The sequence below is a fragment of the Janthinobacterium sp. 78 genome, assembly GCF_003096775.1.
Lineage (GTDB): Bacteria > Pseudomonadota > Gammaproteobacteria > Burkholderiales > Burkholderiaceae_D > Janthinobacterium > Janthinobacterium tructae.
Genome location: NZ_QENT01000001.1, coordinates 5,899,781 through 5,955,908, shown reverse-complemented (window position 1 = coordinate 5,955,908; position 56,128 = coordinate 5,899,781). Strand labels below are relative to the sequence as shown.

Below are 56,128 nucleotides of genomic sequence, written 5' to 3'. Positions count from 1 at the left end.
GGCACACAAGTCATCTCCACGCGCAATGCCTACGTCATGGACAGCATGCTGCGCGACGTCGTCAAGAGCGGCACGGGACGCGGCGCGCTGGCGCTGGGGCGCGGCGACGCGGCCGGCAAGACGGGCACGTCGAATAACGCGTATGACGCCTGGTTCGCCGGCTACTCCTCGGGCCTGGTGTCCGTCGTCTGGCTCGGCTACGACCAGCCGAAAAGCCTGGGCAACGCCACCGGGGGGACGTTGGCGCTGCCCGTCTGGCGCGACTACATGCAGGTGGCCGTGCAGGGCCGGCGCGAGCAGGTGCTGGCCGAGCCGCCCGGCCTGGCCCTGCTCGATGGCGATTACGTGTATGCCGAATACCTGGCCGGCGACTGTCTGAAGGATAACTTTGCCTTTATCCACAGCAGTGTCAGCTGCGGCAGCGGTGATGCGGACACGCGCATGGCGCACGGTGACACTGGCGATGGCGGTAATGGCGGCTCCGGCACGGGTACGAATGAAGCGCGCGCCCTGAGCGAAGCGCGCGAACGCGAACAAATTCTCAAATCATTTTCGGAAGAGTAAGAGCATGCTGTTATATACGATTTACCTGGTGGCGATCGTCGCCGAAGCGATGTCCGGTGCCATCATGGGCATGCGGCGCGGCATGGATTTGTTCGGCATCTGCATGATCGGCACCGTCACGGCGCTCGGTGGCGGCACCGTGCGCGACGTGCTGCTGGGGCACTATCCGCTGGGCTGGATCGCGCATCCTGAATACCTGCTGTTTACCATCGGCGCGGCCGTCGTCACGGCCTTTGTCGCGCGCTACCTGCACCATCTGCGCGCCATCTTTTTGCTGGTCGATGGACTGGGCCTGGTGGCGTTTTGCGTGATCGGCTGCGACATCGCCATGTCGGCCAAGATGCATCCGGCCATCGTCGTGCTGGCGGGGATGATCACGGGCGTCTTCGGCGGCCTGCTGCGCGATATCCTGTGCAACCAGATTCCCCTCGTGCTGCAGCGCGAAGTGTATGCCACCGTGGCCCTGTTCACGGGCGCCCTGTATGTCGGCCTGCTGCACTTCAAGGTCGACAGCGCGGTGGCGCAGCTGGCGTCCATCGGTGCGGGCTTTTTGTTCCGCTTCCTGGCGCTGCATTTCGAGTGGCGCCTGCCGAATTTCAACGGCGACCGCATACGGGGTTTTGAATAAGGTAAAACGCTGCGTGACTATTTTCACGCGCGTTTAACCCCTTTTTCTGCGCCGCTGCGTTTCATGTTGGACACCCCAGCCAACCGGAGAAGAAGCGATGTCCTGCGCCCTCAAGATCACATTGATACTGTCCCTGCTGCTGTCGGCAGGCAGCCATGCCGCCGACACGGCGCCAGGGAAAACCCTGGCGCCGTTCGCCAGCGAGCAAGCCTTGAGCAGCTACCTGCAGCAACTGCAGGCGCGCCAGGCGACACTGCAGAAGGAGCAGCAGAAACTGCAGCGCGCCACGGCGCAGTCCATGTCGGCGCTGCCGGCCCCTCCCGCGCCGATGCTGGCCAGGGCTGCGCCAGCAGCATCGGCAGAAGCGGCGGAATCGGTCACCAATGTGCAGACGGCGGGCGTGGACGAAGGCGGCATCGTCAAGCTGCATGGCAAACACCTGGTGATGCTGCGGCGCGGCAAGCTGTTCACCGTGCAGGTGGGGGGCAATGCCTTGCAGCCGGTGTCCTCGCTCGATGCGTACGCGCCGGGCAGCGATCCGTCGGGCAGCTGGTATGACGAGATGCTGATCGACGGCGATACGCTGGTGGTGATCGGCTACAGCTACAGCCGTGGCGGCACGGAGATCGGCCTGTTCGATATCGATGCGAACGGCAAGCTGGCCTATCGCGCCACGTATCATTTGCGCTCCAACGATTATTACTCATCGCGTAATTACGCCAGCCGCCTGATCGGCAGCAAACTGGTGTTCTATTCGCCTCTGTCGCTGAACTTGCGCCGGGGCGACCCGTTCGGCGGCTTTCCCGCGCTGCGCCGCTGGCGCCCCGACGCCGTGCCATCCGACTTCAAGCGCATCGCTCCGGCCACGCGCATCTACCGCACCGATGAAGAGCCGGAACCGGGCTTTGGTCTGACCCTGCACACGGTCACCGTGTGCGACCTGGCGCAGCGCGACATGCGCTGCGAAGCGACCGCCGTGATGGGGCCGCAGGGGCGCGTGTTTTATGTGTCGGGCGAATCCGTTTTCGTGTGGACCACACGGCGCGGCAGCGACTCGGGCGTGTTCCGCATTCCCCTCGATGGTTCGGCGCCCAGCGCCCTGAAGGTGGCGGGCGCGCCCGTCGACCAATTCTCGTTCCTGGAAAGCGCTGACGGCCACCTGAACGTCCTGCTGCGCGCCGAGGGCCAGGGCGACGCCATGTGGGATGGTGCGCGCGGGCGCGGCGACATGGCCCTGCTGCGCGTGCCATTGGCGTCGTTTTCCGATGGCCGCGACAGCGCGCCCGCCAGCAGCTACCAGGCGCTGCCAGGTGGCGGCGGCTACGGGCTGCAGAACCGCTATGTGGGGCCGTATCTGTTGTACGGCCATCCCGGCAATGGCGGCCGGCGGCAGGCGGACCAGGCCTGGCCACGCCAGCCCCTGTATGCCGTGCGCTGGGCCGATGCGGGCAGCGTGCAAGCCTTGTCCCTGCCGCACGGCGTGGAGCGCATCGAGGCGCTGGGCAATGACGCCGTGGTGATCGGCGCGCAGGGCAAGGATCTGCACTTCAGCAGCATCCGCCTGGGGGCGCAGGCGGCGATTGCCACGCGCTATATCCGCGCCGATGCGGCGCAGGGCGAGTCGCGCAGCCACGGCTTTTTCTACAAGCCGCACACGGCCAGCGAGGGTGTGATCGGCCTGCCCATCCTGGGTGCGGACGAGCGGCCAGGATCAAGCCGGCCGGCCGCCTCCGTCCTGTACCTGCGCAACAGTGGTTTGACATTGACGGAACTCGGTGCGCTGGCCGCGCGTCCCGGTTCTGCACCGGACGATGGCTGCCGCGCATCCTGCGTGGACTGGTATGGCAATGCGCGCCCCCTGTTCCTGCAGGGGCGCGTCTTCGCCCTGCTCGGCTATGAAGTGGTGGAAGGGGCGCTCAGGGAGGGACAGATCCGTGAAGTACGCCGCATCAGCTATGCGCCCATTTCGTCCACTGTACGCTGAAGGCGTAGGGAAATTGTCGCTGCCGCGCAGTTCGGCTACACTGCTTCGCATGCCCGACACATTAATCACTGCCACGGATGAAGAGCTGATGCTGCGCTACAGCGCTGGCGACCTGCCGTCGTTTCGCGAATTGTACCGGCGTCATAGCCAGGGCCTGTACCGCTTCGTGGCCTGGCGTGCGCCGCGCCGCGCGTGGGTCGACGAGATCGTGCAGGATGCGTGGGCCAGCCTGCATGCGGCGCGCACGGGCTACCAGCCGCAGGCGGCGTTTCGCACCTATCTGTACCAGATCGCGCGCAACCGCCTGATCGACCTCCTGCGCCAGCGGGAAGGCCAGGAACACGACGACGTGAGCGAACTGGCCGACGAGGGTGCATCGCCGCCGCAATCGCTGGAGCAGAAACAGCAGCATGCGCTGCTGCATGCGGCCATCGCGGCGCTGCCCACCGAGCAAAAAGAGGCGCTGGTGCTGCAGCAGTTCAGCGGCATGAGTATCCAGGATATCGCCGTGGTGACGGGGGCGGAAGCGGAAACCGTCAAGAGCCGGCTGCGCTACGCCATGCAGAAATTGCGCGCGGGCTTGGACAGCGCGGGAGGACAGGCATGAATACGCACGATCAAGATAACGACGATTTGCATGACGAGGAATTGAAGGCGCTGCTGGCCAGCCTGCCGCAGCCCGCGCCTTCCAGCGCGCTCGATGCCGCCATTCTGGCCGACGCGGAAAAAGCCTTGCACCAGCCGGCAGCGGCCAACGACAGCGCCGATGGCGTGCTGCGCACCTTGCCCGACAAGAAGGCGCCCGACTACCTGCAGCGCTGGCGCATTCCGCTGGGATTGGCGGCGGCCGTGCTGCTGACGGTCAACCTGATCGGCGTGGACTGGTTCGGCTCGAAGCCGGCGCAATTTCCCGTGGTGGGGGAACCGGTTACGCAGGAGGTGATGCAGGAAGTCGCACCGGTCATTGCACCGGCCGCCGCACCTGCGACTGAGTTTGCGCCACTACCGGCAGCACCCGTGTCCGTACCTGCGCCACCGGCCCCGCTACCTCCCCCGGTAATGCGGGAGGCGATGGAGCAGCAAGCGGCCATGCAGGCCGAATCGAGCCTGCAGCGCCAGGCACCGGTGCAGCGCGCGCTGGCCATGCCCGCTCCCGTCGCGGCAAAGTCGGCGCCGCTGCCGCCGCCGGCAAAGCTTGACGCTTCCGTGTGGCTGGTGAAGATCGACGCCCTGCTCAAGGCAGGTGAGGGCACGCTGGCGCAGGAGGAGTGGGCCGCGTTCCGGCAGGCCTATCCCGACTATCCGGTGGACGAGGAGCTGCGACAGCGGCTGGAGAGTAAGTAAAAAACGCTAGACGATCCCCTTCCTGCGTTCCCACACGGCGCTGCCGACGAAAATGGCGCAGCACACCCACATCACGGCCGGCAGCGCGTTCACGCCGACCGATTGCATCAGCACGCCGGTCAGCAGGGGGCCGCCGCCGCTGGTCACGCCCCAGGTGGCGTTGACGATGGCGCTGGCGCTGGTCAGCGACAGTCCCGTAAAGCGCTCGCCGCAGGCCACCAGCGCCAGCATGTAGATGCCGCCCGCCGCCGCGCCCAGCAACAGCAGCAAGGTCCACCACAGCCACGGCGTGCCGACGGCAAATGGCAGCAGCGGCAGCAGCAGGCACACGGCCACGCCGCAGGCTGCGTGCACTTTGGCGCGGCCGAAGCGGTCGGCCATCCATCCCAGCGCGAATTGCAAGCCCGTGTCGCCCACCAGCACCACGGTGGCCGACAGCAGGGCCAGGTCCGTGCTGATGCCGTGCTCCATCGCATACAGCGGCAGGAGGCTCAAGGCCAGGGTGTCGAACAGGGCAAAGAAGGCGGCGCCCAGCACGATCATCGGCATGCGCGGCAGAATCAAAGTCCACTTCACACCGTGTTCTTCCGACTCCCTTTCCGGGCCGCTGTTCGAGATCAGCATCAGCCCCGGCACGGCCAGCAAAAACAGCAGGCCGCAGGCGGCGAAGCTCCAGCTGATCTTGTCGTTGAACAGGGCCACGAGGGCCGGACCGATCAGCTGGAAGAAGGTAAAACTGGTGGTGTACATGGCCACCACTCTTCCGCGCGAATTGTCGGGCGCCAGGCGGTTCACCCACGCCTCGCCGATGGTAAACAGCACGCCCATGGCGCCGCCGAACAGGAAGCGCAGCACGCTCCACGCCAGCAGGTGGTCGGTGAACTGCATGGCGATCGTCGCCAGCGACGCCACCCACACGGCGCCCAGCATGGTGGCGCGCGCGCCGAAGCGCCCCACCCAGCGCGAGACGAATGGCGAGGCGGCCAGGATGCCGAGCGCGCTGACGGCCGTGATCATGCCGATGATGTCCGTGCCCACGCCGCGCTGGTGCAGGGTCAAGGCCGTCAACGGCATGGTCGCGCCCAGGCCAAGGCCGACCACGCCGATGCTGACCACGAGGGCGAAGAAGTCACGCCATGGCATGTGCTTCATGATTGCCCCCGCAGGGTGAAAAAGGAGTGTCGTAAGGCTGGAAAGCGGTATGGGTGCATGGGAAAGTAAGGGGACTTGGCCGGTGGCGCTGGTGTTTGGCGCCGGACGGGCATATGATGATTTCAGTAAAGGCAAGATTGCAAGGCCGTAGTGTAGGCGATGTGTGCCGCCGCTGGCCACGCCCATCAGTGTGGTCGCCTCCACCGGCTCTGCTGTACAGTGTAGCGAGCGGCAGCGCTGTCATGGCGCTGTCATTGGATCGTCACGCCAGCGAGGTAGCACTCTATGCGCCGTCCCATCGTTCTCGTCCCCGCCTGCCAGCGCCAGCTTGGCAGTCACGTTTGGCACATGGCGCAGGACAAATACCTGCACGCCGTGCTGCACGGCGCCGGCTGCATGCCGCTGCTGTTGCCCGCGCTGGGCCTGGACGCCGACCTGGAAGCGGCGCTGCGGATCGCCGATGGCGTCATGCTGACCGGTTCCGCCTCGAACGTCGACGCTCGCCTGTATGGCGAAGCAATTCTCCACCCCGACCTGCCGCAAGACCCTGCGCGCGACGCCACTACCTTGCCCCTGATCCGCGCCGCGCTGGCGCGCCAGCTGCCCTTGCTCGCCATCTGCCGCGGCTTCCAGGAAGTCAATGTGGCCCTGGGCGGCAGCTTGCACCAGGCCGTGCACGCCGTGCCGGGCATGCAGGATCATCGTGAAAACGTGCTCGATCCCCTGGCGAGGCAGTACGCGCCCGCGCACCGTATCAAGTTGATGCCGGACGGCTTGCTGTCACGGCTGCTGGGCGGCGAGAGCGAGATGATGGTCAATTCCCTGCATGGCCAGGGCATCGCCCGGCTGGCCGATGGCTTGCTGGTGGACGCCCTGGCCGACGACGGCCTGGTGGAAGCCTATACGGTGGCCAGCGCCGCCGGTTTTACGCTGGCCGTGCAATGGCACCCGGAATGGCAGGTGGAAGACAATCCGCAGTCGATGCGCCTGTTCGGCGCCTTTGGCCAGGCTTGCCGCGATTACCAGGAACAGCAGCACAGAAAGAATGACAGGATGGAATGACAGGCGCGCCGCACCAGCATTGCGCGGTGTTTGATCAAGACCAGCGAGAGGGAAACATGGCAATACGCGAAAATTTCACCTATACGGATATGGATTTGTGGCTCAATGAAAAGCGCGTCACGGAAATCGAATGCCTGGTGCCCGACTTGACGGGTGTGGCGCGCGGGAAGATCCTGCCGCGCGGGAAATTCACCCAGGAGCGCGGCATGCGCATCCCGGAGGCGGTGCTGGGCATGACCGTGACGGGCAATTACCCGGTCGACGATGGCGGCTACGACCGCGCCATTTCCAGCACCGACCGCGACATGATCTTGAAGGCCGATCCCACCACCATCACCATGGTGCCGTGGGCTACCGATCCCACCGCGCAAGTCATCCACGATTGCTATTTTTCCGACGGCGCGCTGGTCGATTTTGCTCCAAGATCCGTGCTGCGGCGCGTGCTGAAACTGTATGCGGACAAGGGCTGGAAACCCGTGGTGGCGCCGGAGCTGGAGTTCTACCTGACGGCGAAGAACACGGACCCCGACTTGCCGCTGAAGCCGCCCATCGGCCGCAGCGGCCGGGCCGAGACCAGTCGCCAGGTGTACAGCATCGACGCCGTCAACGAGTTCGACCCGCTGTTCGAGGATATCTACGATTATTGCGAACTGATGAACCTCGACGTCGACACCCTGATCCACGAGATCGGCGCGGGGCAGATGGAAATCAACTTCCTGCACGGTGACCCATTAGGCCTGGCCGACAAGGTCTTCTTCTTCAAGCGCACCCTGCGTGAAGCGGCTTTGAAGCACGATATGTACGCCACCTTCATGGCCAAGCCCATGGCCGGCGAACCGGGTTCCGCCATGCATGTGCACCAGAGTGTCGTCGACGCGAAGACGGGCTTGAATATCTTCAGCAACGACGACGGTTCGGCCGCGCCCATCTTCAAGCATTACATCGCGGGGCTGCAGCGCTACATGCCGTCGGCCATGGCCATCGTCGCGCCCTACGTGAATTCCTACCGCCGCATCGTGCGCCATACGGCCGCACCGATCAATATTCAATGGGGACTGGACAACCGCACCGTGGGTTTCCGCGTGCCCGAGTCGGGCGTGCAGGACCGCCGCGTGGAAAACCGCATTATCGGCGCCGACGCGAATCCCTACCTGGCGCTGGCCGTCACGCTGGCCTGCGGCTATCTGGGCATGACGGAGCAGCTGGAAGCGACGCCGATGATGGTGGGCAGCGCCTACGACATGAAGTTTGAACTGCCGCAAGGCTTGCCCGAAGCCCTGCAGCTGCTGCGCGCGGAAGACAAGCTGCGCACGGTGCTGGGCGAGCGCTTCATCGACGTGTATGCGGCCATCAAGGACCTGGAGCACCAGGAATTCATGACCGTCATCAGCCCGTGGGAGCGCGAACATCTTCTGCTCCACGTTTAAGAAAGGATCGCAATGAGTACAACAAACAATCCGCTGGCGCCGAGCGCCGCTTTTGTCTCCTCCGTGGCGCAAAGGAATGCGGCGCCGCAGGTATATGACACGGCCGCCATCCAGAAAATGGATACGGCCCACTACCTGCATCCGTTCACCGATTTCCAGGACCTGGCAAGCAAGGGCGCCAGGGTGATCGTGCGCGGCGATGGCGTCTACCTGTGGGATAGCCAGGGCAAGAAAATCGTCGACGGCATGTCGGGTCTGTGGTGCGTCAACGTGGGCTATGGCCGCAGCTCGATCTCGCAAGCCGTCTACCGGCAGATGGAAACGCTGCCCTTCTATAACAGCTTCTTTGGCACGACCAACGTGCCGGCCGCGCAACTGGCCGCCAAGCTGGCGCAGATATCGCCGCCGCAGTTCCAGCACGTGTTCTTCACCAGTTCCGGCTCCGAAGGCAACGATACGAATTTGCGCATGGTGCGCCGCTACTGGGACATCCTCGGTTACCAGGAACGCCATACCGTCATCAGCCGCCACAATGCGTATCACGGCAGCACGGTGGCGGGAGCGTCGCTGGGTGGCATGGATGGCATGCATGCGCAGGGCGGCTTGCCGATACCCGGCATCGCGCATATCGGCCAGCCGAATTACCTGGAATCGGGCCACGGCTTGACACCGGAAGCCTTCGGCTTGAAGGCGGCCGGCTGGCTGGAAGACAAAATCCTCGAGATCGGTGCCGACAAGGTGGCCGCCTTCATCGGCGAGCCGGTGCAGGGCGCCGGTGGCGTCATCATCCCTCCAGGTACCTACTGGCCCGAGATCCAGCGCATCTGCGACAAGTACGGCATTTTGCTGATCGCCGATGAAGTCATCTGCGGCTTCGGCCGCCTGGGGCGCTGGTTCGGCTCCGAACTGTTCGGCATCAAGCCCGACCTGATCACGTTTGCCAAGGGCGTCACCTCGGGCTACGTGCCGCTGGGCGGTGTGCTGGTGGGGGATCGGGTGGCCAAGGTGCTGATCGAGCAGGGCGGCGAATTCACGCACGGCTTTACCTATTCCGGCCATCCCGTGGCTTGCGCGGCGGCGCTGGAAAACATCCGCATCATCGAGGAAGAGCAGTTGGTGGCGAAGGTGGCCGAGGATACGGGACCGTACCTGAAACAGTGCTTCGCCAGCCTGGGCGAACATCCGCTGGTCGGCTACGCGGACAGCTGCGGCCTGGTGGCGGGACTGAACCTGGTGCGCAAGAAGGGCGCCACCGTGCACGAGAACGAGCTGTTCGACGAGGACCAGGGCGTGGGCATGCTCTGCCGTGGCCACATGTTCGACAACGGCGTCATCATGCGCGCCGTGGGCGAACGCATGATCGTCGCCCCACCGCTGGTGATGACGCGCGCGCAGATCGATGAAATGGTGGCGCTGATACGGCTGTGCCTGGACAAGACGTATGACGAGGTGAAAGCGAAGGGCTGGGTGTAGGTTCTGGCTGAACCCAAACGCAAGGGCCGGGGTCGTACCCTCAGGGTACGACCCCGGGGTTTGCTCTTGGGTTGGTGTCAGTTTTTCACCCAAATAGACGCTAACTCAAGTTTTTTTGGACCAGAATCGCGGCAGTTCCGCTAAACTTCCATCTTGGCCGCTCCTACAGCGGCCAGTTTTTCATTTTGACACCCTTTTATCCAGAAGCTACCCACACATGACGATAGCAACACCTGCCGCGTCGGCCAGCGACGCCCCAGCGCCTTTCTTGCTGATTGATCAGCTGGTCAAGGAATTCGATGGCGTGCGCGCCGTCAATGATATTTCCGTGACGATCAACCAGGGCGAGATTTTCGCCCTGCTCGGCAGTTCAGGTTGCGGCAAGTCGACCCTGCTGCGCATGCTGGCTGGCTTCGAGACGCCGACCTCGGGCAGGATCGCCTTGGCGGGCAACAGCATCGTCGATGTGCCGCCGCACCAGCGTCCCATCAACATGATGTTCCAGTCGTACGCGCTGTTCCCGCACCTGTCCGTGTGGGACAACATCGCCTTCGGCCTGCGCCGCGACGGCTTGCCGAAAGCGGAAGTGGCGGCGCGGGTCGAGCAGATGCTGGCGCTGGTGCAGCTGGGCCAATACGCGAAGCGCAAGCCGCACCAGCTGTCGGGCGGGCAGCAGCAGCGCGTGGCGCTGGCGCGCAGCCTGGCCAAGCGGCCGCAGTTGCTGCTGCTCGACGAGCCGCTGGGCGCGCTCGATAAAAAACTGCGCGAACGCACGCAGATGGAACTGGTCAACATCATCGAGCAGGTGGGCGTCACCTGCGTGATGGTCACGCATGACCAGGATGAAGCGATGAGCATGGCCACGCGCATCGCCGTCATGAGCGAAGGGCGCATCCTGCAGGTGGGCGCACCGGGGGAAATCTACGAAACACCGAACTGCCGTTTCGTCGCCGACTTCATCGGCAGCGTGAACCTGTTCGACGGCCGTATCACGGAAGATGAACCCGATCACGTGGTGATCGCCACGCCCGATGGCGAGCACTATGTTTCGCATGGCATCACGGGTAACCTGGGCATGGATGTCTCGGTGGCCGTGCGCCCCGAAAAAATCGGCATCCAGATCGAACCACCTGCGTTGGAAGAGCGCGCGTCGCCGGCCGAACACGGCTATAACTGCGCCCAGGGCGTGATCGTCGCCATGGCGTATTTTGGCAATGAAACCAGCTACCACGTGCGCCTCGACAGCGGCACGCTGGTGAAAGTCTCGCGTACCAACGCAGCCCGCCACGACGCCGCGCGCCTCGAACGCGAACAGCGCGTGTGGGTGTGGTGGGATGGCGCCGACATCGTGGTGCTGACCAGCTGAGGCCCGTGATGACTTCCCTCCTGCAATCGCTGCGCAGCCTGGTCACGCTGCGTTGGCTCACCGGGCGCAATGCCGTCATCGCCGTGCCGTCGCTGTTCCTCGCTGCCGCCTTTTTGGTACCGTTCCTGATCGTGCTGCGCATCAGCCTGTCCGACATGGACACGGCGGGCAGCCCGTTCGGCGGCTTGCTGTCGTATGTCGACGGCATCGTCGTGCTGAAGGTGAAAATCGCCAATTACCTGTTCATCGCCGCCGATGAACTGTATCTGCTCACCTACCTCAGTTCCATCAAGTACGCGGCGATTACCACGGCCATCTGTCTGTTCATCGGCTACCCGTTCGCCTACTTCATGGCGCGCGCCAAACCGTCGATCCGTCCCGTGCTGATGCTGCTGGTGATGCTGCCGTTCTGGACCTCCTTCCTGCTGCGCGTGTATGCGTGGAAGGGCATCCTGGCCAACCACGGCTTGCTCAACGACCTCTTGATCGCCCTGGGCGTAGTCAGCGAACCGCTGCACATGATGAATACTTCATTCTCGCTGGTGGTCGGCATGGTGTACGCCTACCTGCCGTTCATGATCCTGCCCCTGTATGCGAATCTGGTCAAAATGGACGTGCGCTACCTGGAAGCGGCGGCCGACCTGGGCGCCACGCCGTTGCAGGCGTTCTGGCGCATCACCGTGCCCCTGTCGAAATCGGGCATCATCGCCGGCGCCATGCTGGTGTTCATCCCGTCCGTGGGCGAATACGTGATTCCCGAACTGCTGGGCGGACCGGAAACACTGATGATCGGCCGTGTGCTGTGGGATGAATATTTCACGAATAATGACTGGGCCATGGCTTCGTCGGTGACGGTGCTGGTGGTCTTGCTGATCCTCGTGCCGATGGCCATTTTTAACAAATACAAGACGGACCAGGACGCGGAGGAGCGCACATGAACGGACGTACCTTTTTACAGCGCTGGTTCGGGCGCGGCTGGCTTTCGCTCGGCTATCTGTTCCTCTACCTGCCCATCATCGTGCTGATCGTCTTCTCGTTCAACAGTTCGCGCCAGGACATGGTGTGGAGCGGCTTTTCGCTGCGCTGGTACAGCGAGTTGATGAGCGATACGGAAATCATTTCCGGCTTCGGCCTGTCATTGAAAATCGCCTTCATGTCGGCCACCTCGTCCGTCATCCTCGGCACGTTTGCCGCCTTCGCGCTGACCAATTACCAGCGCTTCCGCGGCCGCACCCTGTTTTCATCCATGGTCAGCGCGCCTTTGGTGATGCCGGAAGTGATCATCGGCCTGTCCTTGCTGCTGATGCTGGTATCCATGCAAAAGGTCTTCGGTTTTCCCGAGCGGGGCGTGCTGACGATGTGGTTCGGTCACACCCTGCTGGGCATGGCGTATGCGGCCGTGGTGGTGCAGTCGCGCCTGCAGGAGATGAGTAAATCGTTGGCCGAAGCGGCGATGGACCTGGGCTGCCGCGCGCACCAGGTGTTCTTCCTCGTGACCCTGCCGAACATCACGCAGGCGCTGGCCTCGGCCTGGCTGCTGACGTTCACCCTGTCGCTCGACGACGTGGTGCTGTCAGCCTTTTTGTCCGGCCCCGGTTCGACGACCATGCCGCTGGTGATCTTCTCGCGCGCGCGCCTGGGGCTCGATCCGCGCGTGAATGCCATCGCCGCGCTGACGATACTGGTGGTGACGTTCGCCGTGATCGTGTACGCCGTGCTGCTGGCGCGCGCCGACCGGCAGCGCCGCAAGCAACTGTCTGCGGCCTATCTGGCAGACCAGGAGTAAGCTGCTCTTACACTGACACAGGAGATGACCATGACGGAAAACACCAGCTGGCATGCACGGGCCGCAGCGCTCACGATCGACGGCCGCGCCGTCATCAACGGCGAGCGGGTCGGAGCGAGGTCAGGCCAGACTTTCGACAATCTGTCGCCCATCGATGGGCGCCTGCTGGGGCAGGTGGCCCGCTGCAATGGCGCGGACGTGGACGCGGCCGTGCTGGCCGCGCGCGCCGCCTTCGAGGACCGCCGCTGGGCTGGTAAATCGCCCGCGCAGCGCAAGCGGATATTGATCAAGTTCGCCGACCTGGTGCAGCAGAACGGCCCCGAACTGGCCCTGCTGGAAACGCTGGACATGGGCAAACCGATCAAGTACAGCCAGAGCGTGGACGTGGGCGCGACGGCCAATTGCCTGCGCTGGTATGGCGAGGCGATCGACAAGGTCTATGATGAAATCGCCCCGACCCCTGCCAACAGCCTGGCCCTGATCACGCGCGAACCGGTCGGCGTCGTCGCCGCCATCGTGCCGTGGAATTACCCGATGATCATGGCCGCCTGGAAGATCGCGCCGGCCCTGGCGGCCGGCAACAGCGTGATATTGAAACCGTCGGAAAAATCGCCGCTGACGGCGCTGCGCCTGGCCGACATCGCGCTCGAAGCGGGCGTGCCGGCCGGTGTTTTTAATGTGCTGCCAGGTTACGGTAATGAGGCCGGCGCCGCGCTGGCGCTGCACATGGATGTCGATTGCATCGGCTTTACGGGTTCCACGCGCACGGGCAAGCTGATCGTGCAGATGGCGGGTCAGTCGAACCTGAAGCGGGCCTGGACGGAACTGGGCGGTAAGTCCGCCAACATCGTCTGCGCCGATTGCCCGGACCTCGACAAGGCCGTGGCGGCCGCCGTCGGTTCCATCTTCTTCAACCAGGGCGAAAGCTGCAATGCGCCCTCGCGCCTGTTCGTCGAAGAATCGATCAAGGAAGAATTTATCGCCAAGGCGCTGGCCATGCTGCCCCGCTTCCAGCCCGGCGATCCGCTCGATGACGCCACCGTCATGGGGGCGATCGTCGACGCCACGCAGATGAACACGGTGATGGGCTATATCGCGGCCGGCAAGAAGGAAGGCGCGCAGCTGCTCGGTGGCGGCGAGGCCGTGCGCCTTGATACGGGTGGCTATTACGTGCAGCCGACCATCTTCGGCGTGGAGGCCGGCATGACGATCGCGCGCGAAGAGATCTTCGGCCCCGTGTTGTCCGTGCTGGGCTTTACGGATATCGCCGAAGCGGTGAAGCAGGCCAACGCCACGCCATACGGCTTGCAGGCGGCCGTATGGACCTCGGACATCACCAAGGCCATCCAGACGGCGCGTGCCCTGCGCGCGGGCACCGTGCACGTCAACCAGTACGACGGCGACGACATCACCGTGCCGTTCGGCGGCTACAAGCAGTCGGGCAACGGGCGTGACAAGTCGCTGCATGCGCTGGACAAGTACACGGAATTGAAGACGACTTGGATACAGGTGGGGTAGGGGTTTGCGCCTGGGGTATTGTCGGATTACGGCCTGCGGCCTAATCCGACCTACGGCGTTGATGGTTGCGTAGGTCGGCTTAGCGCGCAGCGCGTAAGCCGACATAAAACAAACTACATCAGAAGCAGTGTTCCAGCGCCGGGAAACTGCCATCCTTGACGGCGTTCACATAGCCGGTGACGGCCTCGTCGATGCTGGCCGCGCCTTCCATGAAGTTGCGCACGAAGCGCGCTTTGCGGCCTGGGAACACGCCCAGCATGTCGTGCATGACGAGCACCTGGCCCGAGCAGTCGGGACCTGCGCCGATGCCGATGGTGGGGATGGTCAGCATGTCGGTCACTTCCTTGCCCAGCTGCGACGGCATGGCTTCCATCAGCACGATGGCGGCGCCCGCGTTTTGCAGCGCCAGCGCGTCGTTCTTCAGCTCTGTGGCGCTTTCCGTGCTCTTGCCCTGCACCTTGTAGCCGCCCAGCTGGTGCACCGATTGCGGCGTCAAGCCGATGTGGGCGCAGATGGGGATGCCGCGCTGCGTGAGGAAACGGACGGTCTCGGCCAGCCAGGCGCCGCCTTCGATCTTGATCATGTGCGCGCCAGCCTGCATCAGGATGACGGCGTTGGCATACGCTGTTTCGGGCGTGCCGTACGCGCCGAACGGCAGGTCGGCCATGATCATGGCCGACTTGGCGCCGCGCGCCACGGCAGCCGTGTGATAGGCCAGTTCGGCCACGGTGACGGGCAGGGTGGAGTTGTGGCCGTTGCAGACCATGCCGAGCGAATCGCCGATCAGCAGGATCTCCACGCCGCAGCGGTCCATCAGCGACGCGAAGCTGGCGTCATAGCAGGTCAGCATGGTGATCTTTTCGCGGGCGGCGCGCAGCGTGGCCAGGGTATGGATGGTCACGGCCTTGTTGGCGACAGGCTTGGATGGCGCCGGCGCCGGTGTGGCGGCCTTGTCTTTTGCGGCCAGATCTGTTCCTTGCAAATAAGCGGACATAGGTATTCTCTAGAGTGAAAGGGGGGTGATGCTATTGCGACGCCGCTAGTGTAGTACTTTATATGGCGGCGTGCAGGGGCGGCATTGTAGAGCAATGCCGCGTGGCGCTCAGAGTTGGCTGATGGCCTGCTCAGCGACGCTTGCCAGGTAGTCCTGCGCCGCCCCGAGGCCCGGCACGACGATGGCGGGCGCCAGTTCGAGCAGCGGCACCAGCACGAAGGCGCGCTCGGTGATGCGTGGATGTGGCACCGTCAGGCTGGCGCTGGCGATGCGTTCATCGCCGTACAGCAGCAAGTCCAGGTCCAGCGTGCGTGGGGCGTTGCGGTAAGGCCGCTCGCGCCCGTGCGCCGCTTCGATGGCGTGCAGCGCCAGCAGCAGCTCTTCGGCCGGCAGGGTGGTCGTGATGCGCGCCACAGCGTTGATATAGTCGTCACCGCTGGAAGCTATGGGCGCCGTGCGGTAGCTGGACGAGGCGTCCACGAGGGATGCGCCGGGCAGGTGCGCCAGGCGCGCAATCGCATCCTGCACATTCGCGCGCGCGTCGCCCAGGTTGGCACCGATACCGATGTAAGCAATGACGACCATTACTCGTCGCTGCTGCTGCCGGTGGTCGAGCCGCCTGTACTCGTCTTGCTGCGCGTGCTGCGGCGTGGCGGGCGCTTCTTCTTGACGGCGCCCGGCGCTGCATTCGCGCTGACGAGCAGCGCTTCGCGCGTTTCCTCGTCGCCCTCATAAAAGGCGGTCCACCATTCGCCGATTTCCATGTCGATCTCGCCCGAGGCGCAGCGCAGCAGCAGGAAGTCGTAGCCGGCGCGGAAGCGCAGGTGTTCCAGCAGTTTATGCGGCGCCTTGCCGACCCGGCGCTCGAAGCGCGGCTGCATCGACCAGATGTCGCGCATGTCGGAGCCGATCTTGCGCTGCAGGGCAAGTTTTTCCGTCTGCGAATCGAGCACGTCGTCGGCCGCCAGGTGCAGCGCGGGAATCGTCGATTCGCCGGCGGCGCGGTAGGCCGTCCATTTTTCCAGCACCTGGTGCCACAGCAGCGAGGCAAACAGGAAGCCCGGCGAGACGGTCTTGCCGGCGGCGATGCGTTGATCCGTGGCGTCCAGCGCCAGGGTGACGAATTTCGCGCCCAGCGGCTGCTCCAGCACCACGTCGAGCAGCGGCAGCAAGCCATGATGCAAGCCTTCCTTGCGCAACTGCTGCAGGCAGGCCAGCGCGTGGCCGCTCATCAGCAGTTTCAGCATTTCATCGAACACGCGCGGCGCGGGCACGTTGTTGATCAGCGGCGCCATGATGGGGATCGGCGCGGCCGTATGCGGCTCGATGGTGAATTTCAGCTTGGCGGCGAAGCGCACCACGCGCAGCATGCGCACGGGGTCTTCGCGGTAGCGCTCTTCTGGCTTGCCGATCATGCGCAAGGTCTGGGCGCGGATATCTTCCACGCCGCCGTGGTAATCGAGTACTTCCTGCGTGGCCGGGTTGTAGTACATGGCGTTGATGGTGAAGTCGCGGCGCAGCGCATCTTCGTGCTGCAAGCCGAAGGTGTTGTCGCGCAGGACGCGGCCATGTTCATCCTTGGGCGCGGAGTCGGCGCCGGCGCCGCGGAAGGTCGTCACTTCCAGCAAATCCTGGCCAAACATCACGTGCACGATCTGGAAGCGCTTGCCGATGATGAAGGCGCGGCGGAACAATCGCTTGACCTGTTCCGGCGTGGCGTTGGTGGCGATGTCGAAGTCTTTGGGTTTGACGCCCAGCAGCAGGTCGCGCACTGCGCCGCCGACGACAAAGGCCTCAAAACCGGCTTCCTGCAGGCTGCTGGTGACGCGGATGGCATTCGACGACACCAGTTTCGGGTCGATTCCGTGTTGCGCGGGACCGAACACGATGGGTGTCGTGGTGTCGCGCGCTGCCTCTTTTTTAACGCCGAGGATCTTGCGGATGAATTTTTTAATCATTGAATAAGTGGAGTGATGGCCAGCCGTGGAGGGATGCGTGTGCGCTCAAAGCGGTGTTTGGATTGGTCGCGACAGGGTGGGTCACGACCGACAGCAAGGGAATGTCGTTGTGCGAATCGCTGTAGAAATAGCTGCGCTCGAACTGCCCCAGTTCCTTGCCCATCTTTTCCAGCCAGGCGTGGGTGTGGGTCAGCTTGCCCGCGCCCAGGGTCGGCGTACCCAGCAGCTTGCCCGTGACGTTGCCTGCAGCGTCATATTCGGGCATGGCGGCCAGCAGGTGCTCGACGCCCAGCGCATCGGCGATGGGTTTGGTGATGAAATGGTTGGTGGCCGTGACGATGGCCAGCAAATCGCCTGCGTCCTGGTGCTGCTTGAGCAGGGCCACGACTTCGGGGCGGATCGCCGGCAAGACCACTTCGGCCATGAATTGCCGGTGCAGCGCTTCCAGGCGTTCGCGTGGAAACTGCGCCAGCGTGCCGAGCGAGAATTCCAGGTATTCCACCGGGTCCAGGGTGCCGGCCTGGTACTGCGCGAAAAATTCGTCGTTGCGACGGGTGAATTCGGCGGCGTCCACGGCACCGATGCGTACCAGGAATTCGCCCCACTCGTGATCCGAGTCGATGGGCAGCAGGGTGTGGTCGAGGTCAAACAGGGCCAGATTCATCATTCTTTCGCTTCCGCCTGCAGCAACTCGCGCAACAATGGCAAGGTGATCGGGCGTTGGGTTTCAAGGGAGTAGAGGTCGAGAGAGTCCAGCATCGTCGACAGCGAACGCATGTCGCGCCGGAAATGGGACAGCAGATAGGGTAACACGCCCGGCGACAAGGTCAAGCCGCGGGTGGTGGCCGCCTGGGTCAGGGCGGCGATTTTTTCATCGTCGGTCAAGCCGTGGATCTGATAGATCAGGCCCCAGCCCATGCGCGTGCGCAAGTCTTCGCGCACGGGCAGCACGGCCGGCGGCACGGCGCCGCTGCACACCATGAACGCCTTGTTGGCGCGGATTTCATTGAACAGGGCAAAGGCGTCGATCTGCGCCAGCGGCGACAGCTTTTCGCAGTCGTCGAGCAGGTACAGGTCGACGTCGGGCGAATACACGAATTCGGACTCGATCGAGAACGGCGAAATGTAGCGCGCGCGCTCGGTGCTGGCCAGGGCCTTGAGCAGATGGCTCTTGCCGGCGGCCAGTTCGCCCCACAGGTAGGCAAAATGTTCGCGCGACGTGCGCGCGGCGAACTGGCGCATCAGCTGCGCCACTTCGGCATTCTGTCCCACCTCGAAGGTATCGAGGCTGTGCGCCTGGTCTGTGCCTAAATCGAGCACCAGTTGTTTCATGGCGTACGCCTTGTCCTGTTTTTCATTACTGCTTGAGCGTCGTCGTCGCTGTTATTGGATTTTTATTAATTTAACATTGTAGTCGTATCGAGTGCCTGACAGAAGCGTAGCGAGCGGCAGCGATTTGTGGCCGAGAAGCGCAACCGTACTTTAGTACGGTGAGCATCGCCGGCCGCAAAGTGCGACGCGCAGTAGCTTATGTCAGTCACCTTGTCACGCATTATAGAAGCTGCTGGACAGGTAGTGGCGTCTTAGATGCTTAAAAGCGACCATCAGGACGGCAGAAGCGGGTAAAGCGAGCAAAACGCCGACGAAACCGAACAGTTGTCCGAAGGCCAATAAAGCGAAGATCACGGCCAGCGGGTTCAGACCGATGCGCTCGCCCACCAGGCGCGGCGTGAGGAAAAAGCCTTCGATCACCTGGCCGCAGCCGTAGATGACGGCCACGGCGATCACGCCGCTCCAGTCGGCAAACTGCAGCAGGGCGGCGATCAGGGCCAGCATCAGCCCCAGGCCGAAGCCCAGGTAGGGGATGAACACCAGCAAGCCCGTGATGATGCCCACAGGCAATGCCACTTCAAAACCGGCGATGGCCAGCGCCACCGAGTAATACGTGGCCAGCACCAGCATGACGAGCAACTGGCCGCGCAGGTATTGCGCCAGCAGGGTGTCGACTTCCTGCGCCATGCCCACCGTGCGGCCGACCCAGCGGCGCGGCACGGCGCCGGCGATGCGTGCCAGCATCGGATGCCAGTCCAGCAACAGGTAGAACAACACGACGGGAATCAGCACCACGGTGGCCAGCCAGCCCAGCACGGCCGTGCCGCCGATGCGCGCCGAGGCCAGCACGGTGCTCCAGATTTCATCGCCACTGGTAGCCATCTGCTGGCCCAGCATGCGCTTGATGCCCGTGCCGTCGAGGCGCACGCGGATGCCCAGGTCGCGCAGTTTTGGCGCCAGGAAATCATTCGCCTTGTTCAGGAACTGCGGGATCTGCGCTTGCAGCAAGGGGATTTCCTTTTGCAATACCGGCACGACGATCAGCACCAGCGCGGTAATGGCGAGGAAAAACAACACCACGACGACCAGCACGGCCAGCGGACGGGGCACGTAAAAACGCTTGTAATGCAGGCGTTGCAAGCGGTCCACGCCCGGATTGAGCACGTAGGCGAGGATGGCGGCGGCCAGGAAGGGCGTCAGGATGGGGCCCAGGCTGACGAGCAGCAGCAGGAATGCCAGCCAGACCGCGATCCAAAATGCTGTTTGCTTCTGCTCGGCGGTGATGGCGAATGGCATGTAGTTTGTGCTGTTGCGTTAAAAAAAGGCAGTTAATTACGAAATGGCGGGGCAGTTTGATAAAATAGCGACTTGATCGACCGAATTCACCCGCTGGCGTCCTGCCGCACGATGTTGAAAAACATACTTGCGCGCGCGTACCGGCGGGTATCCGCCTTCTATTTTACCGCCTCCGCTGCCACCACACCATGAACCAGACTTCTAATGTTTCCCTTTCCTACCGTGACGCTGGCGTCGATATCGACGCAGGCGACGCTTTAGTCGAAGCAATCAAGCCGTTTGCCAAGCGCACCCTGCGCGAAGGCGTGATGGGCGGCCTGGGCGGTTTTGGCGCCATGTTTGAAATCAGCAAGAAGTACAAGGAACCGGTGCTGGTCTCGGGCACCGACGGCGTCGGCACCAAATTGCGCCTGGCGTTCGAACTGAACCGCCATGACACGGTCGGCATCGACCTGGTCGCCATGAGCGTCAACGACATCCTGGTGCAAGGCGCCGAACCGCTGTTCTTCCTCGACTACTTTGCCTGCGGCAAACTGGATGTGGCGATTGCCACCGACGTCATCAAGGGCATCGCACAGGGTTGCGAGCAAGCGGGCTGCGCGCTGATCGGCGGCGAAACGGCGGAAATGCCGAGCATGTACCCGGCCGGCGAATACGACCTGGCAGGTTTTGCCGTCGGCGCCGTGGAAAAATCGAAAATCATCGACGGCACCAAGATCGCCCCGGGCGACGTGGTGCTGGGCCTGGCCTCGTCGGGCGTGCACTCGAACGGTTACTCGCTGGTGCGCAAGATCATCGAAGTGGCAAAACCTGACCTGGAAGGCGACTTCCACGGCCGTAAACTGGCCGACGTGCTGATGCAGCCGACGCGCATCTACGTCAAGCCGCTGCTGGCACTGATGGACGCCATGGAAGTCAAAGGCATGGTGCACATCACCGGTGGCGGCCTGGTGGAAAACATCCCGCGCGTGCTGCAGCCTGGCCTGGTGGCCGAGCTGGACTCGAAGGCATGGACCATGCCACCGCTGTTCACGTGGCTGCAACAGCACGGCGGCGTGGCTGACGCCGAAATGCACCGCGTCTTCAACTGCGGCATCGGCATGACCGTCATCGTCTCGCAGGAAAACGCGGACGCCGCCATCGCGCAATTGCAAGCGGCCGGCGAAAGCGTCTCGCGCATCGGTACCATCCGTGCGCGCGTGGGTGATGAGCATCAAACCATCGTGATCTGATCGCACCTGACCAAACCTACTGCGCGCCGCGCTTTGCGGCCTGCGATGCTCACCGTACTAGAGTACGGTTGCGCTTCTTAGCCACAAATCACTGGCGCTCGCTACGGTTTTGTCAGGCGCCGTGGCGTACGTAAGAAAAAAGCAGGCCTCTTTGAGAGCCTGCTTTTTTTACGCCTGTTGCCAGCTTACCGCACGTGCGCCGGTTTCATGCGGCCGTCGGGCTGCGCGCCGCCCTTGCCGATCATGGCCACGCTGACGGCCGAGACGAGGGAGGCGAACAGGATGTAGCCGACGATGTGCCACGGTTCGCCATTGCCCGTTTTCAGCAGGTAGGTGGCGATGATGGGCGTCAGGCCGCTGGCGAAGATGCCGGAGAACTGGTACACGAAGGAGATGCCCGTGTAGCGCACCTTGGCATCGAACAGGTCGCAGAACAGCGCCGCTTCCGGGCCGTACACTGCCGAATACAGCACGCCCAGCGGGATGATCACGGAACACCACAGCAGCAGCGGATTGTCGGCGTGATGCAGCATGATCCAGAAGGCGGGAATCGACGACACGCCCGTGATCAATGCGCCCCAGAAGAACACCTTGCTGCGCCCGATGCGGTCGGACAGGCGGCCGAAGAAGGGGATGCAAAAGCACATCACGACGGCCGACGCCATCACGCCCATCAGCGCTTCCGTGCGGTCGATCTTGATGGTGTTGGTCAGATAAGTGATGGAAAACACGCCGAAGATATTGAAGAAGACGCCGTCGATATAGCGCGCGCCCATGCCTTTCAATACATTGCCCGGATAGCGCTTCAGCAGGTCGAAAAACGGAATCTGCGTCTCCGCGTTCTTCTCTTTCACCGCCTGGAATTCCGGCGTTTCCATCACGTTCAGGCGTATCCACATGCCGATGAAGACCAGGGCCGCCGATAAAATGAAGGCGACGCGCCAGCCCCATGACAAGAATTGCGCATCCGTCAGACTGTACGACAGGATCGCCACTACGCCGGAAGCGAGGCACAGGCCGATGGCCAGGCCGATCTGCGGCAGGCTGGCATAGAAGCCGCGTTCTTTCGGCGGCGCATATTCATACGCCATCAGCACGGCGCCGCCCCATTCGCCACCGAGGCCGATGCCCTGCAGCACGCGCAGGAACAGCAGCAGGCCCGGCGCCCAGTAGCCGATATGGTCGTAGGTCGGCAGCACGCCGATCAGGAAGGTGGAGACACCCATGATCATCAGGGTCATCACCAGCATGCTCTTGCGGCCGATCTTGTCGCCGAAATGGCCGAAGATCACGCCGCCGATGGGGCGCGACAAAAAGCCCACGGCGAAGGTGCCGTAGGCCAGCATGGTCGAGACGAGCGGATCGCCGCCCGGGAAATACAGCTTGCTGAACACGATGCCGGCGACGACGCCGTATAAAAAGAAGTCGTACCACTCGATGGTGGCGCCGATCACGCTGGCCATCACGACTTTCCGTAGCTCTTTGGCTTTTTTCGGATGGTTCGGATTGTTATCCATAATATCTAGTCTCCAATCGATATCGATTATGTGTGTTTTTTTGATGCCTGGCTTGTCGCCGGGTCATTGAGGGGCGGGGCCGTCTGCCCGCCGCTGACATCCTCCTTGCCGGGAATAGAATGGGTGGGTCAGGCCGCCCGCGGCAGCCGCACCGCGTCCGCCAGGATCATGTCGGCGGCTTTTTCGGCGATCATGATGGTGGGCGCATTCGTGTTGCCCGAGACGATTTCCGGCATGATCGACGCGTCGACCACGCGCAGGTTCTGCATGCCGTGCACGCGCAGGCGGTCATCGACGACGGCCATGGCGTCATGCCCCATCTTGCAGGTGCCGCTGGGGTGGTAGATCGACTGGCTGAAGCGGCGCGCAGCGTCCAGCAGCTGCGCATCCGTCTCGAATTGCGGGCCGGGCACGAACTCGGAAATGATGTGCGGCGCCAGCGACGGGGCGGCGGCGATTTTTCGGGCCACGCGCAGGGCGGCGATTGCCGTGCGCTGGTCGCGCGGGTCGGACAGGTAATTCGGATAAATGCCCGGATAGGCGAGGGGATCGGCGGACTTGATCGAGACGTGACCACGGCTGTGCGGGCGCAGCTGGCACACGGACGACGTAAAGGCGGAAAACGGATGCGCGCCTTCGCCCGGCTTGTCGGCGCTCAGCGGCTGCATGTGGAACTGGATGTCGGGCCGCTCCACCTCGGGCGAGGATTTGGTAAACACCGTCACCTGGCTGGCCGCCAACGTCAGTGGCCCCGAGCGGGAAAACACATATTGCATGCCCACCCACAGCTTGCCCCACAGGCTGTTGACTTCATCGTTCAGGGTTTTTAATCGCGTCTTGAAGACCAGGCGGATTTGCAAATGGTCTTGCAGGTTCTGCCCCACGCCGGGCAAGTCGTGCACGAGCGGCACGCCGACTGCACCGAGCAGGGCGCGCGGCCCCACGCCCGAGCATTGCAGGATGTGCGGCGAGCCGATGGCGCCCGCGCATAAAATCACTTCGCCGCTGGCGCGCGCCTGGCGCAGCTGGCCATCTTGCCGGTACTCGATGCCGACGGCGCGCTTGCCCTCGAACAGCACGCGCATGATGTGCGCGCGCACTTCCACGCGCAGGTTGCTGCGCTTGCGGGCGGGCCGCAAAAAGGCTTTCGCCGTACTCCAGCGCAAGCCCTTGCTGGCCGTTTGCTGGAAGTAGCCCACGCCCTCCTGCGTGGCGCCGTTGTAATCGGCATTGAAGGGGATGCCGCTTTCCGTGGCGCCGGCAATAAAATGTTCGGCGATGGGGCGGCGCAGGCGCAGGTCCGACACCTTCAAGGGACCGCCCACGCCATGGTAGTCGCTGGCGCCGCGTTCCTGGTCTTCCGATTTTTTAAAATAGGGCAGCACCTCGGCATAGCTCCAGCCTGCGTTGCCCAGTTCGGCCCAGCGGTCGTAGTCTTCTTTCTGGCCGCGTACATACAGCAAGCCGTTGAGCGAACTGGAGCCGCCCAGGACCTTGCCGCGCGGCCATTGCAACTGGCGCCCGGCGATGCCGGCGTCCGCTTCCGTGCGGTAGCACCAGTCCAGCTTGGGATCGTGCATGGTCTTGAAATAGCCGACCGGCACGTGTATCCATGGATTGTTGTCCTTGCCGCCCGCTTCGAGCAGCAATACCTGGTTGTTGCTGTCGTGCGACAGGCGGTTGGCCAGCACGCAGCCGGCCGAACCGGCGCCGACGACGATGTAATCGTAGTGTGTTTGTAACATTGCCCTGGTCTCCTGCGTTGGCGGCATCGCTTGCCTTTGCGGGCGATTTTTGCGATACACTGGTCTTTTATTTGATGTTTTGGAACGTCTGGTTCCATTTATAAAAGACGAGCAGCGCCGGGACAAGCGGAAACAGCCGCATACGCGAGAGGTGAAACAGAACATGCAGGATGCGTTTCAAAAACGGCCAGCCGAGGCCGAAGAAGACAGTTCGGCGGGCGGCGCGGTGGCTGCCAGCGCGGCGGCCAGCCATGGCGACGAGGCGCGCGGCTTGCGCGTGCTGCGCCTGATCGAGCACCTGGCCAGCGCCAGCCAGCCATTGACCTTGTCGCAGCTGGCGGCGCGCATGCAGGTGCCCAAGGCCAGCATGATGCGCCTGCTCGATACGCTGGAACAGCACGGCTATGTGCTGCGCACGCCCGTGGGACGCGGCTACGTGCCCGGTGCGGCTTCGACCAACCTGGCGCTGGCGACCTTGCGCAACAATGCCCTGATCCGCGTGAGCCGCAGCATCCTGGGCAGCCTGGTGGCGGCCACGGGCGAGACGTGCAACCTGGCCATTCCCGAGGGCAACGCGATCGTGTATGTGGACCGGGTGGAAACGCAGGAACCGCTGCGCCTGCATCTGGTGCTCGGTACGCGCGCGCCCATGCATTGCACGGCGAGCGGAAAATTATTCCTGGCACACATGACCTTGCTGGAGCGGCGCGAGCTGCTGGCCATGCTGACCTTGCAGGCGCGAACGCCGAAAAGCATCACCGACCCCGCGCTGCTGGAACGCGAGATCGTGCGCATCGCCCGCCTGGGCATCGGTATCGACGATGAGGAATTCGTGCACGGCATGGTGGCCGTGGCCGTACCCATCTGCGCGGCCGACGGGCGCATCGTGGCGGCCGTCGCCTGCCACGCGCCCGTGGCGAGAAAGTCCGTGGAGCAGCTGCTGCAGCACGTGCCGCAGTTGAAGGACGCGGCCGTGAAACTACGGCCGCTGTTGCTGGCAGAAAACAGCTAAGGTTTCAAGACCTTTGCCACCTTGGCTGCACGCAGGCGGAACGCATCGGGCATGCCTGAACCCAGCAGCGGGCGCAGATACAGCCGGAAAGCATCGGTCACGTCCGTGCCGCTGGCGCTGATGAACTCGTCTTCCATGGTGCGCGTCTTGCCTGCCACTTCCGTCAGGGGCAGCAGCTCGTAGTCGACGGAATAAAAGCCCGTGCGCTTGATGGCGACGGAACCGTCGCGGTCGCCCCACATGGCGAACTGCACCGCCTTTTCTCCCACTTCGCGCGCTTCGCGTTGATCGACGTCGGAGACGCAGCCGATGAAGGAGCGTTGCAAATAGCCGAAGGTATCGCCGCGCACGCGCTTGATGCCCAGTTTGGTCTTGATTTCGTCGCACAGCAGGTCGGCCAGCGCGCCCGTGCCCGACAATTGCACATTGCCGTGCGCATCGCGCTCGACTTCGTTGCCCACCTGTTGCGCCAGCAGGCTGGCGATCGGTTCGCCCGAGGCATCGTGGATGCCTTCCGAGACGGCGATCACGCAGCGGCCGTATTTCTCATACGTGGCTTTCACGTCGGCGAGAAAATTCTCCAGCACGAAGACTCTTTCCGGCACGTAGATCAGGTGCGGGCCATCGTCGGGGAACTTCTTGCCCAGCGCCGAGGCGGCCGTCAAGAAGCCCGCGTGGCGGCCCATCACCACGCCCACGTAGACGCCGGGCAAGGCTGCATTGTCGAGGTTGGCGCCGGCGAACGCTTGCGCGACGAAGCGCGCGGCCGAGGGAAAGCCGGGCGTGTGGTCGCTGCCGACCAGGTCGTTGTCGATGGTTTTCGGGATGTGGATGCAGCGCAGCGGATAGCCGGCCTTGTGCGCTTCCTCGCTGACGATGCGCACCGTGTCGGACGAATCGTTGCCGCCGATGTAAAAGAAATGCTCGATTTCGTGCGCGCGCAAGACTTCAAAGATTTGCTGGCAGTAGGCAATATCGGGCTTGTCGCGCGTGGAGCCGAGGGCAGAGGACGGCGTGGCGGCCACCAGTTCCAGGTTGTGGCTGGTTTCCTGCGTCAGATCAACGAATTCTTCATTGATAATGCCGCGCACGCCGTGCAGCGCGCCATACACGCGCGTGACATGTTGAAAGCGCCGCGATTCAAGCACCACGCCCACCAGCGACTGGTTGATGACGGCGGTGGGGCCGCCTCCCTGGGCAACAAGAATTTTTCCAGACGGCATGGGATTTCCTCGTAAATGGAGCGGCCCTCCAGCCTACTCCTTTTTTGCCGGGGCGCTGTCTTTTCCGATCGTTCTGTCGAGGAATTTCTCCACGTTGCCCAGTCCTTGCTGCGTTGTTACTCCGGCGCCCGGATATGTTCCACCAGCCCCGTGCTGCGGCGCCCCGGCGCCGGTGTCAGCCAGCTGACCAGGATGGCTGCGGCCAGGCCGGCCGGCACGCCGAAGATGCCGGCGGAAATGGGCGCGATATGCAGCCATTGGCCGCTGGCATTGCCGCCGAGCATGGTGCTGGTATGCAGCATGTAATACAGGCACACGCCAAAGCCCGTGAACATGCCGGCCAGCGCCCCCTGGTAATTGGCGCGTTTCCAGAACACGCCCAGCACCAGCGGCGGGAACAGGGTCGAGGCGGCCAGGGAAAACGCCACGCCCACCAGTGACAGGATATCGGCCGGCTTTTGCGAGGCCGCATAGGCGGCGATGAAGGCCACGGCCAGCAGCAGCAATTTGGAAATCGTCACGCGCTTTTGCGTCGAGGCGCTGGGATCGACCACCTTGTAATAGATATCGTGTGACAGGGCATTGGAAATGGCCAGCAGCAAGCCGTCCGCCGTCGACAGGGCGGCGGCCAGGCCGCCGGCCGCCACCAGGCCGGAAATCACGTAGGGCAGGCCGGCGATCTCGGGCGTGGCCAGCACCAGCACGTCGGCATCGATGGAAATTTCCGCCAGTTGCACGATGCCGTCGCGGTTGACGTCGACGATGCTGATCAGGGGACTGAGCTTGTCCACATTGGCCCAGTACGACACCCAGGTGGGCAGGTTCGTGTATTGCGTGCCTACCAGTGCCGAGTAAATATCGTACTTGACCAGCACGGCCAGCGCAGGAATCGTGAGATAGATCAACAAGATGAAAAACAGTGCCCAGAAGACGGAGACGCGCGTTTCGTGCACGGAGGGCGTGGTGTAGGATCGCATGAGGATATGCGGCAGGGCGGCCGTGCCCAGCATCATGCAAAACACGAGGGCCAGGAAATTGTTGCGCTTGATGTCCGATTGCTCGCGGTCGGCAGCGGGAAACGGCTGCGCGTGCGGAATGATGGGTTCGGCGCGTTTCTGATTCTGCGCCTGCGCCGCCTGCCACAGCACGCGTGCCTCGTCCGGGCTTTTCGGATAGGCGATCAGGTAGCGCTCCGCGTTGCGGATATCGAACAGCGAGGTATTGCGCTGGCGCAAATGATCGAGCTGGCGCTGGGCCGCCAGCCGGCCTTGCTCCCAGGAACCGGGCAAGCCGGCGATGCGCTCCTGGTAGCTCTGTGCGCGCTGGCGGAAGATGGCCCGCACTTCGTTTTCCTTCGGGTCCGTTTCCAGCACGTGTTCGCGCGCGCTCAGTTGCGGCAGCACCTTGCCGTAGGCGATCTGCGGCACGGGATTGTCCGCATGCTTGACCGACAGCCACATGGCGGGAATCAGAAAGGCGACCAGGATGATGATGTACTGCGCTACCTGCGTCCAGGTGATGGCGCGCATGCCGCCCAGAAAGGAGCAGACGAGGATGCTGGCCAGGCCCAGGAAGATGCCGACGGAAAAATCGACGCCCGTGAAGCGTGAAGCGATCAGGCCGACGGCGTAGATCTGCGCCACCACATACGTAAACGAGACGATGATGGTGGCGGCCACGGCCACCACGCGCACGCTGGCGCCCCGTTTGTCGGTGCCGCTGCCGTAGCGGGCGGCGAGGAAGTCGGGAATCGTGTACTGGCTGAACTTGCGCAGGTAGGGCGCGATCAATAGCGCCACCAGGCAATAGCCACCCGTCCAGCCCATGATGAAGGCCAGACCGTCGAAGCCGTTCAGGTACAGGCCGCCGGCCAGGCTGATGAAGCTGGCGGCCGAAATCCAGTCGGCGGCCGTGGCCATGCCGTTGAACATGGCCGGCACTCGGCGCCCCGCCACATAGTATTCGGTGACGTTCGAGGTGCGGCTGATGACGCCGATGGTGGCGTACAGGGTGATGGTGACCAGCATGAACAGGTAGCCGATCCAGGCGCGCGGCATGCCTTCCTGTTCCAGCACGGACAACGCCAGCAGGAAGGCGGCGAAACCGGCGGTAAACAGCAAATAGTAGCGGCACAGCCGCGCAAAGAAGCTGCGCTGGCCGCTCATGTTTGCTCCTCGGCATGAAAATCGCGGTCCAGGCGTCGCATGCGCCAGGCATACAAGGCGATGATGGCCAGATACACCAGCGAGGCGCCCTGGGCCGCCATATAGAAGGGCAGCGGCCAGCCGAACAGGTTCAGGTGCAACAGTTCACGCGCATAAAACACGGTCAGGAAGCCCGTCAGCAGCCAGATCAGCAGCAGGATGGCCGTCAGGCGCCGCGTCTTGTGCCAGTGCACGTCGCGGCGCGCCTGCAGCTCGGGGCTGGGCGTGCGCGCCGGCCGCAGCGGCGCCGCGGGAAGGCTGGGCTTATCCATACGTGATGTCATCCTCTTCTGGCGCGTCCGGCAACAGCAGGGCGATGCTCAGGCGCAGCAGGGTGCCCGGCAGCTTCGGCGACTGCGCGCGCGGATTGTTAAAAATATCGACTTCGGCGCCATGCTGCTGGGCAATCTCGCGCACGATGGCCAAGCCCAGGCCGCTGCCATCGACATTGCTGCCGAGAATGCGGTAAAAGCGTTCGAATACGTGCGCCCGCTCGGCCTGCGGTATGCCGGGGCCCGTATCCTCCACTTCCAGGATGGCCAGTTCCAGGGTGCTGCGCACGCGCACCGTGACGCTGCCGCCAGCCGGCGTGTAGCGCAGGGCATTGTCGATCAGATTACTCAGCAGTTCACGCAGCATCATGGGATTGCCGGAAATCATGATCGAATACGCGGGTTGTTCGAAGCCCAGGTCGATATGCTGGGCAAACGACGCTTGCACCCAGTCCTGCACCACGCCGCGCGCCAGTTCGCTCAGCTCGATCGGCTCGAACGCCGTGCCCGCCTGCGGCTGGTTTTCCGCGCGCGCCAGGGCCAGCAGCTGGTTCACCAGGCGCGTGGCCGCTTCCGAACTTTTCGCCAGCTGCAGCAGCGAGCGGTGAATCTCGTCGTGGTCGGTCTGGCGCAGGGCCAGCTCGGATTGCATGCGCATGCCGGCCAGCGGCGTTTTCATCTGGTGCGCGGCATCGGCGATGAAGCGTTTCTGCATGTCGATCGACAGCGATAGCCGCGCCAGCATCTCGTTGAGCGAACCGACCAATGGCGTGATTTCCTCGGGCACCTGGCCCGATTCGATGGGAGAGAGGTCGTCGGGCGGCCGGGCGCGTATGCGCTCCTGCAATTGTGCCAGCGGCGACAGGCCGCGCGCCAGGGCAAACCAGACCAGGGCCAGGATCACGGGCAGGATGATGAACTGCGGCAAGATCACGCCCTTGATGATTTCATTGGCCAACTGGGCGCGCTTTTCCAGCGTCTCTGCCACTTGCACCAGCGTGCGGCGCGGTTCGTCGTCGCTGCCGGACGGCATGTCGAGATAGGTAAACGCCACGCGCACGGGCGTGCCGTGGATGGTGTCGTTGCGAAACAGCACCATGCCGCTGCGGTATTTGTCGGGCTCTTGCGGCGGCGGCAAGTCGCGGTCGCCGTCGAGGTATTCGCCGCGCCCGCCCACCACCAGGTAATACAGGGTGTCGACATCGTCGGCGCGCAGGAAGTCGCGGCCGCTGCGGTTCTTGTCCGGCACGCGGCGCAGCAGCGCGCCGTCGGCCTGCTTGACCTGCTGCGTCAGCACCGTCACGCTGTCTTCCAGCGCATGGTCGAACGGTTGATTGGCGATGCCCTTGGCCACCAGGTAGGTGATGGCGATGCTCATCGGCCACAGCAGCAGCAAGGGCGCCAGCATCCAGTCGAGGATTTCGCCAAACAGCGAATGCTCGATGGTGTCATCCTGCTCCGTGGTGGGCGGTTCGAACCAGTCGTCGTCGTCCACCTCGTCCGCTGGCGCTTCGCGCGCCTTCACTTGCTGGCGGGGCCGCTGGCCGGGCCTGCCGCTTCGTTCGCTTCGGCGTTCAGGCGCGCCGCTTCCGAGTATTTTTCCAGGCAATAGCCGAGGCCGCGCACGGTGGCGATGCGCACGCCGCCCACCTCGATCTTCTTGCGCAGCCGGTGCACATACACCTCGATGGCGTTGTTCGACACTTCTTCACCCCATTCGCACAGGTGGTCGACCAGTTGCTCTTTCGAGACGAGGCGGCCGGTGCGGCCCAGCAGGATTTCCAGCAAGCCCAGTTCGCGCGCCGACAGGTCGAGCATCTGGTCGTTGATGTAGGCACTGCGCCCCACCTGGTCGTAGCTGAGGGGGCCGTGCTTGATGACGGTGGCGCCGCCGCCGGCGCCGCGGCGTGTCAGGGCGCGCACTCTTGCCTCCAGTTCCGACAGGGCGAACGGCTTGGCCATATAATCATCGGCACCGAGGTCGAGGCCATTCACGCGTTGTTCGATGGAATCGGCAGCCGTCAGGATCAGCACCGGCAGCAGCGAGGCGCGCGCGCGCAGGCGGCGCAGCACCTCCAGGCCGGACATCTTCGGCAGGCCCAAATCGAGGATCAGCAGGTCGAATTCCTGGGTGGACAGGGCCGTATCGGCCTCCTGGCCGGTCTTCACGTAGTCGATGGCATAACCGGACTGGCGCAGCGAGCGGGTCAGACCATCGGCCAGCACGCTGTCATCTTCGGCAAGTAAAATACGCATGGTGCACTTCCTATGCTTGCAACATCAGGACATCTGAAGTGTGTATTGTGTTTCATTTTCCGCAAGGTGGATAGTTTTTGTGAAAAACCAGGGTTGTATTGATCTGTTTCAAAACAAATCCACGTTCCGCTTGCATTGATCACTGTTTTTTTATACAGTACTGTCTGTGTAAAGAATTTAACCCACTGGCGCTATCGCAGGCTGCAGGATTCAACTGGATTCGCAACTGTAGAACGGCTGAAAGAACATATGGACGATAAAAAAGCTGTAGTACCCGCATCGGAAAAAGCCAAGGCGCTCGCCGCCGCACTGGCGCAGATCGAGAAGCAGTTTGGCAAAGGTTCGGTCATGCGCATGGATGCCAGCGCGGTGATCGAAGAAGTGCAAGTCGTGTCGACCGGTTCGCTCGGCCTCGATATCGCGCTGGGCGTAGGCGGCTTGCCGCGCGGCCGCGTGGTGGAAATCTACGGTCCTGAATCGTCGGGTAAAACCACCTTGACCCTGCAAACCATTGCTGAAATGCAAAAACTCGGCGGCACCTGCGCCTTTATCGATGCCGAGCACGCGCTCGACGTCGGTTACGCGCAAAAGCTGGGTGTTAACCTGCACGAATTGCTGATCTCGCAACCGGACACGGGCGAGCAGGCACTGGAAATCTGCGACGCCCTCGTGCGTTCGGGCAGCGTCGACCTGGTCGTCATCGACTCCGTGGCCGCACTGACGCCACGCGCCGAGATCGAAGGCGACATGGGCGACTCGCTGCCAGGCTTGCAAGCGCGTCTGATGTCGCAAGCCCTGCGTAAATTGACCGGTTCCATCAACCGCACCAATACCCTGGTCATCTTCATCAACCAGATCCGCATGAAGATCGGCGTGATGTTCGGCAGCCCTGAAACCACCACCGGCGGCAATGCGCTGAAATTCTACGCCTCCGTGCGCCTCGATATCCGCCGCACCGGCTCGATCAAGTCCGGCGATGAAGTGATTGGCAACGAAACCAAGGTCAAGGTCGTCAAGAACAAGATCGCGCCACCGTTCAAGGAAGCGCACTTCGACATCCTGTACGGCGCCGGCACCTCGCGCGAAGGCGAAATCCTGGACCTGGGCTCGGATGCCAAGATCGTGGAAAAATCCGGTTCGTGGTACAGCTACAACGGCGAACGCATCGGCCAGGGCAAGGACAACGCCCGCGCCTTCCTGCAAGAGCGTCCGGCGCTGGCCCGCGAAATCGAAAACAAGGTCCGCGCGTCGCTGGGCGTGCGCGAACTGCCACCGCTGGCTGCTGAAAAGCCGGAAAAAGCGGATAAAGCCGCCGACAAGGCTGCCAAGGCGGAAGCCAAGGCAGAGTAGGTCGGATTAGCGCGGCAAAGCCGTGCGTAATCCGACAACACCACAGACGTCAACAATGTTGTCGGATTACGGCCCAAGGGGCCTGATCCGACCTACGCATGGCTTGCCGCAAGGTAGGACCCTGATCGCCGTCCCGCGCTGTTGCGCCGGGCGGCGATTGTGTTTGGGTGCTGTGATCGTGGAATGAAAGACAAGGTGGGTGTATGGCTGCAGTACAACTAAGCCTGAAGGGCAGGGCGCTCCGCTTTCTGTCGATGCGCGAGCATAGCCGCATGGAATTGCGGCGCAAGCTGCAGCGCCATGCGCAGGAAGGCGATGATGTGGAAGCCTTGCTCGACAGCCTGGAGCAAGCCAACTGGCTGTCGCAGGAGCGCTTTTCCGAATCGCTGATCCATCGCCGCTCGGCCCGTTTCGGCAATAGCCGCATCATGGCGGAATTGCAAAGCCATGGCATAGGCGGTGAGGCGCTGCAGGAACTCAAGGCGGGCCTGGCCGAAGGCGAGACCGCGCGCGCCTGCGAAGTGTGGCGCCGCAAATTCGGTGAAGTGGCGCAGGATGCCGAACAGCGCAACAAGCAGGTGCGCTTCCTGATGCAACGCGGCTTTTCGCAGCGCGCCGTGCAGGTGGCCTTGAAAGGCCTGGAGCCCGACGATGAGTAATATTTATTAACTTGACAGCAAGGATCAGTTATTCTGCCTAATTGCTGCTGCGCATGTTGCGTCCCAGCTTTTTTACTTGATATACGGGACACCTGATGAGCGCTTGGCATGCCGGCTACACGGCCGAAACCGCATACACTTACGGCTATTACACGGAATTGAACCCCTTGCGCATACAGTTGTTGCTGCTGAGCTGGGGCATACAGCCACCGAAGGTCAGCACCGCATGCGAACTGGGCTTTGGCCAGGGCATGACCGTCAATATCCATGCCGCAGCGTCCGGCACACGCTGGTATGGCACCGATTTCAATCCGGCCCAGACTGCCTTTGCGCAGGAACTGGCCGAGGTCTCCGGCAATGGCGCCGTGCTGTCGGAACAATCGTTCCAGGATTTTTGCGCCCGCAGCGACCTGCCTGACTTCGATTTCATCGCCCTGCACGGTATCTGGAGCTGGATCTCGCCGGAAAACCAGGCGCATATCAGCGACTTCCTGGCGCGCAAGCTCAAGCCGGGCGGCGTGCTGTACATCAGCTACAACACGCAGGCGGGCTGGGCGGCGATGGCGCCGATCCGCGACCTGATGGAGCAGCACAGCCGCGTGCTGAGTGCGCCGGGGCAGGACTCCCTGACGCGCGTGGGCAGCGCGCTATCCTTCGTCAACCGCATGATGGAGACCAAGCCGCGCTACCTGCTGGCCAATCCCACCATTGCGCTAAGGTTGCAGCAGCTCAGCGAGCAGGATCCGAATTATCTGTCCCACGAATACTTCAATCATTACTGGCAACCGGTATCGTTTTCGGCCATCAAGCCGGTGCTGGCAGGGGGCAAGCTCGAGTTTGCCGGTTCGGCTGCCTACTCCGATCATGTTGCCCCGCTCAATTTCTCGCCCGAACACCTGGCTTTCCTGGCGCAGATTCCGGATGCCACTTTCCGCGAAAACACCGCCGATTTTCTGCTGAACCGGCAGTTTCGCCAGGATTACTGGGTCAAGGGCAGTCGCAAGCTGAGCGCCCATGAACAGGCTGCCGCACTGCGCGCCATACGCATCCTGCTGGTGGCGCCGGTCGAGCAGATCACCATGAAGGTGACGGGCGCCTTGGGCGAGGCCGACCTGGACCCGGCCGTGTATGGCCCCCTGCTGGAACTGCTCGGTGACGGCAAGCCGCATACCATAGCCGAACTGCAACAGCGTTTGCCCGCCGGCCTGGCTGACCTGGGCAGCCTGCTGCAGATGCTGCTGGTGCTGGCGCATAAAGCCTGCATCTCGCCGGTACAGGATGACGCCGTGATCGCACTGGCGCGGCCGGCCACGGCCAGGCTGAACCGGCATCTGCTGGAAAAGGCCCTGGGCCGCACCGACCTGGCCGCATTGGCCAGCCCGGTGACGGGCGGTGGTGTCGGTGTGTTGCATCTGCAACAGTTGTTCCTGCTGGCCAGACTGGAAGGGCATCTGGAGGCCGACGCCTGGGCGGCATTTGCCTGGCAGGCTTTGCGCGCACTGCAGCAAACCATGGTACGCAATGGCACAGTGCTGACGACGGACGAAGACAACCTGGCTGAATTGGCCGTGCAGGCGGAAAGCTTCCGCGTCACCGTACTGCCCATCCTGCAGGCGCTGGGCGTGGCCGATTGATGCTGAGGCCGAAACACCTCGCGGCATGACGATGGTAGTGATTTTTATGATATCAATCATTTGTTTCGTGAATGACTTCATGAAAATCACTGTTTTCTATTTATAATTTGAAATGTTTTTAACGATGCAATGAAAAATTATGTTGCGGCGCAACCTGCGCGCAATGTGCTACACTTTTAGGGTTTTTGCGGCGCCGCAGGTGCGGTTGCTGTTCGTAGAAGCTGCGAACGGCGTGCTTTATGCACATGGCTGCTTACTAAATTTTGGCCGCGCAAGCGGCATCGGTCTTATGCCCCTGTCAACTCCCGTATCCCGGCGCGCCCTACGGCACTCCCGCGTTATCGACGTCCAAGCGTATGTGCGCGACGACGGCCTGTGGGATATTGACGCCCGTATCACTGATATCAAAAGCTATGACGCGACCCTGGCCTCTGGCCCCCGTCCCGCCGGCACTCCCCTGCATGACCTCCATTTACGCATTACCGTCGATCGCGAACTGACCATCGTCGAGGCCGAAGCCGCCTCCGATGCCGTGCCCTATCCCGGTTTTTGCGATACCATCGGCCCCGCTTACAGTGCGCTGATCGGTTTGAATTTATTGAAGAATTTCCGCCGCGACTTGAAACAGCGCCTGGCGGGAATCGCTGGCTGTACCCATTTGACGGAACTGGCGCAAGTCTTGCCGACTGCGACGGTTCAGGCATTTGCCGGCGATGTCTGGTCGACCCGTGACGGTGAGAATGCTGATTTGTCGCATGAAAAGCCGTTTCAACTCGACAAGTGTCACGCCTTGCGCACCGATGGCGGGGCAGTTGCACAGTACTACCCGCGCTGGGTAGCCAAAGCGTGACCCCGGCGCTGTATTTCCTGTTTTTTTGCACCACTAACCGTATTTTTACAAATCAGTATCAGAAGGGAAGCCAGCATGAAAATCCATGAGTATCAAGCCAAAGAAATCCTCCGGCAATTCGGAGTGACGGTACCACGCGGCATTCCGTGCATGTCCGTCGACGAGGCAGTCAAGGCCGCGGAAACCCTGGGCGGCCCGGTATGGGTCGTCAAGGCGCAGATCCACGCAGGTGGCCGCGGCAAGGGCGGCGGCGTGAAAGTGGCAAAATCGATCGAACAGGTCAAAGAATACGCTGACCAGATCATGGGCATGCAGCTGATCACGCACCAGACCAGCGCCGAAGGCCAGAAAGTCAACCGCCTGCTGGTGGAAGAAGGCGCCGACATCAAACAAGAACTGTACGTTTCGCTGGTCACCGACCGCGTTACCCAGAAAATCGTCCTGATGGCTTCGTCCGAAGGCGGCATGGACATCGAAGAAGTGGCCGAGAGCCACCCTGAGAAGATCCACCACGTCACCATCGAGCCTAGCGTCGGCCTGACCGATGCCCAGGCAGACGACATCGCCGCCAAAATCGGCGTGCCTGCCGGTTCGATCGCTGACGCCCGCGTCAACCTGCAAGGCCTGTACAAAGCCTACTGGGAAACCGATTGCTCGCTGGCCGAGATCAACCCGCTGATCGTCACCGGCAGCGGCAAAGTCATCGCCCTGGACGCCAAGTTCAACTTTGACCCGAACGCCCTGTTCCGTCACCCGGAAATCATCGCCCTGCGCGATCTGGACGAAGAAGATCCAGCTGAAATCGAAGCGTCGAAATTCGACCTGGCCTACATTTCGCTCGACGGCAACATCGGCTGCCTGGTGAACGGCGCCGGCCTGGCCATGGCCACCATGGACACGATTAAACTGTTCGGCGGCGAGCCAGCCAACTTCCTCGACGTCGGCGGCGGCGCCACGGCAGAAAAAGTGACCGAAGCGTTCAAGATCATGCTGAAAAACCCAGGCCTGAAAGCCATCCTGGTGAACATTTTCGGCGGCATCATGCGTTGCGACGTGATCGCCGAAGGCGTCATCGCCGCGGTGAAAGCCGTTTCGCTGAACGTACCGCTGGTGGTGCGCATGAAGGGCACCAACGAAGATCTGGGCAAAAAGATGCTGGCCGATTCCGGTCTGCCTATCATCGCAGCCGACACCATGGAAGATGCAGCCAAGAGCGTCGTTGCCGCTGCTGCCGGTCAAGCTTAATTAAGGAATCAACATGTCCATTCTGATCAATAAAGATACCAAAGTCGTTACCCAAGGGATCACCGGCAAGACCGGCCAGTTCCACACCCGCGGTTGCCGCGACTACGCGAACGGCAAAGCTGCCTTCGTGGCAGGCGTGAACCCGAAGAAAGCCGGCGAAGACTTCGAAGGCATTCCTATTTTCGCTAGCGTCACCGAAGCGAAACAAGAAACCGGCGCCAACGTTTCCGTGATCTACGTGCCGCCAGCAGGCGCGGCAGCGGCGATCTGGGAAGCTGTCGAAGCTGAAATGGATCTGGCCATTTGCATCACCGAAGGCATTCCTGTACGTGACATGATGGCCTTGAAGGACCGCATGGCCAAGTCGGGCAGCAAAACCTTGCTGCTGGGCCCTAACTGCCCAGGCTTGATCACGCCAGACGAAATCAAGATCGGCATCATGCCAGGTCACATCCATAAAAAGGGCCGCATCGGCGTGGTATCGCGTTCGGGTACCCTGACCTATGAAGCAGTCGGTCAATTGACCGCACTGGGCCTGGGCCAATCGTCGGCAGTCGGCATCGGCGGCGACCCGATCAACGGTCTGAAGCACATCGACATCATGAAGATGTTCAATGACGATCCAGATACCGACGCGGTCATCATGATCGGCGAAATCGGCGGTCCGGACGAAGCCAATGCGGCGTATTGGATCAAAGACAACATGAAAAAACCGGTCGTCGGCTTCATCGCTGGCGTGACCGCTCCTCCAGGCAAGCGCATGGGCCACGCCGGCGCGCTGATCTCGGGCGGTGCCGATACGGCACAAGCCAAGCTGGAAATCATGGAAGCTTGCGGCATCACCGTAACCAAAAACCCGTCGGAAATGGCGCGTCTGCTGAAAGCCATGCTGTAATTCCAGCCTGGTTCACGCAGCACAAAAAAGGAGCTTCGGCTCCTTTTTTTTGTCCGCAAGACAGGCCGCTGCGCGGCCTGGGCCGACGCAACTGGTCCGAACCTGCCCAAAAGTGTCGCTTTTCTTTCCACGGATGCCGCCGCTGCCCGGGCGCGCCGCTGGCATGGCGCTTGCACCGTACCCGCCGTGAGCAATGCACCATGGGAGGAGACGATGCGCGCGCAGAGCGGATTTACCCTGATAGAACTGATGATCGTGGTGGCCATCGCTGGCATCCTGGCGGCCGTGGCCATTCCCCAGTACGGCGACTATACGATGCGGGCCAAGGTCGGCAACGTGCTGGCGGCGGCCGCACCGCTGAAGACCGCCGTGGCCCTGTGCGTGCAGGAAAATGGCGGAGCGGCTACCGCCTGCAGCACGCCCACCGAGGCCGTGCCCAGCGCCATCCCCGTGTTCAGTGCCACGCGCGAAGTGGCCAGCGCCAAGGTCGACAAGGGCGATATCGAGCTGACCCTGGCGGGCGACCTGGGCAGCGGCTTGGGCGGCCAGACGGTGAACATGGCGTTGCAGCTTGGCACGAGCAGCCTGAGCTGGTTTAACAGCACCAGCGTGACGAATCCTGTGGCGAAGGAAGCGATTACCAAAAACAACATTCCCAAGGTGGTGGCGACGCAGTGAGCGGCGCCTGGCGCGCCCATGTCAGACGATTTTTTGCCGGTCCGCGATCAGCGCCTCATAGGTGAGGTTTTGCAGCAAGGTGTAGTGGGTCGGTTCCAGGTCGATGAATTGCACGCCATACGTATAGATTTCGGCGACCTCGGCCGCCTTGCCATTTGACGGCTTGCCCACGCTGACGTTCTGGATGCGCGCGCGCGTATTGACGCGCATCTGATGCTTGTTCGGCTGCACCAGCAGGGTAAAGCTGAGCGCGACGCCCTCGTCGTCCGGCGTGAGCATGCTGGGCGCCTCGATCAGCGCCCCCGAGACGCTGAGGTTGACGATGAACACGGGCACGGCAGCCACGTCGCGGTAGCTCAGCTGTGCCGGAATGTCCACCTTCACGCGCATGGCCGTGCGCAGGCTGGTGCCCTGGATGGCGTCGGGAAAGCTCAGGTGCACGTAATTGAGGGGGCGGCCAAAGATGCGCAGCACGCTGCAGGCAAACGAACACACGGTGACGCCGGAAAACACGCGGATGGTCAGCTTGTCGCCCTCGTTGAGCACGATGGACGCACCGTTTTCCATGGGGATCTTGACGATCAGGTACTCGTCTTTCACGTAGCCGATCAGGGTCGAGAAATGCTGGATCGGTTTGATGGTGCGATGCGTGATGAACTGGATGCGTCCCCCCACCTGCAGATTCATCGCCTCGAATTCGAAGTCCTGGAGCTTGCTTTCCGCGGCGGGCTTGTTGCTAGTCATGCGATGCTCATCTCGATATTGTCGAATCGCAGTATGCATGATTTCTTGATGAAAAAGCACTTATATCAATGAAATTCATATTCGCATAGAAAAATGCCCTGTGCGCGTGCCGGCGCGCGGCTCTGGCTTTACAATTGTATCAATATTGACGAATGTAAATCTTATGCCACGCAGCTACTTCTGGACCATGTTGTTCCTGATCCTGCATCAAATCGACGCTGCCTACTGGAAAGAGTGGGAAATGTTTCATGTGCCGGGCGGCGTGCAGGGTTTCCTGGTGTTTAACCTGGCAGCGATTACCCTGGTGCTGGTCGGTTACCGGCACGTGCTGCTGGCGACCCCGCGGGCGGTCCTGTACGCTTGTATGTGCGCCGCGCTGGGCGTGGGAACGTGTCTGATCCACGCCGGCTTTGCGCTGGCGGGGATGGAACAATTCCACTTGCCCCTGTCCGTGGCCATCATCGCGCTGTGCCTGGCCAGTGCCGTCTGGCTGCTGTGCGACGTGCGCCGCGTCCTGGGCCTGCGGGCGCGCCAGGCAGCATAGTTACACCTCGGCGTGCCAATCGCCCGACTTGCCGCCATGCTTTTCCAGCACGCGCACGTTCGTCATGACCATGCCGCGGTCGACGGCCTTGCACATGTCGTAAATGGTCAGCAAGCCGATCTGTACGGAAGTGAGCGCTTCCATTTCCACGCCCGTCTTGCCGGTCGTGTCGACCTGGGCGCGGCAGTGCACGCTGTTGGCTGCTTCCTCCACTTCGAAGTCGACGGTGACGCGGGTGAGGGCCAGCGGGTGGCACAGGGGAATCAGGTCGCTGGTGCGCTTGGCGCCCATGATGGCGGCGATGCGGGCGATGCCCAGCACGTCGCCCTTTTTCGCATTGCCGGAAATGATCAATGCCAGCGTGGCGGGCTGCATGCGGATGGTGCCGGCGGCCACGGCGCTGCGGCGCGTGTCTTCCTTGCTGCCCACGTCGACCATATGGGCCTGGCCCGTGGCGTCGAAATGGGTCAGTTCTCCGGCGGGGGCTTGCTTGTCTGCTGTTGTCATGGCGTCAAAATAGGTGAGGAGTGGGGCGCGGCACGCGTGGGAATGGGCGCCGCTAACAAGGTATGATAGCACCCGTGAATTCAAAAACTCCCCTTCCGATCGTCCGTGAAAACACCGCTGCGGCATGGCGGTGCCGCTCCCGCTCCCGCTCCCGGTGCGCATCCATGCTGGCTGCATTGTGGCTGGCAGCACCGTTTGCGCTGGCGCAAACCTATACGTCTGCGGCGGCGGCCAGCACGGTGGCCAAGCCGGCCGGCAGCTGGATGCCGCTGGCCGTGCCGCCAGCGCCGAACTTGCCGAATCTGGGCGATACCTCGCGCGAAGACCTGTCGCCGGCGATGGAGCGCAAGATCGGCGAGGAGATCATGCGTGGCATCCGCGGCGACCGCGACTACCTCGACGATGCCCCGCTGCTGGAATACCTGAATACTTTCGGCAACGCCCTCGTGGCGGCGCGCCCCAGCGTGCGCGGCGAAACGAATTACGACTATTTCTTCTTTGCCGTGCGCGATCCCCAGTTGAACGCGTTTGCCTTGCCCGGCGGCTTCATCGGCGTGCATTCGGCGCTGGTGCTGGCGGCGCAAACGGAGGCGGAACTGGCGTCCGTGCTGTCGCACGAGATCGGCCACGTGGCGCAGCGCCACATCGCGCGCATGCTGGGCCAGCAGCGCCAGGATGCCCTGATGCCGCTGGCGGCCATGCTGCTGGCGGCGCTCGCGTCGCGCGCGGGCGGCGACGTGGCCATGGGCGTGTTTGCTGCCGGCCAGGGCCTGGCCATCCAGCGCCAGCTCAACTTCGGCCGCGACGCCGAACGCGAGGCCGACCGCATCGGTTTCCAGATCATGGGCGAAGCCGGTTTCGACACCACCGGCATGGTGGCCTTCTTTGGCCGCATGCAGGCGGCCAGCCGCTCATACAGCGACCTGATGCCCGCCTATCTGCAGACCCACCCGCTGACGACGGAGCGCATCGCCGACATCCAGGCGCGCATCCGCGAGCAGCCCTACAAGCAGCGTCCGGACAGCCTGAGTTTCCACCTGGCCCGTGCGCGTGCCCGCGTGCTGCAGGATGAAAACGTGCAAGGCCTGTTGAATGCCAAGGCCGTCTTCAAGACGCAGCTGGAACAGCAAAGCCGCTTCCAGGTGGTGGCAGCCCATTACGGCTTGTCCTTTGTCGCCGTCAAGCAGGGCAAGCCGTTTGATGCGCAGAAGGAACTCGACGCCGCCAATGCGGCACTGCACCAGCCGGCCGGGCCGAATGTGTTTACCTCGGGCGGCACGCAGGCGCCGAACTCGCTGCTGGCGGCGATGGGGCTGGAAGTGCTGCTGATGCCGGCGCAGAAGAAGGAAGTGGCGCAGCAAGCGTTGACGGCAGCCGATGCGGCGCGCCAGCAGTTTCCCCTCTCGCGCGGCATTGCGCATCAGTATGCGGAAGCGCTGATGGCTGCCGGCAAGCTGGAACAGGCTACCTTGTATCTGCGTGACCAGGTGCAGCTCTACAAGGAAGAGCCGGAACTGTACGATTTATTGGCGAAAGCCTATGCGGACCAAGGCAAGATGACCTTGCAGCACATGGCGCTGGCCGAATCCTACGTGCTGCAGGGCGCCACCATGGCCGCGCTGGACCAACTGACCATCGCCCGCAAGTCGACGGACGCGACCTTTTATGACCAGGCCGTGATCGATGCGCGCGAGCGCGAACTGCAGGAAAAGCGCCGCGAACAGCTGAAAGACCAGAAAGGTTAAGCCTTATTCGGCTTGCGGCGCGCGCTGGAAGCCGAAGGTGGGCGGTACGCTGGCATAGGCCAGCGGCTGCACGGCAATCTCTTTGCCGTCATGCAATAACATCAAGTTGCCCTGCCCCTTTTCCAGCCAAGCCAGCAGGGCCTCGTCGCCGGCCGCCTGTCCGTCGACGCGCAGCGATGGCAGCACGTGCGCCATGTCGCGGTCGTCGACCTGCGCCACGATATGATCGTTGCGCAAGATCAGCGCGCCGTTGTCGCACAGATACGCCGCCTCGATGGCCGCCAGCGGCGCGCCCGTCTGCAAGACAAAACCGTGCTGCGGATCGCTGCGGGCGATGTACGGCGTCGCTTCCAGGTTCACGTACACGCGCTGCGGGCCATTCTGGAAAAACCAGCAGCCCCGGTCGTCATGGTCGTAATTGCGGTTGATAAATCCCAGCAGCGCTGCATGAGCGATCTTGTCGCCGGGCAGTTGTTGCTGTTGCGCCTGCTGGTCGCGCATGCGCCAGTGGCCGCGCGCGTCCAGGCCCAGCCAGCCGTAGCAGTGGGGCACGTTCGGCCATTTGGCCAGCGCCTGTTTGACGAGTTCATCCATGTGGTGCGTTTTCCATGTGAGTGCGTGCCCCGCCAGCCTGACAGCTTTGCGGGGAAGAGGGCGCCGTGTTGCCGCCTTCAAAAAAATGGATCAGGCGCTGCGGCAGCCAGCGTGTGCTTCCCGGCAACTTGCCAGCGGCAAAGCCGACATGGCCGCCGTGGCGCGGATATTCGAGCGTGACCTGCGGCGCGGCGCTGCGCGGCAGGAAGCGCCCGGGCAGGAAAGGGTCGTTCTGGGCATTGAGCACCAGGGTCGGCACGGTGATGTCCTGCAAGACGTGCTTGGCGCTGGCGCGGTGCCAGTAATCGTCGGCGTCGCGGTAGCCGTGCAGCGGCGCCGTGACGACATTGTCGAAGGCGTGCAAGTCGCGCGCGGCCAGCATGGCATCGCGCGCAAACAGGCCGGGAAATTGTTCCAGCTTGGCCAGGCACTTGGGTTTGAGTGTGTTCAAAAACATGCGCGTGTAGAGCCGGTTGGCGCCGCGTGACAATGCCTTGCCCCCTTGCGCCAGGTCCAGCGGCGCGGACACGGCCGCGGCCGCATCGATGAAATCGGCCTGGTGCTGCGACTGGCCCAGCCAGCACAGCAAGGCGTTGCCGCCCAGCGACACGCCGGCCGCGTAAAACTTGCCCGTGGCACGAGGACGCAGCTGGCGCAGTACCCAGTCGACTTCCTGCGCATCGCCTGAATGGTAGAAGCGCGGCGCCAGGTTGGCTTCGCCCGAGCAGCCGCGAAAATGCGGCACGGCGCCCGACCAGCCGCGCGCCGCCACTTCGCTCATCAGGGCGCGCGCGTAATGGCTGTTCGACGAGCCTTCCAGGCCGTGGAACAGCACCACAAAGGGCTGGCCCGGCTGGCCGTCGACCAGGTCGACGTCGACGAAGTCGCCATCGGGCGCTTGCCAGCGTTCGCGGCGGAAGGCCACGGCCGGCTTGGCGAGGCACACGGCGGGATAAATCGTCTGCGCATGGCCGCCAGGCAGCCACAGCGGGGCGGTATAGGAAAGAAGCAAGGACATCAGTGCAAGATCTGCGTTCCCGTGGCGTCGGCCGGCGCGCCGCCGGGGGCGACGGAGGCGTGGTGCAGCACGATGCGCCAGCCGCGCGGCGTCTTGACGTACACATTTGTCGCCAGCAGATGCGCCGGGCCGCCTTCTTCGGCGGTGATGCCTTCGATCACCGTGTGCACCGAGCTCATCAAATTGTGCGTTTCATGCAGCTGCGCCGGTACGATGTGCAGGCCGCCGGCCGTCAAAATGGTTTCCCACGAGGCGCGGATGGCGGCATGGCCGATCAGGCGTGCGCCGCCCGGGTGGATGCAGACGATTTCTTCATCGTCGGCCCATAGCGCCATCAGCGCTTCGAGGTCGGCGCGGTGCAAGGCATCGTAGAAAGCCGCTTCGACTTCGGCGGCGCTGCCATTGAGTTCTTTCAGACGTTTCATGACGACTCCTGGCTGGTACAAATAAAAACGGCGCGCTGGGGGCGCGCCGCTGGGCAGTTTAGTGATGGCCGGCGCTGGCGCCTTCCTTCAGGGTATACGCCGTGCCGCAGTAGGGGCACTTGGCGATACCGTCTTTGTTGAATTCCAGAAACACGCGCGGATGCGACGACCACAGCGGCATGGCCGGGTTAGGGCAGTGGGCTGGCAAGTCTTTACCGTCGAGTTCGACCGCTGGCTGGGTGGTTTTTGTCATCTTGTCATGCTCCGTGAGGCTGTATGGAAGGAAGTCGGCTGCTGCCAAAAGCACGATTTTAACGGATTCAGGCAGACAGCAAAAATCATGGCTAAAATGGCGGCTCGATCATCTGCGGCTGCGGCGCGGTTTTTTTGCGGAAAGATGGCAGCTGCAGCGCCACACTGACTGGATTTGCCTTGCCGGTATCACCGTTGCCGCCCTTGTCGCCATGCACCATTGTTGTGCAGTTACCACACTCCGCCTGCCGGAGGGGCGCATGAACACCCGCGTGAACGCCGTCCCGGCCGCCAGCGACGACGCCTTGCTGAAAGACGCCTGGCGCGCCGGCCTGAACCTGGGCGCGCCGACCCTGCTGGGCATCGCCGCCTGGGGCATGGTGGTGGGCGTGGCCATGGTGAAAAGCGGTCTGACGGTAGCGCAGGCGGGGGCGATGACCCTGTTCGTGTTTGCCGGCTCGGCCCAGCTCGCCTCCCTGCCGCTACTGGCCGCGCAGGCGCCCGTGTGGGTGATCTTCGCCACGGCGCTCGTCGTCAATTTGCGTTTTGTCATCTTTTCCGTGCTGCTGGCCCCGCATTTTTCCCATCTGCCGTGGCGCCAGCGCTTTGCGCTCGGCTATGTGGCGGGCGACATCACGGTGGGCCTGTTCCTGCAGCGCTACCCCCATGAAACGCCGGACCCGGCAAAGCTGCCCTTCCTCAAGGGACTGATTTACCCCAACTGGCTGGCCTGGCAAATCGGTTCCTTCATCGGCATCGTGCTGGGCGCCGTCGTGCCGGCCGAATGGGGGCTGGGTTTTGCCGGCACCCTGGCGATCCTGTGCGTGACGGTGCCGCTGATCCTCAGCCGCGCCGCCCTGTGCGGCGTGCTGGTGGCGGGCACGGTGGCCGTGCTGGCGTTTGGCTTGCCATACAAGCTGGGCTTGCTGGTGGCCGTCGTGGTGGGCATGGTCAGCGCCATGGCCGTGGAAGAATTGACCGAGAAATGGAACAAACGCCATGTTTGACGGCATCGATTGGGGCAGGGCCGATGTGTGGATCGCCATCGCCGTGCTGGTGGTGGCCACGGCCGCTACGCGCAGCACCTTCTGGCTGGTCGGCCACCACATCACCATTCCGCGCCGCGTGGGCGAGATGCTGCGCTATGCGCCGGCCTGCGCGCTGGCGGCCATCATCGCGCCCGACATGCTGATGGAGGGGCAGCAAGTGTACTTAGAATTGTCGAATTTGAAACTCTTGTCGGGTATTGCCGCCACGCTCTTTTTCGTGATTCGCCGCAATATGCTGCAAACCATCGTGTTTGGCATGCTGGTTTTCACGGGCTTGCGACTGTTGCATGTTTTTCAGTAAAGCAGGACAAATCGGGGATTTGGTCTGGTCATTGCGGTAAAATAGCGCACTTCCTTCCACTCGTCATCTGGATCGCCATGTCAGCTGTTCTCAACTTCATCCGTCTGCAAGATTTGATCGCCCGAAATGCACTGCAAGGCAAGCGCGTGTTTATCCGCGCCGACCTGAATGTCCCGCAAGATGACAGTGGCAAGATCACTGAAGATACGCGCATCCGCGCTTCGGTGCCGGCCATCCGCGCCGCGCTCGACGCTGGCGCCGCCGTCATGGTGACTTCGCACCTGGGCCGTCCGACGGAAGGCGAGTTCAAGCCTGCCGACAGCCTGGCGCCCGTGGCCGCCCGCTTGTCCGAGTTGCTGGGCCAGGAAGTGGCACTGAAACAAAACTGGATCGATGGCGCCGGCCTGGAAAACCTGGCCGCCGGCCAAGTCGTCCTGCTGGAAAACGTGCGCGTCAACAAGGGCGAAAAGAAAAACAGCGATGAACTGGCGCAAAAAATGGCCAAGCTGTGCGATATCTATGTGAACGATGCGTTCGGCACGGCCCACCGCGCCGAAGCGTCCACGCACGGCATCGCCAAGTTCGCCCCTGTCGCCTGCGCCGGCCCGCTGCTGGCCGCCGAACTCGATGCGCTGGGCAAAGCCTTGCACGCGCCAGCCCGTCCATTGCTGGCCATCGTTGCCGGTTCGAAAGTATCGAGCAAGCTGACCATTTTGAAAGCCCTGTCTGACAAGGTCGATAATCTGATCGTTGGCGGCGGCATTGCCAACACCTTCATGAAAGCTGTTGGCTTGAACGTCGGCAAGTCGCTGGTGGAAGCGGAACTCGTCGAAGAAGCCAAGGCCATCATCGAGATCATGGCCAAGCGCGGCGCGCAAGTGCCGATTCCCGTCGATGTCGTGTGTGCCAAGGAGTTTTCGCCTGCGGCCGCCGCTACCGTCAAGGACGTGGCCGACGTGGCGGACGACGACATGATCCTCGATATCGGCCCGAAAACAGCGGCCCTGCTGGCGCAGCAGATCGCCGCTGCCGGTACCATCGTGTGGAACGGCCCGGTCGGCGTGTTTGAATTCGACCAGTTCGGTCACGGCACCAAGACCCTGGCGCTGGCCATTGCCGAATCGAAAGCGTTCTCGATTGCCGGTGGTGGCGACACCCTGGCGGCGATTGCCAAATACGACATTACCGATAAAATCAGCTATATCTCGACGGGCGGCGGCGCTTTCCTGGAATTCCTGGAAGGCAAGACTTTGCCAGCAGTTGAGATACTGATGCAACGCGCAGGCTGATCCAGCCTGACTGTAGTGCCACCAAGCGCAGCCTGATCGCTGCGCTTTTACCTTGCCGGCTGCTGTCTCAAACCGGCCTTGCTCACCTTCGCTCGCGCACAAGGACTCCTATGCCACGTGGTACAAAAATCGTAGCAACAATCGGCCCCGCCTCCACGGACTTCGATATCCTGGTCAAAATGATACGTGCGGGCGTCGATGTGGTGCGCTTGAATTTTTCCCACGGCAAGGCGCAAGACCATATCGACCGCGCCGCGCTGGTACGCCTGGCGGCAGCTGAATGCGGCCGCGAAGTGGCCATCATGGCCGACATGCAAGGTCCGAAAATTCGTGTCGGCAAGTTTGAAAACACGCGCATTCAGCTCGAAGCGGGCGAGCGCTTCATCCTCGACGCCAAGTGGGGCGAAAACGGCGAACTGGGCAACCAGGAGCGGGTCGGCCTCGACTACAAGGCCTTGCCGCGCGACTTGCACAAGGGCGACGTGCTGCTGCTGAACGATGGCCTCATCGTGCTGATCGTCGAGCGCATCCACGGCAGCGAAATCCACACCACCGTCAAGATCGGCGGCGAGTTGTCGAACAACAAGGGCATCAACCGCCAGGGTGGCGGCCTGTCCGCGCCCGCGCTGACGGCCAAGGATATGGAAGACATCAAGACGGCCATGAGTTTCCAGGCCGACTATCTGGCCATTTCCTTCCCGAAATGCGCGACCGACATGGAAATGGCGCGCCAGCTGGCCAATATCGCGGGCGAAGCGTACCACCACAAGCCGATGATGATCGCCAAGATCGAACGCGCCGAAGCCATTCCTGCCCTGCAGGAAATTCTCGATGCGTCCGACGGCATCATGGTGGCGCGCGGCGACCTGGCCGTCGAGGTGGGCAATGCGGCCGTGCCGGCCTTGCAGAAACGCATGATCAAGATGGCGCGCGCGTCGAACAAACTGGCCATAACTGCCACGCAGATGATGGAATCGATGATCGTCAACGCCGTGCCCACGCGCGCCGAAGTGTCCGACGTGGCCAATGCCGTGCTCGACGGCACGGATGCCGTCATGACGTCAGCCGAAACGGCCTCGGGCAAGTACCCGATCGAGACGGTGGAAATGATGGCCGCCATCTGCGTCGAAGCGGAACAGTCCGAATACAACAAGCTCGATGCCGACTTCCTCAACGTCACGTTTACCCGCATCGACCAGTCGATCGCGTATGGCGCGCTGTTCACGGCCCACCATTTGCGCGTGAAAGCCATCGTGGCGCTGACGGAATCCGGTTCCACCGCCTTGTGGATGAGCCGCCACAGCATCGACACGCCGATCTACGCGCTCACGCCCAGCGTGACCACTTTGCGCAAAGCCGCGCTGTACCGCAATGTTCGGGCGTATCATCTGATGCAGAACGCCCCCAGCGCGCAAGTGCTGAAGCAGGCGGAAGAGCTGCTGGTGGCGCAGGGCATCGTCAAGAAGGGGGACATGATCGTCGTCACCTGGGGCGAGCCGATGGGGCAGGTGGGCGGTACCAACGCCCTGAAGATTGTCACAGTCGGCGAATTCGATTAAACGTAAAAATTCAGGCGCCAGCGCGGCAGTTAGCCGCGAAGCGCTGCAACGGTTTCTATTGTTATCTGGAGTATTACCATGTCTCTCGTATCCATGCGTCAACTGCTGGACCATGCCGCCGAAAACGGTTATGGCATTCCTGCTTTCAACGTCAATAACCTGGAGCAAGTGCAAGCCATCATGGCTGCCGCCGATGCGCTCAACAGCCCGGTGATCATGCAAGCGTCCGCTGGCGCGCGCAAGTACGCCGGTGAAGCCTTCCTGCGCCACCTGATCGACGCCGCCGTCGAAGCGTATCCGCACATTCCCGTCGTCATGCACCAGGATCACGGCCAGTCGCCGGCCGTCTGCATGGCCGCCATCCGCTCGGGTTTTACTTCCGTGATGATGGACGGTTCGCTGGAAGCGGACGGCAAGTCGGTCGCTTCCTACGAATACAATGTGGAAGTGTCGCGTGAAGTGGTGAAATTCTCGCACGCCATCGGCGTGACGGTGGAAGCGGAACTGGGCGTGCTCGGTTCGCTGGAAACCATGAAGGGCGACAAGGAAGACGGCCACGGCGCCGACGGTACCATGACGCGCGAGCAACTGCTGACGGACGTGGCGCAAGCGGCCGACTTCGTGCAGCGCACCCAGTGCGACGCCCTGGCGATCGCCATCGGCACCTCGCACGGCGCGTATAAATTCACGCGCAAGCCGACGGGCGACATCCTGGCCATCGACCGCATCAAGGAAATCCACGCGCGCATCCCGAACACCCATCTGGTGATGCACGGTTCTTCGTCGGTACCGCAGGAATTGCTGGCCATCATCCGCGAATTCGGCGGCGACATGAAGGAAACCTACGGCGTGCCAGTCGAAGAAATTCAGGAAGGCATCCGTCACGGCGTGCGCAAGATCAACATCGACACCGATATCCGCCTGGCGATGACGGCCGCGATCCGCAAGTACCTGTTTGAAAACCCGTCGAAATTCGACCCGCGCGACTTCCTCAAGCCAGCCCGCACCGCCGCCGAGCAAATCGTGCGTGCGCGCATGCAGGCTTTCGGCTGCGAAGGCCAGGCGTCGAAAATCAAGGTCATCACGATGGAAAAAATGGCCGAGCGCTACAAGGCCGGCGAGCTGTCGCAAATTGTGAAGTAAAATTCTGTCTGGAACGGGCCGGAAGCTGCATCTCCGTGCCCGATTTTCTCGACCGGCGGGCGCCTTCCCTGCCTGCCGGTTTCGTTTCATCCAACTATTCCCCCCGCTATGAACAGCCTCTATCAGACTTCCATCCACTCCCTGCCATTGCTGGGCCACGGCAAGGTCCGCGACAATTACGCCGTCGGCGACGACAAGATCCTGATCGTCACCACGGACCGCCTGTCGGCCTTCGATGTCGTCATGAACGAGCCTATCCCCGGCAAGGGCAAGGTCCTGAACCAGATGAGCGACTTCTGGTTCGAGAAACTGGGCCATATCGTGCCGAATCACCTGACCGGCGTGGCGCCGGAATCGGTGGTGGCGCCCGATGAAGTGGAGCAGGTCAAGGGCCGCGCCGTCGTGGCCAAGCGCTTGAAACCCATCATGGTCGAGGCGGTCGTGCGCGGCTACATCATCGGTTCGGGCTGGAAAGACTATCAAGAGACAGGCAGCATCTGCGGCATCGCGTTGCCAGCCGGCCTGCAACAGGCGGAAAAGCTGCCGCAACCGATTTTTACACCGGCGGCCAAGGCCGAGCTGGGCGAGCATGACGAAAACATCAGCTTTGCTGAAATGGAAGAGCGCATCGGCGCGGAACTGGCTGCCAAGATGCGCGACGTCGCCATCGCCCTGTACAAGGCTGCTGCCGAGTACGCCGCCACGCGTGGCATCATCATCGCCGACACCAAGTTCGAATTCGGCCTGGACGACAATGGCGTCATGCATTTGATGGATGAAGTGCTGACGGCCGACTCGTCGCGCTTCTGGCCTGCCGATTCCTACCAGCCTGGCATCTCGCCACCGTCGTTCGACAAGCAATTCGTGCGCGACTACCTGGAAACACTGACTTGGGGCAAGACCGCACCGGCGCCTGCGCTGCCGGCCGACGTCATCGAAAAAACCCAGGCCAAGTACTTTGAAGCCATCGAACGCCTGACGGGCGAGAAGCTGAAGGCCTGAGATGAGTGAGCACAAGTTGAACCCCAAGCCGCTGGTCGGCGTCATCATGGGCTCGTCCTCGGACTGGGAAGTGATGCAGAACGCGGTTGCCATCCTGAAACAGTTTGGCGTGCCGTACGAAGCGCAAGTCATTTCCGCGCACCGCATGCCCGACGAGATGTATGCGTACGCGAAAAGCGCGCGCGCGCGCGGCTTGCGCGCCATCATCGCCGGCGCCGGCGGCGCCGCCCACCTGCCTGGCATGGTGGCGGCGATGACCATCGTGCCCGTGCTGGGCGTGCCCGTGCCGTCGAAATACTTGCGCGGCGAAGATTCCATGCTGTCGATTTTGCAAATGCCCAAGGGCGTGCCGGTGGCCACCTTCGCCATCGGCGAAGCGGGTGCGGCGAATGCGGCGCTGACGGCGGTGGCGATGCTTGCCGCCAATGACGACGCCCTGGCCGACCAGCTCGAAGCCTTCCGTACCACGCAAACGGCCGCCGCCAAGGCCATGGTCTTGCCTGAATAATGTGTTTGAAAAATAATGAATAGTAAATCGACTTCCCCCTTGCTGCCCGCCGCCAACCCACCGGCGTGGCTGGGCGTGATGGGCGGCGGCCAGCTCGGCCGCATGTTTGCCCAGGCCGCCCAGAGCATGGGCTATCAGGTGGCTGTACTGGAACCGTCGGACGCCTGCCCTGCGGGGCAGGTGGCGCAGCGCCTGGTCAATGCCGGCTACAACGATGCAGCCGGGCTCGACGCCCTGGCGGCGCAATGCCTGGCCGTCACCACGGAATTTGAAAACGTGCCGGCCGACAGCCTGTCGCGCCTGGCCGAACGCGTGTTTGTTGCCCCCAACGCCCACGGCGTGTCGGTGGCGCAAGACCGCATCGCGGAAAAACGTTTCTTCGTCGCTTGCGCCTCGACATCCGGCGTGCTGCCGGCGCCGCATACGGTCATCGCCACGCAGCTGGATATTGATGCCATCGCCGACGACTTGCTGCCTGGCATTTTGAAAACCGTGCGCATGGGCTATGACGGCAAGGGCCAGTTCCGTGTGCGCACGCGCGAAGACGTGCGTGCTGCCTTTGCCGAAATGGGCGAAGTAACTTGCCTGTTGGAAAAGATGCTGCCGCTGGCGTATGAAGTGTCGGTGCTGACGGCGCGCGGCGTGGACGGCGAATCGGTCGTGTATCCGATCGCCGAAAACGTGCACCGCGACGGCGTGCTCTTTACCACCACCGTGCCGGGCCCGAACGTGTCCGACGACTGCGCCGCCAGGGCGCAGCGCGCGGCGCAAGCGATGGTTGCCGAGCTTGGTTATGTCGGCGTGCTGTGCATCGAATTTTTCGTTCTTGACGATGGCAGCCTGGTAGTCAATGAAATGGCGCCGCGTCCGCACAACAGCGGCCACTACACGATGGATGCCTGCGTCACCAGCCAGTTCGCGCAGCAGGTGCGGGCCATGGCGCGCTTGCCGCTGGGCGACGTGCGCCAGCATTCGCCGGCCGTGATGCTCAACATCCTCGGCGACGCCTGGTTTGCTGACGGCAGCGATGCCGCCTGCGAACCGGCCTGGGACCAGGTGCTGGCGCTGCCGGGCGCCTGCCTGCATCTGTATGGCAAGGACGATCCGCGCCGTGGCCGCAAGATGGGCCACCTGACCTTCATCGCGGCCACCTTGCCAGAGGCGCAGCAGCGCCTGCGCGACGCTTGCCTGATCCTGGGAATCGCGCCGTGAGCCTGCCCGCACAAGACCTGGCGGCCGCCGCCGCCGTGCTGGAAGCGGGCGGCCTCGTCGCTTTCCCGACGGAAACCGTGTATGGCCTGGGCGCCGATGCGGAAAACCCGGCCGCCGTGGCGCGCATCTACGAAGCCAAGGGCCGTCCCTCGGACCACCCCGTGATCGTGCACGTGGCACCCGGTGCCGACCTGGGACACTGGTCCGATGATATTCCCGCCGAGGCGCAGCAATTGGTGGCCGCCTTCTGGCCCGGCCCGCTGACCCTGATCGTCAAGCGCGCCGCGCATATTCCCGACGCCGTTTCCGGCGGCCAGGACACGGTGGGCCTGCGCTGCCCGTCGCATCCGGTGGCTATCGCATTGCTGCGCACCTTCAAGGGTGGCAAGGGCGGCCTGGCGGCGCCGTCGGCGAACAAATTTGGCAACGTCAGCCCCACCACGGCGCAGCATGTGCGCGATGAATTCGCGGCGGAACTGGACAGCGGCTTGCTGGGCCAGGTCCTCGATGGCGGCCAGAGCGAGGTCGGTATCGAGTCGACCATCGTCGACCTGTCGCGCCTGGCCACGCACGGTCCCGTGCTGTTGCGTCCCGGCCATATCAGCAGCGAACAGATCGCCGCCGTGATTGGCCGCGCACCGGCCGTGGCGGACGCGGCCGCGCCGCGCGCCTCGGGCACGCTGGAATCGCACTACGCACCGCACACGCCTGTTGCGATGCAGCACAGCGACGACGTGTGCGCCACCTTGAACCGCCTGCTCAACGACGGGCGCCGCGTGGCCCTGATCCATTACTCGGACTTGCCACCGGCCAGCGCCAGCGTGCGCCTGGCGGCCAACCCGGAAAACTATGCACACGCGCTGTATGCCTCGCTGCGCACGATGGACCAGGTCGGCGCCGAGCTGATACTCGTCGAAGCACCGCCCACCGGCCCCGCGTGGTTGGGCGTGAATGACCGTTTGCGGCGCGCCGCCTTCGGCTCAAGTGGTATCTTGCAGCAGTTTCTATCCGCATCATAAAAAGCCCCGCAAGGGGCTTTTTCTTGATGCAGCGCAATAGCGATGCTTGCCCCGAAACATCTTATATCCTCCATAATTCATGCGATCGCCCGCTCGTGACAGGGCGCCGGTGGTGTTGTTATTTCGTTGATTTTTAAAACATATTTTCTATACAAGCCCGAGGAACGATGGCATATTAGTTGGGTAGCGAATAGCACGCCCGTTCGTTTAGAAACCAGAAAAAAGACCGAGGAGACAAAATGCATCAAACAAAATTCGCGCTGGCCGTGCTGGCTGCGGCTGTCCTGGCAGGTTGCGGCGGCGCCAGTGGCGGTGATCAAACCTTGAAAGTCAAATACACGGCGCAGGTGTCGTTCGGCGACAGCCTGTCCGATGTCGGTTCGTATGCCGTCGGCACGGTGGCGGCGAAAGGTGGCGGCAAGTTCACCATCAATGGCGACAATACCAAGATCAATCCTGAACTGACGGGCAAGAACTGGACCGAGCACCTGGCCGCGCAATTCAGCCTGGCCGCGCCATGCGCCGCCGAGACTGGCCTGGAAGGCAATGCCTTGAAGGGCTTGGCCGTGCCGCGCGTCAAGCATGCTGGTTGCTACGGCTACGCCATGGGCGGCTCGCGCGTGACCAATCCTGTCGGCCCGAACAACAAGTTGACCGGCAGCGAGCTGGGCGCCCTGACCGTGCCCGTGGTGACGCAGATCGCGAACCACCTGGCCGTGTCCGGCGGCAAGTTCAGCGGCACGGAAGCCGTGTTCGTGATGGCGGGCGGTAATGACGTGCTGTATCAGCTGGGCGTATTGCAGGCGGGGGCGGCGGCTGCTGGCAAGGCGGCTGGCGCCACCGCTGGCGCGAAGGCCTTTGCCACCAACCTGATCACCGTCTTGGTGGCCAGCTCGACCAATCCCGTCACGGCGGCGCAAGCCATCGGCGCGGCGGTAGCGACCGCCAGTGCGGCGCCAGGCGCCACATCGACATCGATCGTGCAGGCCGCTATCCCCGTCGCTGCCACTCAGCCGGGTAATTCCGCAGTGGGTAGCCCTGCCGTGTATGGCCCGCTGGTGGCCAAGGCACAAGCCGATGCGACGGTGACGGGCAATGCTGCCGGCGCCAAGGCCGGTGCCGATTACGCTGCGGCCCAGGGTCCGTTGCTGGTTGCCTCGATGAAACAAGCTGGTACCGAACTGGTAGCGCTGGTCAAGGACCAGATCATTGCCAAGGGTGCCAACTATGTCATCGTCAACAACCTGCCGGACGTGGCTGGTACGCCATCGGGCCTGAGCAAGGATGCCAACACCAAGGCGCTCATCAATGCCATGGTCGGCGCCTTCAATGGCGAACTGAGCGGCGGCTTGAACGGCAATGCGAAAGTCTTGCTGGTCGACGTGTTTGCCGTCAGCCATGACCAGGGCGCCAACCCTGGCCCGTATGGCTTGACCAATGTCAGCGAGACGGCATGCGACCTGAGCGCACCAGGCAATATCCTGAGCAGCTCGCTGGTGTGCAATGGCACGAACCTGAAAGCGGGCGACGTCAGCCACTACTCGTATGCCGACGATGTGCACCCTACGCCTTTCAATAACCTGTTGCTGGCCCGCTACGTGGCCAAGGATATGGTCGTGCGGGGCTGGCTGTAAGGGATGGCCGTACCGGCTGTGCCTGGGAGGCGCGGCCGGTACCGGCAGCGACAAGACTCGATAGCGGAACACTCCGCATATACTGAATCAGGAGACAAGATGAAGAATCATTTGAATACCGCCGTGCGCGTACTGGCCGCAGTTGCCGCGATGACCGTGGCGACGGGCGCCTCGGCGCAAAGCGCCGGCACCTGGATGGCCAAGGTTGGCCTCAACAAGATCACGCCGCACGTGGACAGTGGCGACATTTCCGCACCGGCACTGCCGGGCACGAAAGCCGACGTCAAGGCCGATACCAAGCCCATCCTGACCTTTGCCTACATGATCACGGACAATATTTCTGCTGAAATGATCCTGGGCGTGCCGTACAAGCACGACCTGATGGGCGACGGCTCGATCAAGGGCACGGGCAAACTGGGGACGGCCGAAGCCTTGCCGCCAACGGCCTTCGTCCAGTATCGTTTCTTCCAGCCCAATGCGATGATCCGCCCTTACGTGGGCGCTGGCTTGACGTATGCCTATTTCCAGAAAGAAAAAGGCTCGGGTCAGATGACGGCCTTGCTCGATCCGGGTGGAAAACCAGTCACCTACCGCATGGACAACAAGCTGACGGGCAGCCTGGTGGTCGGCAGCACCCTGGCCATCAACGAGCGCTGGTTTGCTGACGTGGCCGTGGTCAAGACCTACCTGAAAACCAAGGCGAAATTCTCGACGGGGCAGACGCAGGACATCAAGCTCGATCCGGTTGCCGTGAGTATCAGCATCGGGTACAACTTTACGCTGTAAAACAAAAAATCCGCCTCGGCGGATTTTTTTTGGCCCGCTCAGGCTGGCGGTGTATTGAACTTTCCATTGTGGAAGATCAAGGGCGGCTGCGCGGCAAATGCGCATTGTTCCACTTCGCCCACGAAAATGACGTGGTCGCCT

The 56,128-nt window shown here is 62.8% G+C and carries 55 protein-coding genes (2 of these 55 cut by a window edge); 34 read left to right on the top strand and 21 right to left on the bottom strand.

The features are described from left to right. The 5 genes from C8C92_RS26190 to C8C92_RS26170 form a co-directional block, all read left to right on the top strand. On the top strand, positions 1 to 564 hold the 3' end of the coding sequence (locus C8C92_RS26190; RefSeq protein ID WP_116745698.1) for a PBP1A family penicillin-binding protein. It extends 1,875 nt beyond the left edge of the window; the window shows 564 of its 2,439 coding nt (coding positions 1,876–2,439); its start codon lies beyond the left edge, outside the window; it ends in the stop codon at positions 562 to 564. A gap of 4 nt (positions 565 to 568) precedes the next feature. Continuing rightward, the gene (locus C8C92_RS26185; protein ID WP_099761968.1) at positions 569 to 1,192 is read left to right on the top strand and encodes a trimeric intracellular cation channel family protein; all 624 of its coding nucleotides are present in this window, start codon (positions 569 to 571) and stop codon (positions 1,190 to 1,192) included. Positions 1,193 to 1,289: 97 nt separating this feature from the next. Continuing rightward, a complete protein-coding gene (locus C8C92_RS26180; protein WP_116745697.1) occupies positions 1,290 to 3,176 on the top strand; it encodes a beta-propeller domain-containing protein in 1,887 nt (628 codons plus the stop codon). A 49-nt stretch (positions 3,177 to 3,225) separates the two neighbouring features. Beyond that, positions 3,226 to 3,783, top strand: a complete 558-nt coding sequence (locus tag C8C92_RS26175) for a sigma-70 family RNA polymerase sigma factor (RefSeq protein WP_243420364.1) — start codon at positions 3,226 to 3,228, stop codon at positions 3,781 to 3,783. After that, a complete protein-coding gene (locus tag C8C92_RS26170) occupies positions 3,780 to 4,520 on the top strand; it encodes a hypothetical protein (protein ID WP_116745696.1) in 741 nt (246 codons plus the stop codon). Before C8C92_RS26175 ends, C8C92_RS26170 begins: the two co-directional genes overlap by 4 nt. A gap of 6 nt (positions 4,521 to 4,526) precedes the next feature. On the opposite strand, the gene C8C92_RS26165 is transcribed toward C8C92_RS26170, so the two are convergent. After that, entirely contained in the window at positions 4,527 to 5,672 is a 1,146-nt protein-coding gene (locus C8C92_RS26165) for an MFS transporter (RefSeq protein WP_116745695.1), read from the bottom strand. 285 nt (positions 5,673 to 5,957) lie between these two features. On the opposite strand from C8C92_RS26165, the gene C8C92_RS26160 reads away from it, so the two are divergent. From C8C92_RS26160 to C8C92_RS26130, 7 genes are all read left to right on the top strand, one after another. Beyond that, positions 5,958 to 6,734 carry a gamma-glutamyl-gamma-aminobutyrate hydrolase family protein gene (locus tag C8C92_RS26160; protein WP_116745694.1) on the top strand — a complete coding sequence of 259 codons (777 nt, stop codon included), beginning with the start codon at positions 5,958 to 5,960 and terminating at the stop codon, positions 6,732 to 6,734. A gap of 56 nt (positions 6,735 to 6,790) precedes the next feature. Next, complete coding sequence (locus C8C92_RS26155) at positions 6,791 to 8,161, top strand: glutamine synthetase family protein (RefSeq protein WP_071075305.1); 1,371 nt, start codon at positions 6,791 to 6,793, stop codon at positions 8,159 to 8,161. Between the two features lie 12 nt (positions 8,162 to 8,173). Then, positions 8,174 to 9,634 carry an aspartate aminotransferase family protein gene (locus C8C92_RS26150; RefSeq protein WP_116745693.1) on the top strand — a complete coding sequence of 487 codons (1,461 nt, stop codon included), beginning with the start codon at positions 8,174 to 8,176 and terminating at the stop codon, positions 9,632 to 9,634. 217 nt (positions 9,635 to 9,851) lie between these two features. Further along, positions 9,852 to 11,000, top strand: coding sequence for a polyamine ABC transporter ATP-binding protein (potA, locus tag C8C92_RS26145; protein WP_116745692.1), 1,149 nt, complete (start codon positions 9,852 to 9,854; stop codon positions 10,998 to 11,000). A gap of 8 nt (positions 11,001 to 11,008) precedes the next feature. Beyond that, complete coding sequence (locus C8C92_RS26140; protein WP_099761976.1) at positions 11,009 to 11,938, top strand: ABC transporter permease subunit; 930 nt, start codon at positions 11,009 to 11,011, stop codon at positions 11,936 to 11,938. Beyond that, on the top strand, positions 11,935 to 12,786 hold the full coding sequence (locus tag C8C92_RS26135) for an ABC transporter permease subunit (RefSeq protein ID WP_116745691.1): 852 nt from the start codon (positions 11,935 to 11,937) through the stop codon (positions 12,784 to 12,786). Before C8C92_RS26140 ends, C8C92_RS26135 begins: the two co-directional genes overlap by 4 nt. 30 nt (positions 12,787 to 12,816) lie before the next feature. Next, positions 12,817 to 14,304 carry an aldehyde dehydrogenase gene (locus C8C92_RS26130; RefSeq protein ID WP_116745690.1) on the top strand — a complete coding sequence of 496 codons (1,488 nt, stop codon included), beginning with the start codon at positions 12,817 to 12,819 and terminating at the stop codon, positions 14,302 to 14,304. A 118-nt stretch (positions 14,305 to 14,422) separates the two neighbouring features. On the opposite strand, the gene panB is transcribed toward C8C92_RS26130, so the two are convergent. The 6 genes from panB to C8C92_RS26100 all read right to left on the bottom strand — a co-directional run bounded on the left by panB (position 14,423) and on the right by C8C92_RS26100 (position 19,884). Next, positions 14,423 to 15,298 (bottom strand): 3-methyl-2-oxobutanoate hydroxymethyltransferase, encoded by an 876-nt coding sequence (gene panB / locus C8C92_RS26125; RefSeq protein WP_180287853.1) that lies wholly within the window; start codon positions 15,296 to 15,298, stop codon positions 14,423 to 14,425. Positions 15,299 to 15,406: 108 nt separating this feature from the next. Beyond that, the gene (gene folK / locus C8C92_RS26120) at positions 15,407 to 15,883 is read right to left on the bottom strand and encodes a 2-amino-4-hydroxy-6-hydroxymethyldihydropteridine diphosphokinase (protein ID WP_099761979.1); all 477 of its coding nucleotides are present in this window, start codon (positions 15,881 to 15,883) and stop codon (positions 15,407 to 15,409) included. After that, positions 15,883 to 17,256, bottom strand: a complete 1,374-nt coding sequence (gene pcnB / locus C8C92_RS26115) for a polynucleotide adenylyltransferase PcnB (protein WP_099761980.1) — start codon at positions 17,254 to 17,256, stop codon at positions 15,883 to 15,885. The genes folK and pcnB overlap by 1 nt, the downstream gene beginning before the upstream one ends. Then, complete coding sequence (locus C8C92_RS26110; protein ID WP_116746131.1) at positions 17,249 to 17,920, bottom strand: HAD family hydrolase; 672 nt, start codon at positions 17,918 to 17,920, stop codon at positions 17,249 to 17,251. Before C8C92_RS26110 ends, pcnB begins: the two co-directional genes overlap by 8 nt. Then, complete coding sequence (gene hda / locus C8C92_RS26105) at positions 17,920 to 18,588, bottom strand: DnaA regulatory inactivator Hda (RefSeq protein WP_058048421.1); 669 nt, start codon at positions 18,586 to 18,588, stop codon at positions 17,920 to 17,922. The genes C8C92_RS26110 and hda overlap by 1 nt, the downstream gene beginning before the upstream one ends. 213 nt (positions 18,589 to 18,801) lie before the next feature. Further along, a complete protein-coding gene (locus tag C8C92_RS26100) occupies positions 18,802 to 19,884 on the bottom strand; it encodes an AI-2E family transporter (RefSeq protein WP_116745689.1) in 1,083 nt (360 codons plus the stop codon). 188 nt (positions 19,885 to 20,072) lie between these two features. On the opposite strand from C8C92_RS26100, the gene purM reads away from it, so the two are divergent. Beyond that, positions 20,073 to 21,116: a phosphoribosylformylglycinamidine cyclo-ligase gene (gene purM / locus C8C92_RS26095; RefSeq protein ID WP_096238012.1), complete on the top strand. Its 1,044-nt coding sequence runs from the start codon at positions 20,073 to 20,075 to the stop codon at positions 21,114 to 21,116. A 185-nt stretch (positions 21,117 to 21,301) separates the two neighbouring features. Here the strand turns inward: purM and C8C92_RS26090 are convergent, their stop codons facing one another. Both C8C92_RS26090 and C8C92_RS26085 read right to left on the bottom strand, forming a co-directional pair. Beyond that, positions 21,302 to 22,633 (bottom strand): MFS transporter, encoded by a 1,332-nt coding sequence (locus C8C92_RS26090; RefSeq protein ID WP_116745688.1) that lies wholly within the window; start codon positions 22,631 to 22,633, stop codon positions 21,302 to 21,304. 128 nt (positions 22,634 to 22,761) lie between these two features. Further along, positions 22,762 to 24,378: a choline dehydrogenase gene (locus tag C8C92_RS26085; protein ID WP_116745687.1), complete on the bottom strand. Its 1,617-nt coding sequence runs from the start codon at positions 24,376 to 24,378 to the stop codon at positions 22,762 to 22,764. Positions 24,379 to 24,529: 151 nt separating this feature from the next. Here C8C92_RS26085 and C8C92_RS26080 point away from each other — a divergent pair, with 151 nt between their 5' ends. Further along, entirely contained in the window at positions 24,530 to 25,390 is an 861-nt protein-coding gene (locus C8C92_RS26080; RefSeq protein WP_243420363.1) for an IclR family transcriptional regulator, read from the top strand. Here the strand turns inward: C8C92_RS26080 and C8C92_RS26075 are convergent. The 5 genes from C8C92_RS26075 to C8C92_RS26055 all read right to left on the bottom strand — a co-directional run bounded on the left by C8C92_RS26075 (position 25,387) and on the right by C8C92_RS26055 (position 31,345). Then, a complete protein-coding gene (locus C8C92_RS26075; protein ID WP_099761986.1) occupies positions 25,387 to 26,613 on the bottom strand; it encodes a 6-phosphofructokinase in 1,227 nt (408 codons plus the stop codon). The genes C8C92_RS26080 and C8C92_RS26075 overlap by 4 nt on opposite strands. Positions 26,614 to 26,729: 116 nt before the next feature. Next, the gene (locus C8C92_RS26070) at positions 26,730 to 28,778 is read right to left on the bottom strand and encodes a sodium:solute symporter family protein (protein WP_116745685.1); all 2,049 of its coding nucleotides are present in this window, start codon (positions 28,776 to 28,778) and stop codon (positions 26,730 to 26,732) included. Next, positions 28,775 to 29,089 (bottom strand): DUF4212 domain-containing protein, encoded by a 315-nt coding sequence (locus C8C92_RS26065; protein ID WP_116745684.1) that lies wholly within the window; start codon positions 29,087 to 29,089, stop codon positions 28,775 to 28,777. The genes C8C92_RS26070 and C8C92_RS26065 overlap by 4 nt, the downstream gene beginning before the upstream one ends. After that, complete coding sequence (locus C8C92_RS26060) at positions 29,082 to 30,584, bottom strand: sensor histidine kinase (RefSeq protein WP_243420442.1); 1,503 nt, start codon at positions 30,582 to 30,584, stop codon at positions 29,082 to 29,084. Before C8C92_RS26060 ends, C8C92_RS26065 begins: the two co-directional genes overlap by 8 nt. A 26-nt stretch (positions 30,585 to 30,610) precedes the next feature. After that, positions 30,611 to 31,345, bottom strand: coding sequence for a response regulator transcription factor (locus C8C92_RS26055; protein ID WP_116745683.1), 735 nt, complete (start codon positions 31,343 to 31,345; stop codon positions 30,611 to 30,613). A gap of 249 nt (positions 31,346 to 31,594) precedes the next feature. Between C8C92_RS26055 and recA the strand changes: the two genes are divergently transcribed. The 7 genes from recA (at position 31,595) to C8C92_RS26020 (ending at position 38,656) form a co-directional block, all read left to right on the top strand. After that, positions 31,595 to 32,695 carry a recombinase RecA gene (gene recA / locus C8C92_RS26050; RefSeq protein ID WP_096238005.1) on the top strand — a complete coding sequence of 367 codons (1,101 nt, stop codon included), beginning with the start codon at positions 31,595 to 31,597 and terminating at the stop codon, positions 32,693 to 32,695. A gap of 203 nt (positions 32,696 to 32,898) precedes the next feature. Continuing rightward, on the top strand, positions 32,899 to 33,354 hold the full coding sequence (recX, locus tag C8C92_RS26045; RefSeq protein WP_099761990.1) for a recombination regulator RecX: 456 nt from the start codon (positions 32,899 to 32,901) through the stop codon (positions 33,352 to 33,354). A gap of 95 nt (positions 33,355 to 33,449) precedes the next feature. After that, positions 33,450 to 34,988: a class I SAM-dependent methyltransferase gene (locus C8C92_RS26040; RefSeq protein WP_116745682.1), complete on the top strand. Its 1,539-nt coding sequence runs from the start codon at positions 33,450 to 33,452 to the stop codon at positions 34,986 to 34,988. Between the two features lie 289 nt (positions 34,989 to 35,277). Beyond that, complete coding sequence (locus C8C92_RS26035) at positions 35,278 to 35,838, top strand: DUF2889 domain-containing protein (RefSeq protein WP_071075327.1); 561 nt, start codon at positions 35,278 to 35,280, stop codon at positions 35,836 to 35,838. Positions 35,839 to 35,913: 75 nt separating this feature from the next. Next, complete coding sequence (sucC, locus tag C8C92_RS26030) at positions 35,914 to 37,083, top strand: ADP-forming succinate--CoA ligase subunit beta (RefSeq protein ID WP_099761992.1); 1,170 nt, start codon at positions 35,914 to 35,916, stop codon at positions 37,081 to 37,083. 13 nt (positions 37,084 to 37,096) lie between these two features. Then, positions 37,097 to 37,978, top strand: coding sequence for a succinate--CoA ligase subunit alpha (gene sucD, locus C8C92_RS26025; protein WP_071075329.1), 882 nt, complete (start codon positions 37,097 to 37,099; stop codon positions 37,976 to 37,978). Between the two features lie 213 nt (positions 37,979 to 38,191). Then, positions 38,192 to 38,656: a prepilin-type N-terminal cleavage/methylation domain-containing protein gene (locus tag C8C92_RS26020; protein ID WP_116745681.1), complete on the top strand. Its 465-nt coding sequence runs from the start codon at positions 38,192 to 38,194 to the stop codon at positions 38,654 to 38,656. 21 nt (positions 38,657 to 38,677) lie between these two features. On the opposite strand, the gene C8C92_RS26015 is transcribed toward C8C92_RS26020, so the two are convergent. Continuing rightward, complete coding sequence (locus C8C92_RS26015; RefSeq protein ID WP_099761994.1) at positions 38,678 to 39,400, bottom strand: flagellar brake protein; 723 nt, start codon at positions 39,398 to 39,400, stop codon at positions 38,678 to 38,680. A 163-nt stretch (positions 39,401 to 39,563) separates the two neighbouring features. Here C8C92_RS26015 and C8C92_RS26010 point away from each other — a divergent pair, with 163 nt between their 5' ends. Beyond that, positions 39,564 to 39,944, top strand: coding sequence for a DUF6713 family protein (locus C8C92_RS26010; protein ID WP_116745680.1), 381 nt, complete (start codon positions 39,564 to 39,566; stop codon positions 39,942 to 39,944). Here C8C92_RS26010 and moaC read toward each other — a convergent pair whose 3' ends face one another. Then, the gene (gene moaC, locus C8C92_RS26005; protein ID WP_116745679.1) at positions 39,945 to 40,451 is read right to left on the bottom strand and encodes a cyclic pyranopterin monophosphate synthase MoaC; all 507 of its coding nucleotides are present in this window, start codon (positions 40,449 to 40,451) and stop codon (positions 39,945 to 39,947) included. A gap of 164 nt (positions 40,452 to 40,615) precedes the next feature. Between moaC and C8C92_RS26000 the strand changes: the two genes are divergently transcribed. Continuing rightward, on the top strand, positions 40,616 to 42,196 hold the full coding sequence (locus tag C8C92_RS26000; protein WP_116745678.1) for a M48 family metalloprotease: 1,581 nt from the start codon (positions 40,616 to 40,618) through the stop codon (positions 42,194 to 42,196). 3 nt (positions 42,197 to 42,199) lie between these two features. Here C8C92_RS26000 and C8C92_RS25995 read toward each other — a convergent pair whose 3' ends face one another. The 4 genes from C8C92_RS25995 to C8C92_RS25980 are packed head-to-tail and all read right to left on the bottom strand — an operon-like array spanning position 42,200 to position 44,486. Continuing rightward, positions 42,200 to 42,790, bottom strand: a complete 591-nt coding sequence (locus C8C92_RS25995) for a DUF2946 family protein (protein ID WP_116745677.1) — start codon at positions 42,788 to 42,790, stop codon at positions 42,200 to 42,202. Next, positions 42,783 to 43,808, bottom strand: coding sequence for an alpha/beta fold hydrolase (locus C8C92_RS25990; RefSeq protein WP_099761998.1), 1,026 nt, complete (start codon positions 43,806 to 43,808; stop codon positions 42,783 to 42,785). Before C8C92_RS25990 ends, C8C92_RS25995 begins: the two co-directional genes overlap by 8 nt. Beyond that, entirely contained in the window at positions 43,808 to 44,233 is a 426-nt protein-coding gene (locus C8C92_RS25985) for a nuclear transport factor 2 family protein (RefSeq protein WP_116745676.1), read from the bottom strand. The genes C8C92_RS25990 and C8C92_RS25985 overlap by 1 nt, the downstream gene beginning before the upstream one ends. Positions 44,234 to 44,291: 58 nt before the next feature. Then, entirely contained in the window at positions 44,292 to 44,486 is a 195-nt protein-coding gene (locus C8C92_RS25980; protein WP_070220739.1) for a zinc-finger domain-containing protein, read from the bottom strand. Between the two features lie 259 nt (positions 44,487 to 44,745). Between C8C92_RS25980 and C8C92_RS25975 the strand changes: the two genes are divergently transcribed. The 11 genes from C8C92_RS25975 to C8C92_RS25925 all read left to right on the top strand — a co-directional run bounded on the left by C8C92_RS25975 (position 44,746) and on the right by C8C92_RS25925 (position 55,987). Further along, positions 44,746 to 45,492: an AzlC family ABC transporter permease gene (locus C8C92_RS25975; RefSeq protein ID WP_116745675.1), complete on the top strand. Its 747-nt coding sequence runs from the start codon at positions 44,746 to 44,748 to the stop codon at positions 45,490 to 45,492. Beyond that, positions 45,485 to 45,835 (top strand): AzlD domain-containing protein, encoded by a 351-nt coding sequence (locus C8C92_RS25970; RefSeq protein WP_116745674.1) that lies wholly within the window; start codon positions 45,485 to 45,487, stop codon positions 45,833 to 45,835. The genes C8C92_RS25975 and C8C92_RS25970 overlap by 8 nt, the downstream gene beginning before the upstream one ends. A gap of 77 nt (positions 45,836 to 45,912) precedes the next feature. Further along, positions 45,913 to 47,124 carry a phosphoglycerate kinase gene (locus C8C92_RS25965; RefSeq protein ID WP_099762001.1) on the top strand — a complete coding sequence of 404 codons (1,212 nt, stop codon included), beginning with the start codon at positions 45,913 to 45,915 and terminating at the stop codon, positions 47,122 to 47,124. Between the two features lie 110 nt (positions 47,125 to 47,234). Next, positions 47,235 to 48,683 carry a pyruvate kinase gene (pyk, locus tag C8C92_RS25960; RefSeq protein WP_099762002.1) on the top strand — a complete coding sequence of 483 codons (1,449 nt, stop codon included), beginning with the start codon at positions 47,235 to 47,237 and terminating at the stop codon, positions 48,681 to 48,683. Between the two features lie 78 nt (positions 48,684 to 48,761). Beyond that, positions 48,762 to 49,826, top strand: coding sequence for a class II fructose-bisphosphate aldolase (fba, locus tag C8C92_RS25955; protein WP_010401625.1), 1,065 nt, complete (start codon positions 48,762 to 48,764; stop codon positions 49,824 to 49,826). A 108-nt stretch (positions 49,827 to 49,934) separates the two neighbouring features. Beyond that, entirely contained in the window at positions 49,935 to 50,828 is an 894-nt protein-coding gene (locus C8C92_RS25950; RefSeq protein WP_099762003.1) for a phosphoribosylaminoimidazolesuccinocarboxamide synthase, read from the top strand. A gap of 1 nt (position 50,829) precedes the next feature. Beyond that, positions 50,830 to 51,336 (top strand): 5-(carboxyamino)imidazole ribonucleotide mutase, encoded by a 507-nt coding sequence (gene purE, locus C8C92_RS25945; RefSeq protein ID WP_099762004.1) that lies wholly within the window; start codon positions 50,830 to 50,832, stop codon positions 51,334 to 51,336. Positions 51,337 to 51,351: 15 nt separating this feature from the next. Further along, a complete protein-coding gene (locus C8C92_RS25940; protein ID WP_116745673.1) occupies positions 51,352 to 52,548 on the top strand; it encodes a 5-(carboxyamino)imidazole ribonucleotide synthase in 1,197 nt (398 codons plus the stop codon). After that, positions 52,545 to 53,567, top strand: coding sequence for an L-threonylcarbamoyladenylate synthase (locus tag C8C92_RS25935; protein WP_116745672.1), 1,023 nt, complete (start codon positions 52,545 to 52,547; stop codon positions 53,565 to 53,567). Before C8C92_RS25940 ends, C8C92_RS25935 begins: the two co-directional genes overlap by 4 nt. Positions 53,568 to 53,806: 239 nt before the next feature. After that, positions 53,807 to 55,201 carry an SGNH/GDSL hydrolase family protein gene (locus C8C92_RS25930; RefSeq protein WP_116745671.1) on the top strand — a complete coding sequence of 465 codons (1,395 nt, stop codon included), beginning with the start codon at positions 53,807 to 53,809 and terminating at the stop codon, positions 55,199 to 55,201. Positions 55,202 to 55,300: 99 nt separating this feature from the next. After that, on the top strand, positions 55,301 to 55,987 hold the full coding sequence (locus C8C92_RS25925) for an OmpW family outer membrane protein (protein WP_180287854.1): 687 nt from the start codon (positions 55,301 to 55,303) through the stop codon (positions 55,985 to 55,987). Between the two features lie 38 nt (positions 55,988 to 56,025). On the opposite strand, the gene C8C92_RS25920 is transcribed toward C8C92_RS25925, so the two are convergent. Beyond that, a protein-coding gene (locus tag C8C92_RS25920; RefSeq protein WP_096237985.1) for a flavin reductase family protein crosses the window boundary here: on the bottom strand, positions 56,026 to 56,128 show its end. The gene runs 404 nt beyond the window's last position; the window shows 103 of its 507 coding nt (coding positions 405–507); its start codon lies off the right edge, out of view — the gene reads right to left on this strand; it ends in the stop codon at positions 56,026 to 56,028.

Coding starts and splice junctions, on each gene's coding strand:
- C8C92_RS25990 (WP_099761998.1), bottom strand. CDS start 43,808: ATGTCCTTGCTTCTTTCCTATACCGCCCCGCTGTGGCTGCCTGGCGGC.
- C8C92_RS26135 (WP_116745691.1), top strand. CDS start 11,935: ATGAACGGACGTACCTTTTTACAGCGCTGGTTCGGGCGCGGCTGGCTT.
- C8C92_RS26130 (WP_116745690.1), top strand. CDS start 12,817: ATGACGGAAAACACCAGCTGGCATGCACGGGCCGCAGCGCTCACGATC.
- C8C92_RS25995 (WP_116745677.1), bottom strand. CDS start 42,790: ATGGATGAACTCGTCAAACAGGCGCTGGCCAAATGGCCGAACGTGCCC.
- fba (WP_010401625.1), top strand. CDS start 48,762: ATGTCTCTCGTATCCATGCGTCAACTGCTGGACCATGCCGCCGAAAAC.
- C8C92_RS25965 (WP_099762001.1), top strand. CDS start 45,913: ATGTCAGCTGTTCTCAACTTCATCCGTCTGCAAGATTTGATCGCCCGA.
- C8C92_RS26070 (WP_116745685.1), bottom strand. CDS start 28,778: ATGAGCGGCCAGCGCAGCTTCTTTGCGCGGCTGTGCCGCTACTATTTG.
- pyk (WP_099762002.1), top strand. CDS start 47,235: ATGCCACGTGGTACAAAAATCGTAGCAACAATCGGCCCCGCCTCCACG.
- moaC (WP_116745679.1), bottom strand. CDS start 40,451: ATGACAACAGCAGACAAGCAAGCCCCCGCCGGAGAACTGACCCATTTC.
- C8C92_RS26180 (WP_116745697.1), top strand. CDS start 1,290: ATGTCCTGCGCCCTCAAGATCACATTGATACTGTCCCTGCTGCTGTCG.
- C8C92_RS25930 (WP_116745671.1), top strand. CDS start 53,807: ATGCATCAAACAAAATTCGCGCTGGCCGTGCTGGCTGCGGCTGTCCTG.
- C8C92_RS26040 (WP_116745682.1), top strand. CDS start 33,450: ATGAGCGCTTGGCATGCCGGCTACACGGCCGAAACCGCATACACTTAC.
- C8C92_RS26010 (WP_116745680.1), top strand. CDS start 39,564: ATGCCACGCAGCTACTTCTGGACCATGTTGTTCCTGATCCTGCATCAA.
- C8C92_RS25985 (WP_116745676.1), bottom strand. CDS start 44,233: ATGAAACGTCTGAAAGAACTCAATGGCAGCGCCGCCGAAGTCGAAGCG.
- C8C92_RS26015 (WP_099761994.1), bottom strand. CDS start 39,400: ATGACTAGCAACAAGCCCGCCGCGGAAAGCAAGCTCCAGGACTTCGAA.
- C8C92_RS25970 (WP_116745674.1), top strand. CDS start 45,485: ATGTTTGACGGCATCGATTGGGGCAGGGCCGATGTGTGGATCGCCATC.
- purE (WP_099762004.1), top strand. CDS start 50,830: ATGAGTGAGCACAAGTTGAACCCCAAGCCGCTGGTCGGCGTCATCATG.
- C8C92_RS26065 (WP_116745684.1), bottom strand. CDS start 29,089: ATGGATAAGCCCAGCCTTCCCGCGGCGCCGCTGCGGCCGGCGCGCACG.
- C8C92_RS26140 (WP_099761976.1), top strand. CDS start 11,009: ATGACTTCCCTCCTGCAATCGCTGCGCAGCCTGGTCACGCTGCGTTGG.
- hda (WP_058048421.1), bottom strand. CDS start 18,588: ATGAAACAACTGGTGCTCGATTTAGGCACAGACCAGGCGCACAGCCTC.
- purM (WP_096238012.1), top strand. CDS start 20,073: ATGAACCAGACTTCTAATGTTTCCCTTTCCTACCGTGACGCTGGCGTC.
- C8C92_RS25940 (WP_116745673.1), top strand. CDS start 51,352: ATGAATAGTAAATCGACTTCCCCCTTGCTGCCCGCCGCCAACCCACCG.
- C8C92_RS26175 (WP_243420364.1), top strand. CDS start 3,226: ATGCCCGACACATTAATCACTGCCACGGATGAAGAGCTGATGCTGCGC.
- C8C92_RS25975 (WP_116745675.1), top strand. CDS start 44,746: ATGAACACCCGCGTGAACGCCGTCCCGGCCGCCAGCGACGACGCCTTG.
- C8C92_RS25980 (WP_070220739.1), bottom strand. CDS start 44,486: ATGACAAAAACCACCCAGCCAGCGGTCGAACTCGACGGTAAAGACTTG.
- C8C92_RS26075 (WP_099761986.1), bottom strand. CDS start 26,613: ATGCCGTCTGGAAAAATTCTTGTTGCCCAGGGAGGCGGCCCCACCGCC.
- C8C92_RS26110 (WP_116746131.1), bottom strand. CDS start 17,920: ATGAATCTGGCCCTGTTTGACCTCGACCACACCCTGCTGCCCATCGAC.
- panB (WP_180287853.1), bottom strand. CDS start 15,298: ATGTCCGCTTATTTGCAAGGAACAGATCTGGCCGCAAAAGACAAGGCC.
- C8C92_RS26085 (WP_116745687.1), bottom strand. CDS start 24,378: ATGTTACAAACACACTACGATTACATCGTCGTCGGCGCCGGTTCGGCC.
- folK (WP_099761979.1), bottom strand. CDS start 15,883: ATGGTCGTCATTGCTTACATCGGTATCGGTGCCAACCTGGGCGACGCG.
- C8C92_RS26100 (WP_116745689.1), bottom strand. CDS start 19,884: ATGCCATTCGCCATCACCGCCGAGCAGAAGCAAACAGCATTTTGGATC.
- C8C92_RS26000 (WP_116745678.1), top strand. CDS start 40,616: ATGCTGGCTGCATTGTGGCTGGCAGCACCGTTTGCGCTGGCGCAAACC.
- C8C92_RS26055 (WP_116745683.1), bottom strand. CDS start 31,345: ATGCGTATTTTACTTGCCGAAGATGACAGCGTGCTGGCCGATGGTCTG.
- C8C92_RS26165 (WP_116745695.1), bottom strand. CDS start 5,672: ATGAAGCACATGCCATGGCGTGACTTCTTCGCCCTCGTGGTCAGCATC.
- C8C92_RS26160 (WP_116745694.1), top strand. CDS start 5,958: ATGCGCCGTCCCATCGTTCTCGTCCCCGCCTGCCAGCGCCAGCTTGGC.
- recA (WP_096238005.1), top strand. CDS start 31,595: ATGGACGATAAAAAAGCTGTAGTACCCGCATCGGAAAAAGCCAAGGCG.
- C8C92_RS26150 (WP_116745693.1), top strand. CDS start 8,174: ATGAGTACAACAAACAATCCGCTGGCGCCGAGCGCCGCTTTTGTCTCC.
- recX (WP_099761990.1), top strand. CDS start 32,899: ATGGCTGCAGTACAACTAAGCCTGAAGGGCAGGGCGCTCCGCTTTCTG.
- C8C92_RS26185 (WP_099761968.1), top strand. CDS start 569: ATGCTGTTATATACGATTTACCTGGTGGCGATCGTCGCCGAAGCGATG.
- C8C92_RS25950 (WP_099762003.1), top strand. CDS start 49,935: ATGAACAGCCTCTATCAGACTTCCATCCACTCCCTGCCATTGCTGGGC.
- potA (WP_116745692.1), top strand. CDS start 9,852: ATGACGATAGCAACACCTGCCGCGTCGGCCAGCGACGCCCCAGCGCCT.
- sucC (WP_099761992.1), top strand. CDS start 35,914: ATGAAAATCCATGAGTATCAAGCCAAAGAAATCCTCCGGCAATTCGGA.
- C8C92_RS26090 (WP_116745688.1), bottom strand. CDS start 22,633: ATGGATAACAATCCGAACCATCCGAAAAAAGCCAAAGAGCTACGGAAA.
- C8C92_RS26020 (WP_116745681.1), top strand. CDS start 38,192: ATGCGCGCGCAGAGCGGATTTACCCTGATAGAACTGATGATCGTGGTG.
- C8C92_RS26170 (WP_116745696.1), top strand. CDS start 3,780: ATGAATACGCACGATCAAGATAACGACGATTTGCATGACGAGGAATTG.
- sucD (WP_071075329.1), top strand. CDS start 37,097: ATGTCCATTCTGATCAATAAAGATACCAAAGTCGTTACCCAAGGGATC.
- pcnB (WP_099761980.1), bottom strand. CDS start 17,256: ATGATTAAAAAATTCATCCGCAAGATCCTCGGCGTTAAAAAAGAGGCA.
- C8C92_RS26035 (WP_071075327.1), top strand. CDS start 35,278: ATGCCCCTGTCAACTCCCGTATCCCGGCGCGCCCTACGGCACTCCCGC.
- C8C92_RS26155 (WP_071075305.1), top strand. CDS start 6,791: ATGGCAATACGCGAAAATTTCACCTATACGGATATGGATTTGTGGCTC.
- C8C92_RS25925 (WP_180287854.1), top strand. CDS start 55,301: ATGAAGAATCATTTGAATACCGCCGTGCGCGTACTGGCCGCAGTTGCC.